Here is a 56,217-nt window from a genome sequence, read left to right as displayed (position 1 = left end):
ACGCTGTCGCCCGCCACCTCTGACACCATGCTTGGTACTTGCGCGCGTCAGTGCTGATCTACGGGCGTTTTTTTGGCGTTTAGGGACCGTATGAAGGCAATGCCGGCCGCAGGGCGCAGCACTCCGGCATATCACCGAATTTTCCAATTTTGAGCCGGTGGTCATCTCCGCCCGATCGATTGGCATAGTCTACGGGGCTTCGACCTGGCGCCGCTTTCCTCCCCGCACTGCCTGAAACCAGCCCGGACCGGCGCCCGAACAAATAGTACTATGCCGCGCTGAGGGACGAACCTCTCCCCCCTCAGCGCGAAGGCCTTAGCCGATGGCGCGTTCGACTTCCGCGATCTCGTCTTCGCTTGCTCGCAATCCCAGCACGTCGCCGAGGGCCACACAATCATCGTGACGGATCGCACCGTCGCCGTATCCACGAATACGCTCGCGACGCCTCTTCGCTTCTTCAAGAGCTTCGATCCCCTCAGGCGAGGACATCCGATGCCCTAATTCCCGCCAGATAGCGAGATCGGCGACCGGCTTTGGAAGCATGTGAGCACGGCCACGACCGCAGATCAAAGGCGGGCCGACAGACGTGGCGAAATAGCTTAGCGATGACGTTACGAAGACCTCTTCATCGGGCGGACGTGATGGGCTGGGATCTTTCAGATATGTCACTTGTGGCCGACCCCTCTCTGAAACGGATGCGGTGCCGGCCCGTATTTCATTCGCGAGGTCTCGGAGTGGTTCGGAAATCAGTGCTTCGCACGCTTTAACGGCGGTCAGCGGTTGGGTGGGCTCATCAGATGCCCAATCCGCTCTGAGTCCTTTGGGCACCATTATCCGCGATAGTGCCGATCGGTAGTAGCCATCGAGTGACAGATCGAACAGATCCGGCAAGGCACGCGCTAGGGCGTCGGCAAGAACACCGGCCACAACTTCGCGAGGCGATGCCGTCGGATTGTCGTCGTCGACACTTCCATGCGGCCGGTGGGCGTAGTGCGTAGGCCAGAGTTTTATATCCTCCGGAAGTTCGGCACGAAGAGCAATGACCGCCAACTTGAGACCGGCAACAGCAACCTCGATCTCACGAGCACGCTTATCCGTCGCGGATGCGATCTTCTCCAATGCATCTGCGCGTTCGTTCCGGTCATGGACGCCGCGCTCTCTCGCAAGCCGCTCCGAAATCTCGGAGATATCATGGTCGACATCCCCCAGGAGTTCGTCCAGGTCCATTATGCGGGCTTTCAGATCGCGAACCGCAGCGCTTGTTGCCACGATGTCGGCGTTTTGCCCGAGGCTTTCCCTGCGATCGGCGCGAGCTTTATCGAGCTCGTCGATAGCTGCCACTCGCTGGGCAAGAAGTTTTTCACGGCTTGCATTCAGGTTCGCGAGCTCGGTTTCGAGACTCACGATGGCTTTGTCCGGCTGAGAAAGACGTCTCATTGTCCGCTCCTTTCCATTTCCGTTGTTAGATGGCACCAGCTCTCAAGGCTTGGGTGGCGTGGCCTTGCTATCGGCCGCGGCGATTTTCAGTATTTTCAGACAGGATTTGGCGCTTTCGTCCGTCTCGAAAGCTAAGTGCTCAGCGAGCAGCGGCAGCTGCTTTGCCTCGCTGCATTTGAGGACCTTCCTCAGCCGCTCCGCTTCCGCTTTCCGGGCGGTAGCCGTGAGTTCATCCATCGACGATACTCCTTTTTGGATTCACGATTGGACCTGTTGATCGTCGCTTATGGCCTCGCGCTGGTTCGTCGGGTGATCGTTTCTCGGCAGCAAACACGCCGGGAAAATCTCTTCCCAGAGCCACCAGCTTATCGCCGGCCGCTAGCAGCACGAACTCGTTGACGGAGATCCCGGCCCGAGCTGCTCCATCGAAAAGCGCATCTCGAAAACCCTTCGTCACGCGCCCGCCGGTGAGCGACAAAGGAACGATCGAACATGTGGAGTTTTCTGTTTTGGCTGTCATCTTCCTTTCCTCTCAACGAGGCTAAGAAGAAACACAAACCCCGCCATAAGGGGATTGGAAACGTCCGGGAATCTATCAGATTGGCGACCGACATACGCGCGTAGCGTCTGCAGATTTGCAACCCACACAGTAAAGCGAATTGACTAATGTGTGATGGCCAGGGACTGGAGAAAAACACTCGCTCCAGTAATTACCACCGTTAACCCTACGGCGATTGCCGACATCTTGGTCCAATAGGCGGTCTGCACTGTAGCGTCCGCCGCTTTGATTTGAGCTTGGGAGGCCGCTATTTGCTCCTCCGTGACTTCCTTTTGAAGAAGGTACAGCCGACGACGTATCTCAACATCGCGCCAGTACGAAGCTTGTGACCCGGGCTGCTCATGTGCCCCGGTAAAGACTTCGTGGTCTGTCTTTTTCGTCCAGTCTTCCACCGCGAATCTCCTCTGCCCGCCTCGCAGCAATCGTGAGCCGTCCGCGCGGCGGCTGCAACGTCGACCATCGCGTGTAACAAAGACATGACAAGTTTTCCCCAAGAGTGCAGCTTCGGACGAGCGATCACCCCGCAGCAGTATTAAGGAGGTCCTGAAATTCAATTCGGCTTGAAGGCTCTTGATATAATAAGTTTCTTTATCCTGCCGTCTAGCGAGAGACTTTCAGTACCGGCCATTTCAATAATGCTGCCGAGCCCGTTGACGTATCTATCGAGGCTAAGGCTGATTGCGGCATACGTATTTGCATCTAGACCTTTAGGGGCGAAAAAGGGGACGGTTTTTCCAATTGCGGGTAAGTAAACGCGACCATTCCCGGAGTTAGCGTTATACGCGCCGACACTCGCCATCCAAACCTTTTCATCTGTCAACAGATCTGCATTGACATAGGCTTTCGTTGCCGCGTCCAAAGTAAGGAGAGGAGTGTACCCCTTCTTGATCAATAAAGTTGATGCACCATCCTCGATAACGGCATGAGCACGCTTCATCGGAGCCTCGACCTTATCGATCAGCGCCTCTCGATCCCCAGATGGCAATCTCGACAATCGTTGATCGTCTTTTTGTGCCAAATCTTCTGCTAGTCCACAGACCTGTCTGAACGTCGATACCACGAGGCTGTTTACAACCTGTCCTATCGTTGCGACCGCGTAAGATCCGATCGCTGTCGTCAGAAACAGGTTATTCGGCTCCGTGAGAAAAACAGTCAGGTCGTGGATGTAACTGCCCTGCCGGGCTGGGGAGAGATAGAGCCGCACTAAGGGAGAAAGTTCGCCTCGGGCACGAATTCGACCGGTTGCCGCATAGTGAGCGAGCAAATCAAAGGACCAAGTGATTCCCTCAAGGGAGATCGCACCTTGGTGCGCTGGCAGACGGTTATTGTCAGCCTCGCCGCCCTCATATGTGAGACGGTATTTCAACTCAAATGTCATTTTTCTGGCCCCGGTGCGCACCTTCGAAGATGATAGGCTGGGCTTTATTAAGGAAGGGTGCAAGGCGGAGAAAATGCTCACCTGAGATTGTGCACATTTGGCCGTTATCCGGCGCACTTCCTGTTGTCTCAGCCCCCAATAGGACTACTGAGAGAATTCGGACACTTGGTTTCATTTTCCATGGCTGACCCGCGACCCTGCAAGAATCCCATCTTCGGAAACCTGCCGAGAAAGCTTCTAGTCCATTTGCTCGCAGGCCGCCTACGCGATAGCCGCCCCATCGACTTCGCCATACTGGAGATTATGCTGTAGGAATCGTTGCTCTCCTCCTGTCCTCCGTCCATTCCGGAAGGACCCTATCCAATCAAGTCGTTGCATTCTCGGTTTGGCGGCTAAATGGCGCAAAGCGCCCTCGGTATCTTCATCGGATAAAACGGAAGAAGCGTTGCGCAACCCAAGCGTGGGCTCGGCGAGCAGCAGTCTCAGTTCAAACAAAGCTATCTCTGTGATCTTGACGGCGCATCTTCACGAACCATAGCAGTGTCAGGCAAGGCGAATGAACGCCTTTCTCGGCCCACTGCCACTCAATACGATGGGAGCCCCAGGAAATCGAAGTATCGAGACACGCGTGGATCCGACCGCCTCCCCTCTCGAAGCAGTTCCAAAGCGATGACATCGCCATGAATGACCATTTCCAGCGCCGGCGCTGAAATATCCAGCGGTGCACCTGGCTTAGCCTGGCGACCGATTCCAAACTCCCGATACCAGCCGCGAACGGTCTTTTCGTCCCGACGGGCACGATGGACCGCAGTTTTGAGATTTATCACCTCATCCGGTCGCATCAAAATCGGCCACGGCTCACCCTTCACAATGCACCCCCTCGTGCTCGCGCGCGGACTTATAATCCAGCGTTTTCATGGGCTCCGCCCAAACCCGCAAGGAGCTTAGCCCCTTGACCCATCATGCCGGCTGCGCCGTCAACATCGCGCGTGGGCGTCAAATGAACCCGTAGCGGGATAATCACCGCTGAGCGCGAGGTTTGCTTTGGAAAGCGGATCGTCTCCAGTTCCTCATGCACAGCGTCAGCGAGGCGACTGATTTCCGCCTCAATCTCAGCGCTCCGCATCCCTGCCGACCTCAAACTCAAGCGAAGTAGTTTGCAAAATGCCTGCCAGTGCTTCTTTCCCTGATCGAAGTCCTTTGTGGAAAGCTGTATTGCTAAGCTGCGCGCGACCGACTGTCGGCACGATGGAAAGGCGATAATTGCGCTCGGCCTTTCGAGCTCGTGGAAGAGATCAAGCTGAGACATTTCGGCTGGCTCCTCTTTCAGTGGTATCAATGGTGATCGGTCCACAGTGGACCATATGGTTTGGACCACTGCTGACCGGATGGGCGCTCTCTTCAGATGGTCCACTGTGGACCGTATGCGCATGAAGATCGCGAACGATAACTTCCGGGTCGAGGACGGCCGGTACCGACAAGCGAATGGTGCGAGTGCGCAACCGGTTTCCATGAACGACCCGCCAGCCGTGCTCAAGGGAGATGATCCCGAGATCTCGGTGAACTCCGATCTCTCGAGAAATCGTCTTCAGCCCACATCGACCAGCGGCCAGGGCCAACTCTTCGTCACTGGTCCAAATGCATCCTTCCTTCCAGCGGATCACCTTTTTGTAGACTGCCATTAATCTGAAGTTGGCGCCGGCTCGATGAATGATCTGCATCGCAATATCGTGCCAGTCATCGAAGGCGCGATACTGGGCTTTCCTGTCGACAGGCCACCGCCAAAGCAAGACTTGGCCAGCAGGCTCAATTGAACGGCGCTTTCCGCTCCATTCCGGCCCACTTTCGCGGCTCAGCTTCGGATCGAAGCCGTTGAGCTCTCGACCCGAAACGTTGTCGTCTCCAAAGCCGGGTGGCTCCAGCGCGCCAGGCTTACTTATGCCGACCGAGCGGTATTGATTGAGTGATCTGCTCACCGCTGTTCTCTCCAAACCTTCAGCCCCCGAGACAGGACAACCGCCTCGCATGCCTCGACCTTTGTTAGCTCAAATCTCTTCCTGGCCGCATCGACGGCACTCCCGACGGGAGGACGCTGTGATTTCAGCCATTTGGCCGCCACTTTTACCGCGGCCGAGTTTGCGTCTGGCCCGCCTCTCATTGAGCACGCGCCGCAGCCCGGCTGCGTTCCCAAGCGATAAGATCGTCTTCAAGAAAGAACCTGCGACGGTTGATTTTCATCGGCTCGGGGAAACCGAGTTTTTCATTCTTCTGCCACCGATGCAGCGTCATTTCTGTGATCTGATATCGGGCAAGAACTTGTGGGCCGGTCAGATACTTCTGAGTGTTCATTGATGCCTCCTTAGCTAACAGTAACGAGGCAAGAGGTGAGGGCTTATCGAGACTTTGTAATCCCCGGTTTGGATGCTCGCACTTCGTCTAAACTCAGGATTTCGCCTTTCGGATGTCGGTCATTTTGCCAGCGAAATATTTGATATCATGGAATGTTTCGAGATCTTTGCCCTCATATGCGCAAATCCCGGCGGCGGTGAAATTGTAGAAGGCGAAAAAAGGTGTTTTTGTCGAAGGTGAAAAACCCATGGAAAGCGAGCTGCCTGTTGCATCACAAAAGCATTCGAAGAGACGCCATAAAAGGTCTCGCGCGTGAGGCTGGTCATTCTTATTTCCAGTAGGCCGCATGTGAAGATCTTGCAGATACCGGAATTCCGAGTCTTGCTGCTGTTTCAATCCTGCAAGGACATTCATGGCGCCGCGCAGATCGTCACGCCATGCGTCTAGCGCCGCAATGACCTCATCCTCTTTCGTAGATCCTTCGGTAGCCAACCTTTCAAAGATCACGAATTCATCGTCGCGTTCCGATTTGATGAGCCCCATAACTATGTCGATCGCACCCAAGGCAAGTTCGGCCGTGATGGCTGAGTGCTCACTCGTATCACTTCCTGTTTTACGATCGCATATCTGGGAATAGGCCAGGAAGGCGTTGGCAACCAAATGCAGGACTGCCGCCTGCTTCAGCTGGTCAGCTCGGTCAAACGACAATGTGGACACAGCAGCCTCTGCGGCCCGCGTCTCCCGCTCCATGCCGGCCGGTAGAGCCAGAACCTGTTCTTCGGTTCTCATATCTTGCGGCCTCGCATCGGTACCACGTTTTCGCCTGATGTGTGCCCGATGAGACTTTGCACATGACAAGCCCAAGCGACCAGCGCCCGCCGTTTTTCCTCGGCGTATTCATAACGATTGTAGACAGCAGCAACGCCCTTGATTGAGCCGCTCTTGTGATTGAGTACTGCTTCCACGACATGGACGGGATGGCCCAGTTCCGCCATGCCAGAGGCGCAGGTGCGCCGGAGATCGTGGAGACGCCAAGCCGCTATCTGAGGCTCGAAATCCTTCTCCCCGCGCGCCTCGGCCTCCTCTTTGGTGATTTCGATCATAGCGGCATCGAGCAGTGCCTTAGATCGTGAAAATCCGCTGACACCGGTCTTGCCTGTTGTGGTCAGAACGAAATCGACATCACCCTTTATCCGTGGAAGGCTTTCAAAGATTTCGACCACGGCCGGCGCGAGTGGAACGACATGCGCCTTTCCGTTCTTTGCCCGCTCCTTGGGAATGGTCCATGCTGGCATGGTCTCGCTAAGATCGAATTCCGCCCATTGGGCGGATGCAACTTCGTCTCTTCGTTGCCCTGTCAAAAGTAACAGTTTCACCATAGGGCCGAAGGGCCAGCCGATCTTCCCCGAAGCCAGCCATACCAACCGGATCTCATCCCGGCTGAGGGTACGATCACGAGAAACGACCTCCCCGGGGGCGGCGACATTTGCCACCGGTGAAACCGCGATGATGTCGCGTTCGATACACCAGTTGAAGAAGCGCCGCAGAATTGCATGGACGCGGTTTGCGGAGATCGGATGGTTTTCAGCGATCTCATCGAGCAGGTCGATGATTTCCCGCCGCGTGATATCCCCGAGGAGCTTATGTTGCCACCGCTTCCGCAAATACAGATTGACGAAGCGCTCAGTTTCCCGGGCGGTGGATTCACGGTTCCGCTGCTTCACATACCTCGTCAAGAACTGATCGAGTTGGGCGACGACAATGTTAGAGGGGTTCGATCGTGCCGCGGCCTCTGACTGCTTCAACGCTCCCGGGTCTTTTCCCTCCGCCACCGATCGGAGCGCTGCACCGGCGAGTTCCCGAGCCTTCGCAAGTCCGAATAGGGGATAATTGCCGACGGTCATCTTGCGCGGGCGCCCACCAAATCGATAGCGGATCGCCCATGACATTGAGCCCGACGGTTGAACAACCAGATACAGACCTGGAAGACCGCCGTCAGCGATTTCCTTTCGGGTGGCGCCCGGCTTTATTGCCTCGACTGATTTGACGGTAAGGGGCTTTGCCATTTTCGCTCGGGTAACGCTCTGGGTAACACTGGGGTAACGCAAAGCGATGATAGAGAATGCTTTATAGTGATGCCATCACGATATAACATTCAGCGGAAAATGCAATGAAAACATGCGATAAATGCGAAGCCGATGTGATGCCGCGTTAACTGAATATGGAGTGGCGCACATACTTCGTAATGATGGGGTCGCAGGTTCGAGTCCTGCAAGCGGCACCATTTTTCTTTTGTCCATACCGGAGACATAGGTAACAAAAGGTACCTAACACATGGGTGACAACCTCGTGCCGAACGGGTTGTCGATGGTTTGCAAAGTTCTCTGCTGCAGGTCGATATATCCCAGATCATAATGCATGAAGCTGACGAGCCAAATGCCGTCGTCGACTTCCTTGAGCCCCAGTTTCTGGCCGGCCAGCACGGTCGAGATGTTGATCTTCTTGCGATAGATGCAGATGCGGCCGCAATTGGTCACCAGCGCATCCCGATCATGGAAGGGGTAGTCGATCTCCGGCAGGCCCTGATAGAGGCGTGACGAAGCGACGTAGAGATCTGCCAGCACCTTCATGTTGAGCGCCTCGTGCGGCCGCTCCTGATTGAATTCGCTGACGAAAGCATCGAAGCGGGCCTGCTGCTGAAGGATGTTTTTGCCGGGTGGTCTGGTCGCCTCTTTTTTCAGCGTCAGGTGCATGCGCTCATGCCGGCCGTTTTGTTGGGGACGGCCCGGCCTGATGCGCTCCAGCGTGATCCCGAGCCTCAGCCACCACACCGACAGCTTCGACAGATTGTAGAGCCCGTTTGGACTGGCGAAAGGCAAGCCGTTGTCGCTGCGGATCGCCGTCGGCAGGCCACATTCGATAAACAGCCGGCGGAACGCGTCGAAGACAGCCCGTTCTCGCGTCGACTCAAAGGCTTCGCAGGCGAGAAGATAACGTGACGCCTGGTCGGTGACCGTCAATGGGTAACAGTATTGACCATTGCCAAGTTTGAACTCGCCCTTGAAGTCGGCGCACCACAGATCGTTCGGCAGTAATGCCGGTGACAAGGCTGTCCCTTCGGCTCGATGTCGCTGCCGCTTGCGGGCATGGGCGACCAGACCATGTCGATCGAGAACGGCATGCACCGTACTCTTCGACGGCACGCGCACATCGCCGGCCAGGCGCTTCACCAAAAGCTCCCTGATCTTCCTGGCACCCCAATGCGGCTTGCTCTTCTTGCACGAGACGATCATCGCCTCGACCGGCTCAGGCAGCTGGTTGGCATACCGCACCGGCCGTCGAGACCGATCCGTCAGCGCCTCCAGGCCGTCGTCCTTATAGCGATTGAAGATTTTGTAGCCGGTCTTGCGCGAGATGCCGAATGCACGGCACACATCGCTCATGCCTTCGCCCTCTAGCAGCCGGGCGACAAATCGTAGACGTTCCTCCATCACCGAAGTCTCTTTCCACGGCATCAACACCTCCCGCCAAAAAACGAAAAGTGTTACCCATGTCTCCGGTACGAAACGTCACCTATCTCTCAGGTCGGGCATTTTCAACGAATTCGACTTGTTGCTGGTCTCCGCTTCTGTGGCGTCTAGACTCTAAAATGTGTCATGAAACCACGCGATGTTCGGACGCGAGCGTCGTGACCCGGTGATGCTTGCAGAGCCTGCTTATGCACAAAGCGTCACTGAAACGAAAACTCGCCGACGGCGAACTCATCCGGCACTGCAATCTTGTCGCGATCGGTTTCGAAGAAATCCATCACTGTTTGCGCGGGAAAAGGTTTGGGAGCGGGATCGAAAAATCGCTCGGTCTTCAGCACCACGCGATCCGTTGCCGATATCCATATTCTAATGGAGGCGTGATAGGGACCGCGATGCCATCTGGCAGAGAACAGCCCCACGTTGGTCTTGCGATATCTTTCGTACGAGATGAGCTTGCAGTCGGTAAGGACAGGACCGACCTCTGTGACCGTTGTTATCGGCGTGCGAACGAGCACCGACCACTCGCTCACACTGTCTCGTTGATAGATTGTTCTCCGAAATATCGCCGCTCCGAAAACAGGCCGACATGATCATCCCCAGATAAATGCGGGTCGAATACCTGCTGGAGTTGTAAGTGTTTTCAAAGGCGCGATTTGCTTCGTTGCATGTCGAGACCCCGCCGGGCACGGGCTCGTTGATGCCAAAGGACCGGCGGTCTTCTGCGACGGCAAGCGCAGGTGCTACAACCAGCAGAGCTAGACAAACAGCAACTAATCGATGGAGCAGCAAAGATGGATACTTTAAGTTTTGGAGCGATAGCAGTCACCGCAAAGAAAACAATCAGCACTCGAACTTATCCAACATAAGGCGGGGAACCCGCCCTCCCCGGTTCCAATCAAACGACCGTGAGAACCGCAACCACGGCAGGAACAATGCCGACGACCAGCTGGTTTTCTCCCTGAGACAACCAGCACGGAGAAAATCATGTCCTGCAAATTCATCGCGATAGCGCTGCTTTCGATCGGTCTGGCCGGCCCGGCGCTGGCGCAGACGGCCGGGGGCGCGGATGCCAATGGGCGGCTTTCGGTGGCGCCGATCATTGGCGGGCCGGGGAGTTCGGGCGCCGGTTCCGCCGGGGCCGGGTCGGCTGGCACTGGTTCTGTTGGCACCGGGTCGGCGGGCACCGGTTCTGTCGGCACCGATCCTGGCACCACCGGCAGCACGACCGGCGCTGGCGGCGTCGATCTCAATAGCGGCCGCAGCACGATCAATCCCGGCGGGGTCAATCGCAACCTGCAGCCGACGCCGGGTTGCACCGGGGGAAGCGCGGATACCGGCCCGGTTGGCGAGGCATGCTCGCAATAGAGCTTGGGCTGATGTTCGCTTTCCCTGCTGGCAGAATGAAGGCCTGGAGCAGCGCCGGGCCTTCCCTTCGGCTACTTGCACCTGACAGTGCGCGAAAACAATCGCTGCCAGGAGAAACCGGTCGAGGCCTGCTTTACCGTTCGGCCCTGAGGACGTAAAAGAGCGGTATCACTCCGCAAGCGGCGCATCGCCCCACACCAAAGCCAGCCTGCCGATATTTCCGGCATCTGCGGAGCACCCGAAGAGGATCGTCATGTCGAATGCAGCGCAACGCTCGAACCGTGTGCTTATCGTCGCCACCATCATGCTCGCGACCTTCATGGTGGCGATCGAGGCGACGATCGTGGCGACCGCGATGCCGCGCATCGTCGGGCAGCTCGGCGGCTTTTCCTATTACAGCTGGGTGTTTTCGGCCTTCCTGCTGGCGCAGTCGACGACCACTGTTATCTACGGCAAGCTTTCCGACATTTTTGGGCGCAAGCCGGTGCTGATCGGCGGCATCCTGATCTTCCTCGTCGGCTCTTTGCTCTGCGGGCTTGCCTGGTCGATGATGTCGCTGGTGCTGTTCCGGCTGCTGCAGGGGCTGGGTGCCGGCGCCATCCAGCCGGTGACGATGACTGTTATCGGCGATCTCTTCAAGCTCGAAGAACGCGGCCGCGTGCAGGGCGCGATGGCGACCGTCTGGGCGACCTCGGCCGTTGTCGGGCCGCTTGCCGGCGGCATCATCGTCGACAACATCTCCTGGGCCTGGATCTTCTGGATCAACCTGCCGATCGGCATCATCTCGATCATCGCCTTCATGATCTTCCTGAAGGAGGATGTGGCGCACAAGCAGGCAGAGATTGATTACCTCGGCTCGGTGCTGTTTTCGATCTCGATCGTGGCACTTCTCGTCATGTTGACGGAAACCGATGCCAACGCCTGGATCCTGCTTTCGCTTTTTGCCGTCTTCGTGGTCGCAGGCCTTCTCTTTCTTGCCCAGGAGAAGCGGGCGCCGGAGCCGATCATTTCGATTCCGCTCTGGAGCCGAAGGCTGATCGCAACCAGCAATGCGGCGACGCTGCTTGCCGGCATGGCGCTGATCGGGCTTTCGACAATCCTGCCGATCTATGTGCAGGGCGTTCTCGGCCGTTCGCCTGTTGTTGCCGGCTTCACGCTCACTATGCTCGTCGTCGGCTGGCCTTTGGCGGTGATGCTCTCCAGCCGCTTCTACAAGGCCTTCGGCATCCGCCGCACGCTGCGCGTCGGCAGCCTGATGTTTCCCTTCGGCGCCTGTTTTCTTCTGTTCCTGACACCTGAGAGTTCGCCGGTCGTTGCCGGCGCCGGCTCCTTCTTCATGGGCTTCGGCATGGGTCTCATCAGCCTCACCAGCATCGTGCTGGTGCAGGACAGCGTCGAATGGTCGATGCGCGGCAGCGCCACCGCCTCGATCATCTTTGCCCGCAGCCTCGGCAATACGCTCGGCGCCACCGTGCTCGGCGCCATCCTCAATGCCGGCATCAACCACTATGCGAGCGGCGAAGCGGCGGCCGGGCTGCATGAGGCGCTGAACCAGCCGACCGGGCTCTCGGCGCTCGCCGCCGATCCGGCAATCCGCGCCGTCTTCAATGCGGCGTTGCACTGGAGCTTCTGGGGCGTGGTCGTCGTCGCGGTGCTGACCTTCTTCACCACCTGGCTGATCCCGGTAGGGCGTGGTCAGAAGCGTGAGGGGCCGGCCGTCGCAAGCGAGGCGGCTTCGCATTAGGCGGCTCAGCCGTTCGGCGCGACTTAGGTAATAGGCTCTGATGGGTTACGATCTTCACATTACCCGTAAGGCAAATTGGTTCGATGCCTCTCCATCGATCGCTCTCGACGAATGGCTCGAGTACGTTGCCAGTGATCCCGAAATTCAGCATGACGGTTTTGCCGAAACTCCCGCCGCCGACGGGGGTGTTTTACGGGTGGAACAGGCGGGCATATGCGTGTGGAAAGGATACTCCCGCGGCGAAAATCGAGAAAACGCCGCATGGCTTTGGTGGAGCGGAGACAACATCGTTGTCAAAAATCCTGATCAAGAAATCCGTCGGAAAATGTGGCTTATCGCCCAATCTCTCGAAGCCAAAGTCCAGGGGGAAGAGGGAGAATATTATGACCATGATGGCGAGATGATCGTGATGAAAGCCATACTCGCGCCCGAGCCTTCGATGCCTCCCGATCCAAAGCGTCCATGGTGGAAATTCTGGTAGATTCCAGACAATGTTCTGCACTGCGTTGTTGCCGGTGGATTGTATTGGGAGAGTTGTCGGACGATGGGTGTTTTCGTTTTGCTCTTGGGGTTTCCGGGCGTCGGGAAGCTGACAATCGCCAAAGAACTCGGCTCGCTTCTATCAGCAAAGATCATTGACAATCACTGGTTCAACAACCCGATCTTGCGCCTCCTCGACGAGGATCAGACCGCTCCGCTGCCTGAGGGTGTCTGGGAGTACACCGGCAGGGTCCGGCAGGCCGTCCTGGATGCATCGCCACCTATTGCGGCCCGTCGGCGAATTTCATCTTCACCCATGCCAGTGTCGAAGGCGATGAGCGGAGCGCACGGACGTACCAACAGTTCGTTGATGCCGCCAGACAGTGCGCCGCGGTCTTCGTTCCGGTGAGATTGCTTTGTACCGAGGAAGAATTGGCGCGTCGCGTTTCCTCCCCCGCACGGCGCGACCATTTGAAAACGACCGACGTCGAGACTTCAAGAAACCGAAGCCAACAGGCCGTGGTTCTTGATATCCCGCACCAGCACGCGCTGACCCTAGATGTGACGTTCACGTCGCCTTTGGAAAGTGCTGCGGCAATACGGGATCATGTTGTGACCTGCCTGCCGAACGGGAGCTGATTGTGCGATTGCATGCAACGAAAGAGGATATTCCGAAGTGTGGTGTTGTCATCGACGCCACGCTCCCGCTCGCCGCCGTTGTCGACGAGATTTTGAGGCTATCGCGTGCCTGTGATGATCGTTGCTGTTGAGAGAAGGTGAACCTTGCCGTCGCTGACGAATTGGAGAGCGAGCTCCAGGACCTCACGACAGATCTTCTCCCGTGTTGCCGCGTCGGCCCTGGATAGTCCGGCGACAACAGGCGCGGCGATCTCGGTCATGAAGTCCCAGTAGTTCGCCGGGGCATCGTGCACCATCATCGCCGACACCTCTTCCTCGGCGATGTCGAGAAGGCCCGCCTCTCTGAAAGTCTCGACCATCATGCCTTCCCCCGCGCAGCGGAACAGGCCCGGAGAACCGGGTGGAGGCGGGGGCATGTCCACGTGGCGGGCGATCGTGCCCATGATCGTGGTCGCCCATGGATTTTTGGCAGGCGCGCTCCAGACTGCGGCACAGACCCGCGCCCCGGGCTTTGCGACGCGCGCCATCTCCCTGGCGGCGCCAGCGATATCCGGGAAGAACATAAACCCGAACCGGCATAGGACGGCGTCGAAACTGGCATCGGCAAAAGGCAACGCTCCCGCATCGCATAGGCGAGTTTCGAAGTTTTTGAGGCCACGTCTGGCCGCATTTTCGGCGGCAGCAGTCAGCATATTTTCCGAGAGATCGGTGACGACAACCTGACCGTCGGGGATTGCCGCCGCCGCCGTCAGGCCAGGTTCGCCAGTCCCGGCGGCTATGTCAAGCACGCTAAAGCCGTTGGAGAGATTGGCGCGCCGAAGCATGGCGTCGCCAAACGGGGCGAGCCAACCGAGAACCAAGCTGTCCCATTTCTTCCAGCCGGCGGAAAATTTGTCCCACGTCTCACGTTGCTGGTTACGGATATCGTCGAGATTTGCTGACATGCACCGGCTCCCCCATCCGTTCAACCGGCAAAGCCGGGAACGTCGGCACTATGCGCCGCTGATGTCGGGATTCAATGGAATAAGCGCCATCGGGCCAATCGCCAGGCGCGACCAAACCTGTTGGGACGGAGTGATTGAATTGACCAAGACTATTGGAGCTTTTATACAATAGCTTTTGCGAAACTCCGGACCAGCCAAAAATAATCCTTTTAAATCAATGGGCTTCTCCTGGATGGTGCCAAATCAAGAATATGGAACCAGCGGATTGCTGATGCGATGCAGCCCGGCTGTATGCATCAGCCATGGAGAAACAAAATTATAAAGATCATGGTCTTACTGCACAGCGCCGATGGCATGGCTTGGCAGTCTCCCCCTAAAGGCACCAGCCTGAAGACATTGAGCGAAGCCGAAGAGCAAGGTTTCATCTTGATCCGCGGGGAATTTCAGAAACGGCAATTCCGTCTGACGGAGCTGGGCTCCGACTATGTCGAGCGCGACAAGCGGCGTTTGGAAGCGCGCAGGCTCTGAACCGATACCGCCGGCTAAGCGTGAATTGAACGCACAAGCCAGGCCGCCCTGCGGCCGAAAGGCGGGTCCGGCAATGGCGCTTCGCAACAGGAGCGGTCATCCACCCGCACAGGGAGTACCAGCTTACAGAGCACGCTGGGCTTACAGGGCATCCTGGATATCGAAGCGAACGATCTTGTCGCCTTCCATGCGGAAGATGTGCGTTACGGTCTTGTCCTTCAGGCCATGGGTCTGCCCTTCCAGCGGCCGGCCATCGAGGTCAAAGACCGACTGGATGACCTCGACCGCGACGGCGCCATCTTCGGTTTCCTCAAATGCGACCGGCTCGACGTGTGGACTGATCATAGCCCATTGACGTGTCCAATAGTCGCGTACAGCCTCGCGACCATTGATGTGGCCGCCATCCATGCCGTTGGCCCAGGCGACGTCATCGGAAAGGACGGCCAGGACAGCGTCGATGTCTCTGGCGTTGAAGCTGGCATAGATGCGCTTGATCATTTCGACGTCATTGTTGGACATTTCGTTTCCTCAATGGGCTTGAAACATTCGCTGGGCGGCATCGAAGCGGCATTGCCTCCTGCCGCGCGTCAAGATACATACGTACATATATATCTCGCGGTCAAGCGCAGGCAAGAGGTGAGCGAATGAATGAAGACGTGCTTTCTACGCCTGGCCATCTCATCAGTCTTGCGGCGCGAGGGTTTGCCCGCCTCAGCGAGTCACGGCTCAAACCGCTCGGCTTCGGTGTCGGCCAGTTGCCTGTCCTCGTCGCGCTGCAAAATGGCAAGGCAAGCACACAGCGCGACCTCGCCCGCTTTGCCAGGATCGAGCAACCGCCGATGGCGCAGATGCTCGCACGCATGGAGCGGGATGGCTTGATTGAGCGGACACGTGACCCGGCTGACGGCCGCAGCAGCCGCATCGTGCTGACAAGAACCGCACAGGAACGCATGCCGGAGGCAATTACGACCCTATTCCAAGGGAATCGTGAGGCATTGACCGGGTTCACAGATGCGGAAGCGGGACAACTGGTCGATCTGCTCAAGCGGCTGATCGAAAATCTGGATCAAATTGCGAGCGCAGAGTCTTCGTCAGGCGATTGATGGTTCTATGGCCAAACGGACAATTTCTATTCTGGGACTGCGCTGTCCTTATTCGAGGTCGTGCTGACTTTCGGCATGGAGGGGTTTCTTCAAAACGCGGGACAGCAAGTTCCGTTTTCTCTTGCGCTTGATAAGATCGATATCGCTGACAAGCTTTGCGCCGCCCTTGCGCCGCTCCAAGGTGATCTTGCGGCTATGGAAGGCTTCCAGCTCGGCGCGATGCGCGACGCTGACGATGGTGACTTCAGGCAGTTCATCGATCACCATTTGCATCATCTTATCCTGGCTCTTCTCATCGAGTGCTGCCGTTGCTTCATCCAGCACGATGATATCGGGTTGGTGTAGCAGCAGACGCGCAAAGGCGAGCCGCTGCTTTTCGCCGCCGGACAAGGTCTGGTCCCATGGCGCATCTTCCTCGATCTTGTCGTTCAGATAATCCAGTCCCACCTTGGCGAGCGCCGCCTTGATCTCGTCCGGCGTCCAGCTATCGGCGGCGCCAGGATAGGCGACGGCACGGCGAAGCGTGCCGGACGGGATGTAGGGCCGTTGCGGCAACATGAACAATCGCCTGTCGGCGTGGAAATTGACGCTACCGCTACCCCACGGCCAGAGTCCTGAGATGGCCCGCACCAGCGTGCTCTTGCCGGACCCGGATTCGCCGGCCACGAGCACCCGTTCGCCGGGTTCGATCTCGACTCGGGTTTCCGTGACCACGGCGGTGCCATCGTCAAGCGACACGGAGAGATCGTTGAGGCTGAGCATCGACTCGCCTTCGGTTTCACCATGCTTGATGCGCCCGAGCGAGTCGCTCTGTTCGGCGCGCTCCAGCCCGTCGAGCGACATCATCAGCGAGGCGATGCGCCGTGCACAGGCATTCCAATCGGCAAGACGGGGATAGTTGTCGACCAGCCAGCCGAACGCGCCCTGAACGATGGCAAAAGCAGAGGCGGCTTGCATGACCTGCCCGAGGGTCATGCTGCCTTCGAGAAATTTTGGCGCGCAAAGCAGGACCGGCACGACAGGCGCAATCAGCATCGATCCATGCGACACAAGCGTCGTGCGCATGTGCTGGCGGGCAAGGAGCGCCCATTGCTTGAGCACATTGGCGAAGGTTTTGTCGAGGTCGTTACGCTCCTCCTCTTCGCCACCGAGCAAGGCGATACTCTCGCCGTTTTCCCTGACATGCGTCAGCGTGTAGCGAAACTCGGCTTCTGCTTGATTTTTGGCCTCGGAGACGTGGACGAAATAGCGGCCGATGACCGCCATCGAGCTGGAGGTGATCGCCGCGTAGAGGACCGCAGTGATGACAAGAAAGCCGGGAATGGTAACGGTGAAACCTGCGATCGGAAGAGTGAGGGCCCCACCGATCGTCCAGAGCACCACGATGAAAGTCGAGGCTGCCAGAAATGCGGAAATGACACCGGCGATGAAATCGACGGGTGCTTCGGTGGCAATCCGCAAATCCTCGGAAATGCGCGCTTCGGGGTTCTTGTGGTCGCCGCCGATAAGATTCAACTGATAGTAACGGCCGTTTGCGAGCCAGCGCGCGATGACGGCTGTTGTCAGCCAGGAACGCCAGCGACGTTGGATCATCATGCGAACGGCGACTTGTATCGTGACAATGGCTACAGTTCCGAGCACAAGCGGCACGAATACGGCGCTCAGGAAATAGACGGTGCCGGCATCGTGTCGCTCTATGGCGTCAAAGATCCCACGGTTCCACAGATTGATTCCGTACTGGAAGCCGACATTCATGCCGATCATCGCCAATAGCCCGATCGAGAAGGGCCACGCGAATTTGTCGCCACCGCGGCCCCAGTAACGGCGCGCGCTGATCCAGAAACGCTTGAGCAGATACCGCTTGCGCGCCTGCTCGGCCTCTTCAGGCGTCAGCTCCGGATCGGGTTCGATGACATCTGGCGGCGGCATGACCTCGACAGTCGATGCCGTCTCCTGGGGCGAGTTCCCGGCACCGTGCGCTTCGGTACCGTCGACCGATTTCGGTTTGAGTTTAGCGTCGGTCATAAGCGCGATAACGGCTTACACATCGAAATGTTTCATGATGCCGGTGGCGAACATCGCATCAGAGGGCTTGTCGAGAAAATCAGGCAATCACCGGAAGACCGCGACCGTGCTGTCGCTATTACGCCGAGTCTGAGCCCATGCCATAGCTTTCGTTTGCCGCGTTCTGGATCATTCCGATCGCGACCGGCGGCAAGATGAAGCTCCAGATCCCGAGCCAGGCAATCGAAATCAAACTTCCATCGCCTCTGTCGCGTGCGCGATGATTGAGGAGATCACCAAGGGTCATGACAAGAACCGGCAATCCGAGCGGCACGAGGATGGCGATCAGCATGCCAGCAAGCGGCGTTAGCAGGCGCTGCGACCGTGCGGCGCCCGCCAGTTCCCCATGGATGCGATAGACCCAATAGGCCAGATAGATAAAGGCGGCCACGGCAATGCCAAAGACCAGAAGTGCTAAAAGCAGCGTGACGGGGGAAGAGGTGACGTCGGCATCATTCGCTTGAAACAGATGGACGCCAATCGCCATCAGAAAAATCAGGATCGGCGGCATGACCAGGATGACAGCGACCAGGAGTGGGGATCGCCGGCGCGGCGCAAGCGGCGTGTGTCGCGGACGCGGAGCTTCATCGAAGGCCAGGTTTCCGGCCGGCACCAGCAATATGACAGCAAGAAGCAGGCAGGCCAGGAAAGCCGAAACGACAGGCACGGCGCCTAGATCGAGGCCGTATAACCACGACGCGCCGATCGGAGCAAAGGCTGAGATCAGGATCGTCGTTGACAGGAGAGTGAGGGCGCAGCCGAAGTCGATTTTGCCCGGTCGCCCGCCCACCAGGAATATCGCGATCGCGAGGGGGAAAACGGCCCGAACCGTGCCGAACACCACACCAAACAAAAACAGAAACGCCGGCGATCCCCACAATGCAGGCGCTGGCAGAAAACTGATGGCGACAATGGCACAGACGAGAATGGGCGAAATCAAAGCCGACCGACCATGGCGGCTCGCGACGATAAACGCCAGGAAGGCACCGGCAACCCAGCCAAGAGTGGAGCCGAAATAGAAGATCCCGATCGTCTGAGCGCTGCTGCCGGCCATTTGCGAGATCAAGGGAAAGACCGTGCTGAAACCTTGTCCGCCGATTGCCAAAAGAAGTGAGGAAAAAAACACAGCCCAATAGCGATAGGTGCTCAGGAAATCAGCCAGCGTCCATTCGATATTGCTGGAGGGCGCAGAGGTGTTTTCCATCGGTGAAACTTGCTCTCCATTCATGATCATCGCGCATCGCAAACGGTGGATGCGTCGACCATGCGCATCGAGGAGGTTATTTCTATAGCTTTGACCCGGCATCCGGACCAGCCCAGAGGTTTTGCCGACATATCGTGACGGATTTATAAATGTCCCCGTCGCGCCGAAACGTGCCAGGGCTGGCATCCGCTCCGTAAGACAACGCTTTCCTGGCGTTGCCCTCCCCACCTCAGGCGGTTTCGGTGGCGATCTGCGGCAGGGATTGCAGGAGGGTCTGGCGGGCGGAGTGCAGATGCGCGCGGCAGGCGGTTTCGATTGCCGCCTGGTCGCGGGATTCGAGGGCTGCGATATAATCCAGATGTTCGTGGATGGCGCGCTCGTTGCGCTGGCGGGCGGCGGTCTTGTTCCACTGGTAGTGATAGTGGAAGACGATGGCGATCGCGTCGTAGAAATCGGCGATGAAGCGGTTCTTCGAGGCGCGGTGGATCAGCAAATGGAAGCGCTCATCGAGGACGGAGAAATCCTTGAAGCGCTGGTTGATGTCGGCAAGCATGGCGTGATGTTCGTCGCGGATGGCGGCAAGATCGGCCCAGCTCTGATTATCCCTGGAAAGCCGGCCGAATTCGGCGGCGGAATGCAGCTCGAACATCTCGCGCACATCGGCAAGCTCAAGCGCGAATTCGCGGGTGAATCCTTTGAGCGTCCAGTGGCTGTTCGGGCGTTTCTCGATGAGGCCGAAGCGGGAGAAACGGATCAGGAATTCGCGTACGCTGGTCGTGCCGGTGCCGATCTCGCGGGCAAGCTCCAATTCGTTGATCTGCATGCCGGGTGCTGCATCATCGGCAAGGATGCGCTGCATGAAGCTGCGCTCGATAATATCGTGCAGGGAATCGGTTTCTTCGGAGGGAAAGAGGTCGTGGTCAGTCGGCTGGCGCAGCACGATCTTCTGGCGTTTGTTCCAGCGGATGATGCCTTCTTCGCTCAGCCGCGTCAGGATGGCGCGCGCCGTCGAGCGGCTGACGCCGAGCTGGGCGGCGATCTCCGGTTCCGAGGGCAGCGCCGTATCCGTGCGCAGGGCTGCGGCATACCTGTTGTAGGCTTCCTTGAAGACCGTATTCTGCCTTGCCACCAGACCCCGCTTTCCGCCCTCGTGACCGTCGCCCGCTTCAAAGCAGGACGGAGCGGACCGGGGCTTGTTCAAACGACCTTTAGCTTAATTCCGGTCGCCTGCGGCTCATTGCCTCCCTCGTCCACAGGATCAATATTCCCGTTGACTTGAAAATGTTTATTGTAGATAAAAAACAAAATCAATGCGCTTTCGCCGATGTAGCGAGCCTTTCCCAGGGAGATAGAGACTTGGACAAACTGCCTTGGATCATCCTTTCGGCCGGCGACAATGTCGCGGTCGCAACGGCGGCAATTGCGCCGGGTTCGACGGTTGCCGGCATTCAGACCCGTGAGAAGATCGACCCCGGCCACAAGGTGGCGATTGCGGATATTCCGCTCGGATCACCCGTGGTCAAATACGGACAGGCGATCGGCCGCACGACGGCCGAGGTCAAGGCCGGCGACCATGTGCACAGCCACAACCTGCATTTCGAAAACGACAGGCTGGCGGCGACCGCCAATTCGGCGCCGGAAACGGCGACCACCGATGACAAGGCGCGCACCTTCATGGGCTATCGCCGCGCCGACGGGCGGGCGGCGACGCGCAACTATATCGGCATCATCGCCAGCGTGAACTGTTCCACCACGGTCTGCCGGGCGATCGCCGACGAGGCGAACCGGACGATCCTGCCGCATTACGAGGGCATCGACGGTTTCGTGCCGATCGTCCACGACCAGGGCTGCGGCATGAGCTCGACCGGCGACGGCATGAACGTGCTGCATAGGACGCTCGCCGGCTACACCAGACATGTGAATTTCGGCGGCGTGCTGATGATCGGCCTCGGCTGCGAGGTCAACCAGCTGACGCTGTACGGCCAGAGCGGCGCCGGCGCCTCGAAGCGGCATTTCAACATCCAGGATGCCGGCGGTTCGCGCCGCGCAGTCGAGCGCGCCATGGGCATGCTGCGCGAGATCGCTGCCGATGTCGGCAAGGAAAAGCGCGTGCCGATGTCGATCGGTGAGATCATCATCGGCCTGCAATGCGGCGGCTCGGACGGCTTTTCCGGCATCACCGCCAATCCGGCGCTCGGTGTCGCAGCCGATCTGCTGGCGGCGGCCGGCGGTACGGCGATCCTGTCGGAGACTTCGGAAATCTACGGTGCGGAGCACCTTTTGCGCAGCCGAGCCGTCAGCGACGAGGTGGCAAAGAAGCTCGATGACAAGATCGCCTGGTGGGAAGATTACGTCGCGCTGCACGGCGCCTCGCTCGACAACAATCCGTCGCCCGGCAACAAGCGCGGCGGGCTGACGACCATCCTTGAAAAATCGCTGGGCGCGGTCGCCAAGGGTGGGCGCTCGCCGCTGACGGCGGTCTATGGTTATGCCGAGCGGGTCACGGCCCCCGGCCTCGTCTTCATGGATACGCCCGGCTACGACCCGGTCTCGGCGACCGGCCAGGTGGCCGGTGGGGCAAACATGATCGCCTTTACGACGGGCCGCGGCAGCTGCTTCGGTTGCCGGCCGGCGCCGTCGCTGAAGCTTTCCAGCAATTCGGCGCTCTATGCCTCGATGGAAGAGGACATGGACATCGATTGCGGCACGATCGCCACCGGCGATGCGACGATCAGCGGCAAGGGCCGCGAGATCTTCGACCTGATCGTCGATACGGCATCAGGCAAGAAGACCAAGAGCGAGCTCTTCGGCTACGGCGACAATGAATTCGTGCCCTGGCATCTGGGTGCGACGCTCTAACCCTTGCTTTGACGCAATCCCAGGAAAACCGCTTCACACTTTTCCTGGGATTGATTTGAAGTACGCAATCCCGGACGGAAAACCGCTTCACACTTTTCCTGGGATTGCTCCATAGACCAAGCTCAAGTTCTTCGCGAGGAGGCATGATGAAGACGAGACGGATCGGTAAGACCAAGCTGGAGGTGACCGAAATCAGTTTCGGTGCCGCCGCTCTCGGCGGTCTCTACCGCGCATGCCCGCGCGAGCAGGCGATCGACACGCTGCAGGCGGCCTGGGACAGCGGCATCCGCTATTTCGACGTGGCACCCTGGTATGGGCTCGGCCTTGCCGAGCGGCGGGTCGGCGATTTCCTGCGCGACCAGCCGGATGGCAGTTACGTGCTTTCCACCAAGGTCGGCCGGCTGCTTCGGCCGGTGCCGACCGGCACCGTGCCTGATTACAGCTATGTCGACCCGCTCTCCTTCGACGCCGATTACGACTATTCCTATGACGGCATCATGCGCTCGGTCGAGTTCAGCTATGCGCGCCTCGGCCTCAACCGCATCGATATTCTTTATGTGCACGATCTCGGCGTCTACACACATGGCGCGGCGAAAAACGCGGTCCACCAGAAGCAGTTTCTCGATTCCGGCGTGAAGGCGCTGGAGGAACTCAAGTCGTCCGGCGCGATCTCCGCCTTCGGCCTCGGCGTCAACGAGGTGCCCGTCTGCCTCGACGTCATGCGCCATGCCGATCTCGACTGCATCCTGCTTGCCGGCCGCTACACGCTGCTCGACCGCTCGGCCGTCGCCGAACTGCTGCCGCTCTGCCGGCAGAAGGGCACGTCGCTCGTCGTCGGCGGCGTCTTCAATTCCGGCATCCTCGCCACCGGCCCGGTGCCGGGTTCGCATTTCGACTATATGCCGGCTGATGACGACGTGCTTGCCAAGGTCGGCGCCATGGAGGCGATCGCCAAAAGTCACGGCGTATCGCTGGCAGCGCCCGCCCTGCAGTTTCCGCTACGCGAGGCGATCGTCGCCTCAGTGCTGATCGGCACGGCCAAGCCGTCCAGCCTGACGCGCAACATGGAGATCGTCGAGCCGCGGCTTGCCGACGAGATCTATGCCGAATTCGAACCCTATACGCTGGTCGCGCCGCCGCTCGGCGCCGAAGCCGTCCGAGTCTGAGGAGAGACCATGCTCAAGGGTATTCATCCGCTGCTTGGACCCGACCTGCTTCATGCGCTGAAGACCATGGGGCATGGCGACGACATCGTCATATCAGACGCCAATTTTCCCTCGGGCTCGATGGGCCCGCCGGTCATCCGCGCCGACGGCGTCAGCGCCACTGCGATGGCCGAGGCTATCCTGACGCATATGCCGCTCGACACGTTCGTGCCGGAAGCGGCGTGGCGGATGGAGGTGGTCGGCGATCCCGATGCGATGCCGGAGGTCTGCACCGAATTCCAGCAGATCGTTTCCAAGCACGCCGGCGATTTCCGCATCGTGCCGGTAGAGCGTTTTGCTTTCTACGCGATGGCTCGCAAGGCCACCTACATCGTCGCGACGACGGAATTCCGGCTGTACGGCAACCTGATTTTGAAAAAAGGCGTAGTCCATCCTGATGAGGTCGACATGGCCTGATCCCTATTTTAGGGTATCGTGGTATTGGAATAAAATCAGTTGCTTGGCAGGAGTTTGCCAAAGAAAAAAAGCCGGTTTGGCGCTCTTGCAATTTGATTGCGCCTCGGCTAGCTTCACCCGGCAAATGTTTTTTATCGATAAAAATCGTCCGCCTGCGTTCAGCGGCCGATTTATTTGGAGGAGAACGCACCCTGAGAGGAGAACCCTTATGAGTATCGTGAAATCCCTTCTGTCCCGCCGCGCCTTTACCGCGCTTGCAGGTGCCGCAGTCATCGCCACGGCGATGCCGGCAACGTCGTTTGCCGCCGACGTGACGATCCCGATCATCGTCAAGGACACGACGTCCTTCTACTGGCAGATCGTCCTGGCCGGCGCCCGCAAGGCCGGCAAGGATCTCGGCGTCAACGTGCCGGAACTCGGCGCACAGGCCGAATCCGACGTCAACGGCCAGATCAGCATTCTGGAGAACGCCGTTGCCGGCAAGCCGGCTGCCGTCGTCATTTCGCCGACCGAATTCAAGGCGCTCGGCAAGCCGATCGATGAAGCCGCCAAGTCGGTTCCGATCATCGGCATCGACTCAGGCGCCGACTCCAAGGCGTTCAAGTCGTTCCTGACGACCGACAACGTTCAGGGCGGCCGCATCGCCGCTGACGGTCTGGCCGCCGCTATCAAGGAGATGACCGGCAAGGAAGAAGGCGATATCGTCATCCTCACCAATCTTCCCGGCGTCGGCTCGCTGGAGCAGCGCCGCGAAGGCTTCCTGGATCAGATCAAGACCAAGCATCCCGGCCTGAAGGTCATCGCCGACAAGTATGGCGACGGCCAGGCGACGACCGGCCTCAACATGATGACAGACCTGATCACGGCCAACCCGAACCTCGTCGGCGTCTTCGCCTCGAACCTCATTCTGGCGCAGGGCGTTGGCCAGGCGATCGCCGAAAACAAGCTCGGCGACAAGATCAAGGTCATCGGCTTCGACAGCGACGACAAGACGGTGGGCTTCCTCAAGGATGGTGCGATCGCCGGCCTCGTCGTTCAGGACCCCTATCGCATGGGCTATGACGGCGTGAAGACCGCGCTTGCCGTCTCCAAGGGCGAGAAGGTTCCGGAAAATGTCGATACCGGTGCCAATCTCGTCACCAAGGCGAACATGGCCGATCCGAAGATCGACGCGCTACTGAACCCGAAGATCAAGTAACAAAAACAGACAGGCCGCGCCGGCTTCAAAAACCGGCGCGGCCTTTTCCATCCGTGGTATGTTTTGTGCGGGATGGAGAGCAGAGGCGACACAAGGAGGAGAGGTCCATGATCGGACTGGAAGAGGTCAGTCATCGCCATGATGACAGCGCGACGCTGAAAGAAGCCAATCGAATTCCCGCCGGATCGCCTATCCTCGAACTCAAGGGCCTGCAGAAGAATTATGGTCATGTGCAGGCGCTGAAGCCAGCGACGCTGACCTTCCTTGCCGGTGGAATCCACGCCATCGTCGGGGAAAACGGCGCCGGCAAATCCACCCTTATCAAATTGCTGACCGGCGTCATTACCCGCACGGCGGGCGAAGTGCTGTGGTGCGGCCAGCCGGTGGGGCTGTCGACGCCGAACGAGGCGATCGCCCGCGGCATCAACGCCGTCCACCAGGAAGTCGTGCTCTGCCGGCACCTGACGGTTGCCGCCAATCTTTTCCTCGGCGACGAGGTCAACCGCTACGGCCTGATGCGCAAGAAGCAGATGGAGAAGATGGCGCAGGCCGTGCTTGACGATCTCGGCTTCGGCCTGCCGGCCGGTGCGCTGTTGAGCTCGCTGACGATCGGCCAGCAGCAGCTGGTGGCGACGGCGCGCGCGGCGATGCGCGGCACGCAGTTCCTGATCTTCGACGAACCCACGGCCTATCTGACGCGCCAGGAATCGGCGCAGCTCTTCAAGCTGATCCGCCGCCTGCAGGGCGAAGGCGTCACGATCGTCTATATCAGCCACCGTATGGAGGAAGTGTTCGAGCTGGCCGACCGTGTCTCGGTGCTGCGCGACGGCACGCATGTCGGCACACGACTGATCGGCGAGACCAACGATGCCGAACTGATCGCTTTGATGATCAACCGCTCAATCGAGCAGATCTACCACAAGGAAGAGATTGCGATCGGCGAGACGATCGTCGAGGTCAAGGGCCTCTCCGGCCCGGGCTTCGAAGACGTGTCGCTCAGCGTCAAGGCAGGACAGATCGTCGGCCTCTACGGGCTGATCGGCGCCGGCCGCAGCGAATTCGCGCTCGGCCTCTACGGACGCCAGCCGATCAGCGCCGGCGAAATCCACTGGAGGGGCAAACGTGTCGATATCCGCAACGAACGCACCGCCATGGAACTCGGCATTGCGCTCGCGCCCGAAAGCCGGCGCGACCAGGGGCTTTGCCTCAACCTGCCGATCGGCCTCAACATCAACCTGCCGGTGTTCGGGCGCCTCAGCCACGGCCCCGTCATCAATCACGCACGCGAATCGGCCAATGCCGACAAGCAGATCCGCGATCTCAGCATCAAGACGCCGAGCCGGCGCGTTCCGGCCTCCAGCATGTCGGGCGGCAACCAGCAGAAGATCGTCATCGGCAAGTGGCTGAGCCACGGCGCCCGGCTCTTCATCTTTGACGAGCCGACCGTCGGCGTCGACGTCGGTACCAAGGCGGAAATCTACCGGCTGTTCGCCAAGCTTCTGAAGGACGGCGCGGGCATCATCCTGATCTCCTCCTACCTGCCCGAGGTCTACGAACTGGCCGACCGGCTGCACGTCTTCCGCGCCGGCAAAATCGTCGCGAGCCATGATTTCCACGCGGCGACGCATGAACAAGTGCTCAGCGAAGCGATCGGCGTCTGAGCCAAAAGAATAAGAGGGAGAAAATTCATGACTGCCACCCCCACAGAAATCGTCGCACCGCCGCCGCGCCGGAAAATGAACATCCTGTTCGGCCTGACGCTGATCGGCCTGCTGATCTTCCTCTGGATCGTGCTCGCCGTTGTCACCCCGAGCTTCTGGACGCCGCTCAACATCTCGAACCTGCTGCGTCAGGGCGCGATGACGGCGATCCTCGCACTCGGCCAAACCTTCGTCATCATCACCGCCGGCATCGACCTTTCGGTCGGCGCCATTGTCGGCTTCTGCACCGTGATCATCGCCTGGCTGCTGCAGGCGGGCGTACCGGTATGGGGTGCGATCGCGCTGACGCTGCTCATGGGTGTGGCGATCGGCGCCTTCCATGGCTTCGGCATCGTGCATATGGGCCTGCCGCCGTTCATCATCACGCTGGCAACCCTGACATCGCTGCGCGGCATCGGCCTGCTGATCACCAACGGTTCGACGATCAACATTACCAATGAGGGCTTCAGCAATTTCGCCCGCGCCGATTTGCTCAGTATTCCGAGCCTGTTCTGGATGGTCATCCTGGTGGCGGTCCCCTCCTTCATCTTCCTGCATCTGAGCCGTTGGGGCCGCTATCTCTTCGCGGTCGGTTCGAATGCCGAGGCGGCGCGCCTTTCCGGCGTCAACGTCAAGGGCATGATCTACCTTGCCTATATCCTCTCGGCCTCCTTCGCCGCCTTCGTCGGCGTGCTGCTGGCCTCGCGCATCGCCATCGGCAATGCGACACAGGCCGACGGCTGGGAACTGCAGGCGATCGCCTCCTCCGTTATCGGCGGCACCAGCCTGTTCGGCGCGGTCGGCTCTGTGCACGGCCCGCTGATCGGCGCGTTCATTCTCGCCACCATCAACAACGGCGCGAACCTTCTGAACGTCAACTCCTTCTGGCAGCGTATCATCACCGGTCTCTTGATCATCGTGATCGTGTTCTTCGACCAGCTGCGCCGCCGCAAGAGCAATTGAGCGACAAGAGACAGCCGGCCTGAACAAGCCGGCTTCTTCCATTTCAGGAATGCGAGACCCGTCATGAAAGCAGTTCTTTGCCGGGAGCCCGGCGTGCTCGATATCGTCGAGCGCCCTTCGCCAGCGGCTCCCGCCGCCGGCTGGGTGCGGCTTGCCGTCAGCCATGTCGGCATCTGCGGCACCGATTACCACATCTTCGAGGGCAAACATCCCTTCCTCGAATATCCCCGGGTAATGGGGCATGAGATCTCGGCGACGGTGCTGGAAGCGGGCGACGGCGTCACTATCGCAGTCGGCACGCCTGTCATCGTCAATCCCTATCTCTCCTGCGGGCAATGTATCGCCTGCCGTCAGGGCAAGCCGAATTGCTGCACCAATATCAAGGTGCTCGGCGTCCATACGGATGGCGCCTTCTGCGAGGAGATTTCGGTTCCCGCCGAGAACCTCTATGCCGCCAAAGGTGTAAGCCTCGAGGCGGCGGCGACGACCGAGTTTCTGGCGATCGGCGCGCATGCGGTGCGCCGTTCGATGACCGGTGTCGGAGCGCGGGCGCTCGTCATCGGCGCCGGGCCGATCGGCCTCGGGGCGGCGATCTTCTCGCGCATCGCAGGCCATGAGGTGACGCTGCTCGATACCAGCACCGAGCGGCTGCAGATGGCATCCGAGCGCTTCGGCTTCACCTCCGGCATCGTTGCCAAGGAGGCGACAGCGGAGGCCGTACGGGAAAAGACCAACGGAGACGGTTTCGACGTGGTCTTCGACGCGACGGGGTACGGCCCTTCGATGGAAAAGGCCTTCTCCTTCGTCGCCCATGGCGGCGCGCTGGTGCTGGTCAGCGTCGTCAAGGACGATATCCGCTTCTCTGACCCCGAATTCCACAAGCGCGAGATGATGGTGATCGGCAGCCGCAACGCCACCCGCGTCGATTTCGAGCATGTGGCGGATTCGATCGCCAAAGGGCTGGTGCCGGTGGACAAACTCATCACCCACCGCACGACGCTTGCCGATGCGCCGCGCGATCTCGCGCGCTGGGCGCATGAGAAGAATGGGCTGATCAAGGCGGTGATCCGCATCGGTGCCTAGGGCAATCCCAAGGTACGAAGTCGCATAGCGATCGTCTTGAACGCTTCCGGCAAATCCCGCCGGGAGCCGTTGGCCCTTGGTCTTTCCACAAGACGTTCTGATGGATGCGCCCGGAAACAACGCGGTTCCGACTCAGACCGGCGCCCGCGATTTCGCGCAACATTTCTCAATCAAAAAGCACACAGAAGAAAACGGAAGTGTCCATAAGTGAGGCCCGCCGGATACTCGGCAGATGTTCATCAATTGAGTGATGGAAAGGGCGGGCGATGAAAATGCGAATTGCTTCCTTGGCAATGGCTATTGCGCTGACAATGCCGCTTGTGGTGCCTGCCCGTGCGCAGGTGGTCATCCAGGAAGGCCAGGGATCGGAATTCTATGCTGATCCTGACGATAACCAGACGGAAACGGATTTTCTGCAGCGATGGAATCGCCACCACGACCAGCGAAGCGGATGGCGCTCGGGTCGGGACAGTTTCGGGCCAGACGATGCGGTTCGCCTCCTCGAACGGCGTGGTTATCGCGTCAGAGATGTGAGGGACGTGGGTGAACGATATCTGATCAGAGCATGGCGAGACGGGGACGATCTCCTCGTGAGTGTCTCCCGCAGGGGTGAGATCATGGGCGTCGTGCATGACCGCGAGTGATGAGCGCATGAGAAGAATGGGTGATCAAGGCTGTCATCAGTATTGGCGGCTAGGCAGCGCCGGAAAAGTCCTACGGCGTTAGGCGCCTATCTTGTCATGTTCGCGGTACCTGCTGCGTAGTTTCCCACACACTCCGTCATCCTCGGGCTCGACCCCATAGGCGCTAACTGTCTTGACGGCGTCGGGCTGAACGTGATTCCCCGTTGCCATGAACGATTCGTTGGAAGCATTGGATTGGGGCGAGCTGGTCGGACGACTGGGCTCAGTGGAAGAATTGGAGAGTAGCGCGCGCGAGGCCGGGGCGCTGCTTCGCAAACGACAGGTGGGCGGTGCGGTCGACCTGCTGCGGTTGTGTTTCGCCTATGTGCTGGGTGGGTTTTCGCTTCGAACTTTGGCGGCCTGGGCCGATCAGCGGGGGCTCGCGTCGATGTCCGACGTAGCGATGCTCAAGCGTCTGAAGGCCAGTGCCGATTGGGTGGGCTGCTTGGTTTCGGAGTTGCTTGCCGAGCGTTGCCCCGAAACCTTCGCCGGCGTGCCTGGTGATCTGCGCCTGATGGCGGTTGACGCCACGGTCGTTGCACCGCCTGGGCCTAAGCGGGTCTACTGGATGGTGCATACGGTGTTCGACCTGTCGCGACTGACGCTCTGTTCGGTGGAAGTCACCGATCGCCATGAAGCCGAACGACTGTCGCGTGGTGTCAAGGCTGGTGAGCTTCGGATTGCCGACCGCGCCCACGCCAAGGCGGCCGATCTGGCTGAGGTGGTTGAGGCCGGGGCCGATTTTCTGGTCCGCGCCCCTTCCAACTACCCGCGTTTGCTGGATAGCGACGGCCAACTGCTGGATCGCTTGGCGCTCTGCCGTGAAGCGGGCGGGAAGGGCATGCTTGATCGGTGCGTGATGGTCCAGGACGGCAAGTCCAAGGTCGAGGTGGCGGCACGGGTGGTGATCTTACCCTTACCGCCTGAGGCGGCCGAGAAAGCCAGGCGAAGGGCGCGCCGGTTGGCCGCCAAGGCGCGATACAGACCCAGCCAGGGCGGCATCGAGATGGCAGGCTATCTGGTGCTGCTGACGTCGCTCGCAGCGCACGACTGGCCGCCGGAACGGCTCGCTTCGACCTATCGCCTGCGATGGCAAATCGAGCTGGCCTTCAAACGTATGAAGTCGCTGATCGGTTTGGAAGACCTGCGCGCAAAGGACGCCGAGCTGGCCCGCCTGTGGATCAACACCGCCCTGCTCGCCGCGCTGCTGGCCGAAGACGACCTGCCGGCCCTCGATCCCGAGGCGCCGGACTCTCTCCCCCTGGCGGCCTGAACCGATCGACTTTGCCGATCTGGCGTCTCGTCGCCATCGCCATCACCAACATCTCTATCGCCGTCTTGCACGGCCCCATCAGGGCGATCGCCAGCGCCCGGCTGCTCTATCGACTGCGCGAGCCACCGCGAAGGCGACGCGCCATCGCACATCGACAACTAAGTTAGCGCCTATGGGGCTCGACCCGAGGATCCACGTTGGCCTCCGTCACCAGCAAGGCATGGATCCTCGGCTCAAGGCCGGGGATGACGGAGATTGAGGGGTGCATCGACAAACGAATGCTCCCTTGTCCTCACGCTCCGTTATCCTGCCACCGCCTCAATCGCCCTGCGCATCTGCCGGACAACAGCGACATCGGTCTTGTTCGTGCTTTTCGCCTCGAAGCCGAAGGCGACCGCACGTGGATCGGCGCTTTCGATCGGGGAACTGCAGGAGCCGTGGACCTCGCGGGCGCCGGTCGCCTGCAGGATCTCGCCGACATTTGCCGGGCGGATGCCGCTGCCGGGCATGATCGCGATGCGGCCGGCCGCCTTTGCCGAAATGCGCTTCAGCGTGTCGAGGCCGTCGGCGGCCTTCAGGGCGCAGCCGGAGGTCAGGATGCGTTCACAGCCGAGTTCGACCGCCTGCTCCAGCGCCTGATCGGCGCCCGGCACCAGATCGAAAGCGCGATGCAGCGTCGAGCCGAGGCCCGCGGCATGCGTCTTCAAACGATGGATCAACGGCATGTCGAGCGTACCGTCCGGCCGGTTGGCGCCGATGACGACGCCGGCGAGGCCAGCGGCGCGCACGGCATCGATATCGATCATCATCGCTTCCTCGTCTGCCCCGTCGAAGATGAAGGGGCCGGCGTGAGGACGGATCATCGCGTAGACCGGAATGGGCGCCCGGGCGGCGATCTTCATCAGGCTCGGCAGCGGCGTCAGGCCGCCGAGCTCCAGCGCCGCGCAGAGCTCGATGCGCCCGGCACCGCCTTCAATCGCGGCGGCAAGGCCCTCGGCGCTGTCCACGCACACTTCAAGCAAGATTGTCACGCTGCAGTCTCCCTGGCTCCGGCGTCCGTCGGCATTATGGTGCGCGCGACGGTTTCCGAGGTAATTCTCGCCGCCACCTCGATGATGACAGTGCAGGCATCGGCGGCGGCTTTTCGATGGTTGAAGGCAACGTGATAGGACATCGGCAGATGCTCGTCGAGATCGACGATGCGCACCTTGTCGGCGATCGGCATGGCGCTGACGCGGCCGAGGAAGGAGACGTAACCGTGATTGGCGACGAGGTCGACGATGACCGGCAGCGAATCCGCCGCGGTGATATCCTGGCCGCGCAGGCGCCAGTTGGGTGCGCGCTCGTAGCTGAAGGCCATGGCCGCATGACCGAGGCCGGTGCGCGGGCTCGGCATGCAGATCGGGTGGCCGGCGACGAGATCGGCGACGCTGGTCTCGGTGCTATCCGGTGGCGCGATCACCACCATGTCGGTCTGCAGCAATTCGCGATGGCGGAAGTTTTCCAGCCCGAAGACCGAATCCAGGATCGCGACATCGATGCGGCCGCTCTTCAGCGCCTCGCGCAGATCGTCCGCGGTCATCGAGACCAGCGAGATCGCATTGTTGTTGCGGCGTGCATTCCATTCCGAAACCAGCGTGCCCAGGCAGCGGGCCACCCAGCTTTCCGATCCGGTCGGGATGATCGAGCCGATGCGTAGCGATCGGGCGGTGCGCCGATAACGCTCGTCGGCCGACGATTTGAGATCGTTCCACGCCTGGCTGATCGCCATGAAGATCTGGTAGGCGCGCCTGCCCTCCTCCGTCAGCACCGAGCCCTGCGCCTGCCGCTCGAACAGGCGATGGCCTAAAAATTTCTCAAGATTGGCAAGCTGAAGCGAAAGCTGCGGCTGACCGAGGCGGAGGCGGCGGGCGGCCCGGTTGATGCTGCCCTGGTCGGCAACTTCGAGAAAACGCTCCATCGTGACGATCTTGACGGGAATGCGGGATGCCCAGGCCTCGTCGATCCCGGCGGCGGCGCCGTCGTGACCGGCCCATTGGCCGAGTTCAGCGATTGCAGCAATGATCGGCTCCAGGCCTTCCAGCACCCTGCCGCTCGCAATCAGCGTCGCCAACTCGCCGGAAGCGCGTTCCGTCAGCTTCATCGCCAGTTCGGTCTCGAGATTATGGATTGCCGTCGAGACGGTGGAGGGCGACAGCTGGAAGCGCCGCGCGGTCTCGCGGACCGAACCGGAGGTCAGAACATGGCTTGCGATGAACAGGGCACCAAGATGCAAACGGCCACCTCCGGAAAGCGCTGGAAAAACCGGACGATATGATGTGTTCATGAAAAAAGATATCCCTGCCTCCAGGCGGGCGGGCTATCGTTGCCGTCATAAAAATCCGGGCGGCGGGAAACCGCGAAAGAGCCGGGGAATATCGTGGAAACACGCAAGGGAACAAAAACAAATCGCGCCGGCCTTGGAAAAGGGAATGCGTTTCCGCGCGCGGAGGTGCATTCGCCGCCATAATCGTGCCGCGACCGCAAATACTGGAGGGGGCCTGCATCGATTTTTCGGGCATGAACGCTATTTCCATGACGCACGCAATTCCGGCATGATGGCGGCTTGGTCGCCTTCGCCGGCGGATTTCCTATGCGCAGGCCTCCCGCCCGAGGCTTGGGCCACATTCAATGGTTTTGAAAAAGGGGACTTTCCATGCTGAAGAAACTCGCACTTGCCGTCTCACTCTCCGCCTTCGCGGTGGGTGCGGCCCATGCCGCCGACGTCGTCGTTTCGTCGAAGATCGACACCGAAGGCACGCTGCTCGGCAACGTCATTGCGCTCGCTCTCGAAGCAAACGGCATCAAGACGCAGGACCGCATCGCGCTTGGCGCAACACCCGTCGTGCGCAAGGCGATCACCGCCGGCGAAATCGACATCTATCCCGAATATACCGGCAATGCCGGCTTCTTCTTCAACAAGGCCGATGACGCTGCCTGGAAGAACATCGACCAGGGTTATGAGCTGGCGAAGAAGCTCGATTACGACGCCAACAAGATCGTCTGGCTGACGCCGTCGCCCGCCAACAACACCTGGGCGCTCGCCGTGCGCAGCGATGTCGCCGGTCCGAACAAGCTGAAGAGCCTCACGGACTTCGGCAAATGGGTCGCCGGCGGCGGTGCCGCCAAGCTTGCCGCCTCCGCCGAATTCGTCAATTCGGCCGGCGCGCTCCCCGCCTTCCAGACGACCTACGGCTTCCAGTTGAAGCCCGACCAGATGGTCGTTCTCTCCGGCGGCGACACGGCGGCAACGATCAAGGCGGCCGCCGACCAAACGAACGGCGTCAACACCGCCATGGTCTACGGCACCGACGGCGCCATCGAAGCGGCTGAACTCACCGTTCTCGAAGACGACAAGAACGTGCAGCAGGTCTATGCCCCGACGCCGATCATCCGCGAAGAGGTGTTGAAGGCCAATCCGAAAATCGAGGAGGTGCTCTCGCCGATCTTCAAGAGCCTGACCGCCGACGAGTTGCGCAAGCTCAACGCCAAGATCCAAGTCGACGGCGAGCCGGCAAAGTCCGTCGCCGAAGCCTATCTCAAGGAAAAGGGCTTCCTGAAGTAATCATCGCTCGCTCCGCCCGATTGCGGGCGGAGCCCCCTTTGCTGATAGGGTTGGGCTGATGTTGGCCAGACAGGTGATTTGATGGAAGAAACCTTAGCGGTCCGCAGGCTGGACCGGCTCGGCGTGGTTCTGGTGGCCGGCGGCATCGCGTCGACTGCACTGATGCCTTTCATCTACGTGAAGGCAAACCGCATCGCCGCCGGCAAGCCGATGCTGCTGATGCAGCTTCTTCCCCAGCCTTCCGTCGTCATCCTGACCGTGCTTCTCCTTCTCACCGCCTTCGCCACGCTGTTCCTCACCAATGCGATCGCGCGGCTTGTCATCGCCACACTCTGCCTTGCGGCGCTGATCGTTGCGATCGGCCTCGTCTCGACGGCGGCAACGCCCCCCGGCAGCACGGTAGCGCGCATGACGCCCGGCGGCGGCTTCTGGGCGCTGTTTGCGGTGATCGGGCTCGTGATATCAGATGCGCTTGTCAAAATCCGGCTGGCGCCATGGATGCGGGTGGCAGCCCTTGCAGCCTATACGGCGCTGCTCTTCATCTCGCTCTCCTCCGGCCTGCTCGACAGCCTTTCGATCATGAAGGAATTCTCGACGCGGGCCCCGCAATTCGAGACCGAAGCGCTCTCGCATCTGCTGCTGGCGTTCGGCTCGCTTGCCATCGCCATTATACTCGGCCTGCCGCTTGGCATCCTCTGCTTCTGGGTGCCGAAGCTGCGGGCCATCGTGCTGCAGGGGCTGAGCCTCATCCAGACGATCCCGAGCCTGGCACTCTTCGGCCTATTGATGCTGCCGCTCGGCTATCTCGCCACCCATGTGCCGCTCGCCGCCGCGATCGGCATCCGCGGCATCGGCACGGCGCCTGCCTTGATTGCGCTGGTGCTCTATTCGCTGCTGCCGATCGTCGCCAACACCGTCGTCGGCCTTCAGGGCGTCGACCCCTCGGTGCGCGATGCTGCGGCCGGCATGGGGCTGACGCGCTTGCAGATTCTGACCGGCATCGACATGCCGCTCGCCTTTCCCGTCATCCTCACCGGCATCCGCATCGTACTGGTGCAGGCGATCGGCATGGTGACGATCGCCGCGCTGATCGGCGGCGGCGGCTTCGGCATCTTCATCTTCCAGGGGCTCGGCCAGACGGCCATGGATCTCGTCCTGCTCGGCGCCGTGCCGACCGTCTTCTTCGCCTTCTCATCGGCCGTCATCCTCGATGCGGTCATCGACAGCATCCGGGGAACCGCCGCATGACCATGATCGAGATCAGGAACGTCACCAAGCGCTACGGCCCGGCCACCGTCGTCGACAACGTCTCGATGAGCGTCGAGAAGGGTGAGATCACCGTCATCGTCGGCACGTCGGGCTCGGGCAAATCGACGCTGATGCGGATGATCAACCGACTGGTGCCGATCACCGAAGGCGAAATATCAGTCGGCGGACAGAATGTGATGGACGTTCCAGTGACGGAGCTTCGCCGCAAGATCGGCTATGCCATCCAGGGACACGGCCTGTTTCCGCACCGGACGGTGGCGCAGAATATCGCCACCGTGCCGCAGCTTCTCGATTGGGATTCCGCCCGCATCGCCAAACGCGTCGAAGAACTGCTCGGGCTTTTCAACCTCGATCCGGCAACCTTTGCCGACAAATATCCGCACCAGCTCTCGGGCGGCCAGCAGCAGCGCGTCGGTGTGGCCCGGGCGCTGGCGGCCGAGCCGGAACTGCTGTTGATGGACGAACCCTTCGGCGCGCTCGATCCCGTCATCCGCGGCAAGGCGCAGGACGACCTGCTGGCGATCCAGAAACAGTTCGGTACGACGGTTATTCTCGTCACCCACGACATGGACGAGGCCTTCCATCTCGGCAACCAGATTGCAGTGATGAGCCAGGGCAGGTTGCTGCAATGCTCGACGCCGGAAAAGATCCTCACCGAACCCGCCGATCCCTTCGTGCAGCAATTGACCGGCACGTCCGACCGGGCCTTGAAGCTGATGTCGCTGCTGCCGCTGAAGGAGAGCATGGAGCCGGCCAAGAACGGTCTCGCCTATGCCCTGCCGCAGTCGCTCAGCCTGCGTGATGCGCTGGCCGAAATGATCTGGCAGGGGGTCGACGAGGCGGCGGTGCAGGACGGCGAAAAGGCGCCGGTTGGCTCGATCTCGATGACGCGGCTTCTCGAACTGGGCCGCAAGGCATGAAGCTCGTCGTCGCCAATCTCTTCCGCCTGGCGGCGCTGGCTTTGCTGCTCATCCTGCTGTTCAGGACGGAGTGGCTTTCCTTCCTGCTGGTGCCGCTGACCAGCAACAATGCGCCTGCCGTCTATACGCGGAACAGCCTTGCCTCGCTGGCCGGCGGGCATCTGCAGCTGGTGATCGGCTCGATTGTCTGCAGCGCCGTGCTTGCCGTTGTCGGCGGCATCTTCGTGACGCGGGAAAGCGGGGCTGACTTCCTGCCGCTGTCGCGCGCCATCGCCAATGCGGGGCAGACCTTTCCGCCGGTTGCGGTGCTGGCACTCGCGGTTCCCGCCACCGGCTTCGGCGCCATGCCGACGCTGATCGCGCTCTTTCTCTACGGCCTGCTGCCGATCTTCGAAAACACCGTCGCCGGCTTGAAGCAGGTTTCGCCGCAGGTTCTCGATGCCGCCGACGGCATGGGCATGAACGGCACGCAGCGGCTGCTGCGGGTCGAGCTGCCGCTTGCCCTGCCGCTGATCCTCGAAGGGCTGAAGGTGGCGACCGTCATCAATATCGGCACGGCGACGATCGGCTCGACGGTTGCGGCAAAGGGCCTCGGCGAGGTCATCATCGCCGGGTTGATTTCCGACAATACCGCCTTCATCCTGCAGGGCGGCCTGATCGTCGGTCTGATGGCGGTGCTGATCTATGACGCCATGGGTCTGGTCGAAGCGGCGATCACGCGAAGAATCGGCTTGCGCGCGGCGTAGGAGGACGAGTACCAAGACTGCCCTGATGGATAAGAATGGGAGGCAGAATTGGCGAAGATGATCCACTCCATGATCCGCATTCTCGATGAGGCGCGCTCCGTCGAATTCTACGAGAGGGCCTTCGGCCTTTCGGTCGCCGACCGCGTCGATTTCGAAACCTTCACGCTGATCTATATGAGCAATGCCGAGACCGGCTTCGAGCTGGAACTGACCGTCAACAAGGGCCGGACTGCGCCCTATGACCTCGGCAATGCCTATGGCCACCTCGCCGTATCGGTCGAGGAGGTGGCGGTCGAGCGGGAGCGGCTGTCGAAGCTCGGGCTCAATCCGGGTGAATTGATAGAGCTCAACCGCGACGGCAAGCTCTTCGGTCTGTTCTTCTTCGTCAGCGATCCCGATGGCTACAAGATCGAGGTGCTGCAGCGCCACGGCCGGTTTCTCTGACGCATCGTGCCGAGCCGGATTGCGGCGGCACACATCCAATCTCCCGATAATCCCACAGCTTCGAGCGGCATAAACTAGGAGCCCGCCCATGATCGAGAAGACCGAGCTCAATTCCGGCTGGACGCTCTCCTGTAACGATACAGCAAGACCCGGCCTGCCTGCCGCAATCCCCGCAACGGTGCCGGGCTGCGTGCATCTCGACCTTCTCGCCAACCGGCTGATCCCCGATCCCTATATCGACGTCAACGAGATCAGCAGTGACTGGATCGGCAAGACCGACTGGACCTATCGCTGCACGTTCGAGGCGATGCCTGACGATGGCAGGGTGCAGGAACTCGTCTTCGACGGGCTCGATACGATCGCGGTGATATCCCTCAACGGCGAAGAGATCGGCCGCACCTTCAACATGCACCGCACCTATCGTTTCGATGTTTCCCAGCTGCTGAAGGCTGGCCAGAACGAACTCACCGTCACCTTCCGCTCGGCTTACGCCTATGGTGCGGAGATGGAAGAACATTACGGCTACCGTCCCAACAACTATCCGGGACCGGGCAATCTGATGCGCAAGATGGCCTGCAATTTCGGCTGGGACTGGGGGCCGACGCTGGTGACGGCGGGCGTCTGGAAGCCCGTCCGGCTGGAAAGCTGGGATCGGGCGCGGCTTGCCGAAACGCGGGTGTCGGCGACACTTGCCGGCGGCGACGGGCTGTTGAAGGTGCATGCCAGGCTGGCGCGGCATGGCGGCACGACGCCGTTGAGGCTTGTCGCCGAAATCGGGGGCGTACCCAAAACGCTGGCGATTGACGCTGACGAAGACGAGATCGCCTTCGAGCTTACCCTCCCCTCGCCGCAGCTCTGGTGGCCGCACCATCTCGGCGCGCAGCCGCTTTATCCGATGACGATCAGGCTGATCGGCGAGGCCAGCGACGATCTGCTCGACGCTCACGAGCGCGAACTCGGGTTCCGCTCGCTGCGGCTCGATACCTCCGCCGACGAGCATGGCTCGGCCTTCACCTTCGTCATCAACGACGTACCGCTTTTCATCTGCGGGGCGAACTGGATTCCGGACGATTGTTTTCCCCCGCGGGTGACGGCTGAGCGTTATGCCGCTCGGATCGAGGAGGCAAAGGCCGCCAATATCCACATGCTGCGCGTCTGGGGCGGCGGCATTTTCGAGGCCGACGAATTCTATGAGGCCTGCGACCGCGCCGGCATGCTGGTCTGGCAGGATTTCCTCTTTGCCTGCGCCGCCTATCCGGAGGAGGAGCCGCTCAAAAGCGAGGTCGAGGCGGAGGTGCGTGACAATGTCGTGCGGCTGATGCCGCATGCCTCGCTGGTCCTCTGGAACGGCAACAACGAGAATATCTGGGGTTTCGACGAATGGGGCTGGCGGCCGATCATCAAGGCGGGCGAAAGCTGGGGCCTCGGTTATTATCTCGACCTGCTGCCGAAACTCTGCGTCGAACTCGATCCGGACCGGCCCTATTATCCCGGCAGTCCCTATTCCGGCTCGATGCAGATCGAACCCAATGCCGACGGCCATGGCTGCAAACATATCTGGGACGTGTGGAACGATGTCGGCTACGAGGTCTACCGCAACTATATCCCGCGCTTCTGCTCCGAATTCGGCTGGCAGGCGCCGCCGGCCTGGGCAACGATCGAAGAAAGCGTGCACGACGCGCCGCTGACGCCGCAATCGAACGGCGTCTTCCACCATCAGAAGGCCACACAAGGCAATGACAAGCTGATCCGCGGCCTGTCCAGCCATTTGCCGGAGCCGCGGACAATGGATGACTGGCACTTCGCCACCCAGCTCAACCAGGCGCGCGCCATCCGCTTTGGCGTCGAACACATGCGCTCGCATCGGAATATCTGCAAGGGTGCGGTGGTCTGGCAGTTCAACGATTGCTGGCCGGTGACCTCATGGGCCGCGCTCGATTCGGCCGGACGCCGCAAGCCGCTCTGGTATGCGCTGAAGGCAGCCTATGATCCGCGCCTGCTGACGATCCAGCCGCGCGGCGGCGGACTTGCCGCGGTGGCCGTCAATGAACGGACGCTGTTCTGGCGGGCGAAGATCAGCGGCAAACGCGTGACGCTCGACGGCACCGTACTGGCCGAATTCGAATTCTGGCGCCTGCTCTGCGATCGTTTCGAGGCAAAGGAATTTCCGCTGCCCGAGGATATCGTCACCCCCGGCTTACCGAAGAACGAGCTCATCGTCGTGCAGATGCTCGACCGGCGCGCCTTCCATTATTTCGTCGAGGATATCGAGCGTGCCTTGCCGGCACCGCAGCTGACGGTCGATGTCGTCGGGATCGACGGTGGGTATGAGGTCAAGGTGACGGCGCAAAACTTCCTCAAGGATCTCTGCCTGATGGCGGATCGACTGCATCCGGATGCCGTTGTCGATTCGATGCTGGTGACGCTGCTGCCGGGCGAGAGCCATGTCTTTGTGATCAAGACGGCAAAGACGATCGTGGCAGACGATATTGTCATCGGCACCGTGCTGCGATCGGCCAACGATCTCGTCGCCAAACACTAAAAAGGCCCCGCATCCGCGGGGCCCTTCCAGCTCGGCCTATCGGACGACGTTACATCCAGTAAGGCGGCACGCCGTAGTAATCATAGACCCGGCGGCCATTGTCGTTGTACCAGGTGTCGTCATCGTCCGAATAGCTCGGGGCGCCTTCGATCTGCTCCTTGGTCAGGTCGATGCGATAGCCATCCAGCTGGGTGTCGTAGTTCAGCTTTTCCCAGGGAAGCGGATAATGGTCGTGACCGATGCCCAGGAAGCCGCCGAAGCTCAGCACGGCATAGGCGACACGGCCGTCGAGCTTTCCGATGATCAGCCGTTCGATCGAGCCGATATGCCTGCCATCAGGCCCATAGACACGGGTGCCTTCGACGCGGTCGCTGGCGATCAGCGAGTGCGTGACCTTGACATTCGGGTCACGGCGGGTGGCGTCAGTATCCTGGTTCAACATTGTGCACCTCCTTTTGGTGTTTCCTCATGGTGAGTATGCAAGATCAACGTCATGGCGGACTCAAAGTTCCCCATCCTTTCCATGATCGTGCGCGGGCGGAATGTTGACGTTTACGTCAAGGTTAGTATAGCTTCATTCGGCTTGAACCATTCAGGCAATCGCATAAGCTGCCGGACTGGAAGATGGAGGATCTTTCCGGTTATCTGCCGAATGATGTCGGCGCGGCGGCCGCAGGGGAGAGAGACAGATGAACAGCATTTCCGTCCATCCAAACGGCGCCAGGCCGGACAAGCCCTGGCTTGCCGCCTATCCCGATATTGTTCCGGCAGAGATTCCGCCGCTGGAATATGCCTCGCTTGCCGAACTGCTGGAAAAATCCTGCGCCCGTTACGCCGACCGGACCGCCTTTTCCAGCATGGGCAAGGGGATGCGCTACCGCGAACTGGAGAGCCAGACGCGCAAACTCGCCGCCTGGCTGCAGAGCACCGGCCTTCAGAAGGGCGACCGCGTCGCCGTGATGATGCCGAACGTGCTGCAAAACCCGATCGCCACCTATGCCATCCTGCGCGCCGGCCTCGTCGTGGTGAACGTCAACCCGCTCTATACGCCGCGCGAACTCGAACACCAGTTGAAGGATTCCGGCGCCAAGGCGATCTTCGTGCTGGAGAATTTCGCCCGCACGGTGGAGCAGGTTCTCAACAAGACCGACCTTCGCCATGTCGTCGTCACCTCGCTCGGGGAAATGCTGGGGCCAAAGGGGCTGATCGTCAATTTCGTCGTGCGCAAGGTGAAGAAGCTCGTTCCCTCCTGGTCGATCCCTCAGCACAAGAGCTTCGGCCAGGTGCTCCGCGAAGGTGCGGGAAAAAAGCTCCAGCCGGTCACGCTGACAGGCAGCGACATCGCCTTCCTGCAATATACCGGCGGCACGACGGGCGTTGCCAAGGGCGCGGTGCTGACGCATCAGAACCTGCTCGCCAACAAGGTGCAGCTGTCGCTCTGGCTTCGATCCGCCTTCGAGCGCAAGAAAGAGCCGGAGGTGCTGAATTTCCTCTGCGCCCTGCCGCTCTACCACATCTTCGCGCTGACGGTGAATTCGCTGATGGGCATGTCGCTCGGCGCCCACAATATCCTGATCGCCAATCCGCGCGACATTCCCGGTCTCGTCAAGGAATTCGAAAAGTCGAAGGTCCATATCTTCCCCGGCCTCAACACGCTGTTCAATGCGATGATGAACAATGCCGATTTCGCCAAGCTCGACTTCTCCTCGCTGATCATGTCGCTCGGCGGCGGCATGGCTGTGCAGCGCCCGGTCGCCGACCGCTGGCTGAAGATGACAGGCACGGCAGTCACAGAGGGCTACGGCCTTTCCGAGACATCGCCGGTTGCCACCGCCAACCGCTTCGATTCGGCGGAGTTCACCGGCACGATCGGCCTGCCGCTTCCCTCCACCGACCTCGATATCCGCGACGAGGCGGGCAATTCGCTGCCGCTCGGCGACGTCGGCGAGATCTGCATTCGCGGGCCGCAGGTGATGGCCGGCTACTGGCAGAAGCCTGAGGAGACGGCGCGGGTGATGACCGATGACGGCTACTTCCGCTCAGGTGACATGGGCTTCATGGACGACCGCGGCTATACCAAGATCGTCGACCGCAAGAAGGACATGATCCTCGTCTCCGGCTTCAACGTCTATCCCAACGAGATCGAGGAAGTCGCCGCCATGCATGCCGGCATCCTCGAGGCCGCAGCCATCGGCGTGCCGGACGGACATTCGGGCGAGGCGGTAAAACTCTTCGTGGTCAGGAAGGATCCGAACCTGACGGAAGCGGAGGTCAAAGCCCACTGCATCGCCAACCTCACCAACTACAAGCGGCCGCGCTTCATCGAGTTCCGCACCGAGCTGCCGAAGTCGCCTGTTGGTAAGATCCTGCGCAAGGACCTGCGCGGCTGAATTTGACGAATTTAAAGTGTTACAGCGTCCTTTGCGCGTCTTTCGGACGCGCGGCGCTGTAATGAAATTAAAGCCACCCGCTTGCCGCGGGTGGCTTTTTTCCATTTCGGCAGGTGGCTGAACTTGATTTGCGAGTGAGAAAGCGAATAGTTTCCGCAACCTTTCCGCCTCCAAAGGAGCCTCCCATGAACGCCATCGTCGAACAGCTGAAAAGCACCGCTGATGCCACCAAGGCGACCGATATCCGTGCCGCCTTCGCCGCCGATTCGGAGCGCTTTTCGCGCTTTTCCGTCTCGCTTGACGACCTGTTGATGGATTTTTCCAAGACGGCGGTGAATGACGACATCCTCGAGCTCTTGGTGAAGCTCGCCGAAGACGGCGGCGTCGAGAAGAAGCGCGAGGAAATGTTCTCCGGCAAGGCGATCAATTTCACCGAGGACCGCGCCGTTCTGCACACCGCGCTGCGCAACCGCTCCAACACACCGGTTCTGATCGACGGCAAGGACGTCATGCCCGACGTCAATGCGGTGCTTGCCGCCATGGGCAAGTTTGCCGACGACGTCCGCTCCGGCACGCTGAAGGGCGCCACCGGCAAGGCGATCACCGATGTCGTCAATATCGGCATCGGCGGCTCGGATCTCGGCCCTGTCATGGCGACGCTGGCGCTTGCCCCCTTCCATGACGGTCCGCGCGCGCATTTCGTCTCCAATATCGACGGCGCCCATATCGCCGACATCCTGAAGCTGGTGCAGCCGGAAACGACGCTGTTCATCGTCGCCTCGAAGACCTTCACCACCGTCGAGACGATGACCAATGCGCAGACGGCCCGCAACTTCATCGCCAAGGCGCTCGGCGAAGCCGCCGTGCAGCACCACTTCGCCGCCGTCTCGACGGCACTCGACAAGGTCGCCGCCTTCGGCATCGACAGCGGCCGCGTCTTCGGCTTCTGGGACTGGGTCGGCGGCCGCTACTCGATCTGGTCGGCGATCGGCCTGCCGCTGATGATCGCCGTCGGGCCGGAGAATTTCGGCAAATTCCTCGACGGCGCGCATGCCGTCGACAATCATTTCCGTAAGGCGCCGATTACCGAAAACCTGCCGATGCTGCTCGGCCTGATCGGCTTCTACCATCGCAATGTGCTGGGCTACCCCACCCGCGCCATCCTGCCCTACGACCAGCGCCTGTCGCGCTTCCCGGCCTATCTGCAGCAGCTTGACATGGAATCGAACGGCAAGGGGGTCACCATTGACGGCACGCCGGTCGAGGGCAATTCCGGCCCTGTCGTCTGGGGCGAGCCCGGCACCAACGGCCAGCACGCCTTCTACCAGCTCATCCATCAGGGCACGAGCATCATCCCGGCCGAATTCATGATCGCCGCCAACGCCTTCGAGCCGGAGCTGCGCCACCAGCACCAGCTGCTGATCTCCAACGTTCTCGCCCAGTCGGAAGCGCTGATGAAGGGACGCACTTTCGAAGAAGCCAAGAAGCAGCTGACCGACAAGGGCATGGACGACAAAAAGGCCGATTTCATCGCGCCGCACCGCGTCTTTAACGGCAACCGGCCGTCGATCACCTTCGTCTACGACAAGCTGACCCCTTACGCGCTCGGCCGCCTGATCGCGCTCTACGAACACCGCGTCTTCGTCGAAGGCGTGCTCTTTCGCATCAATTCCTTCGACCAGTGGGGCGTCGAGCTCGGCAAGGAACTGGCGACGGGCCTGCTGCCGGTCGTCGAAGGCAAGGAAAGTGCGGCATCGCATGACTCGTCGACGCAGGGCCTGGTTGCGGCGCTGGCGAAGCTTGCGAAGTAACCGTTCAAGATTTGCCCCTCACCTAACCCTCTTCCCGCGCGCGGGGAGAGGGGACGTGCCACGCGAGACGTCAATGGGAATCGAGAGGCCGCGGCATTGTCCCTTCGCCCCTTTTACGGGGGTCCGAAGGACGGGGCGAGACACGTGGCTCGACCCCGGTTGGTGCCGGCAGGCGGATGAGGGGCGAAGCTGGGCTTGAGCCCTAAAGCCCAATCTCGCGTGCCCAGGGCGGGTTGGCGCCGGCGCGGGAGACGGTGACGGCGGCGGCTTTGGCGCCGAGGGTCACGGCGTTGCGCAGCGCCTTTTCGTCAAGATTGGCCACCTGAGGCTTGGTCAGCAGATTATCCATCTTCAGCGACGCGAGGATGCCAGCGTCGAAGGTATCGCCGGCGCCGACCGTGTCGACGACGGTGACCCGTTCGCTCGGGACCGTCACCTTGCGCTCCTTGGTATAGCCAGAGGCGCCTTCCGCGCCCTTGGTGATGACGACGAGCTTGGCGCCGTGGTTCAGCCAGTGGGCGGCGAGCGCATCATGGTCGCCTTCCAAGCCGAACCATTCGAGGTCCTCGTCGGAGAATTTGACGATGTCAGATTTAGCGGCCATGCGCTTGATGCGGGCCATATGCGCCGGCTTGTCCTTGATGAAACCCGGACGAATATTCGGATCGAGCGAGATGACCCGGCGAGCGGCTTCGCGGTCGAGAAGCGCCTCGTAGGTTTCGCCGCAAGGGCTCGGGATCAGGCTGATTGCGCCGAAATGCAGCGCCTCGCAATCGTCACCGAGAACAGGCAGGTCGGCCGTGGTGATCATGCGGCCGGCGGTGCCTTCGTCGTAGAAGGCATAGGTCGCCTGGCCGTTCACCAGCTTGACGAAGGCGATGGTCGAGGGACGCGGCGTAATGGCGCATGGGCTGTAATCGACATTGCTCGCCTTCAGCGTTTCCAGCAGGATTTCGCCCATCATGTCATCGGCGATGCCGGTGAAGAAGGCCGTGGGGATGCCGAGGCGGCCGAGCGCGATTGCGGTGTTGAAGATCGCGCCGCCGGCATAGGGGGCGAAGCCCTTTTCGCCCAGCGTCGTGTCCCTCGGCAGCATGTCGATCAAGGCTTCGCCGCAGCACAAAATCATCGTATTCCTCCCAACAGCATCTATACGTTCATCAACCGATTAAGCGAGCTTTTGTCAACTGGCTAGAGCGAAAGCTCACTAACCCCACCATTCCTTCCCGACCAGGCCAGCGGCGCATCGAGGAAGGCCTCGACTTCCGACAGCGTCTTGTCGTCGAAGAGCTTCTGCTCCTTGGCGACGGCCAGAACATTCCGCCAGGTGGCGATGTGATGCAGCCTGACCTTGCCGTCGGCAAAACGCTGTTCACCGAAGATGCCGTAGAAGAACAGCGCGATGCCATGATCGACGACGCCGCCGGCGGCACGGACCGCATCGATGAATTTGAACATGCTGCCGCCTGCTGTCGTCAGGTCTTCGATGACGAGCACGCGCGAGCCTTCCGGCATATTGCCTTCGATCTGGGCGTTGCGGCCATGGCCCTTCGGCTGCTTGCGGACATAGATCATCGGCAGGCCGAGACGATCTGCCAGCAGGGCGGCGAAGGGGATGCCGGCGGTCTCGCCGCCGGCGATGCAATCGAACTGCTCGAAACCGGCATCGCGCAGCAGGGTGCTGGCGGCGAAATCCATCACCGTCGAGCGGATGCGCGGAAAGGAGAGCAGCTTGCGGCAATCGATATAGACCGGGCTCGCCATGCCGGAGGAGAGTTTATAGGGCTGAGCGGCATTGAAATGCACCGCCTTGATCTCCCAGAGCATCTTGGCCAACAATTCGGCCATCACGGCGCGGTCGGGAAATGTGGTCTGGATCATGCGGCTCTCCTTCGGCTTGGATCCTTGCGGGAATAGCAGCAAGAGCCCGACGTTTCCAGACGAAAGGCGCGCTCATGCCAGCAGCAGACGGCCGATATCGGCGATCTGCATCTTCTTGAACAGGGCAATCGCCTGAGCGCCCTCCTCCGCATCCAGCGAAACGGCATAACGCACGCCGGCGGCAAGCAGCTGCATCGTCAGCCGCGCGATCGCCAGCAGCTCCTTGCGGTCGCGATCCGGCCATAGACGGATCAGCACGGCGAGAAATGCCTGGGCATGAAATTCCATGTCCTCGGCATCGACCTGCTGCAGCAGCTTGTCGGTATGGGTCGCATGCCAGATGTCGCGCATAACGGGCTCGCGGCGGAAGAAGGCATAATATTCATCAGCGATATTGGTGAGCGCGCGCTGCAGGGCCGCAGCGTCGGTCACCTTCGCCAGTTCCTCTTCGACGCACCGCCTGCCCTGCTCGTTGAAGCGCTCGGCCAATGTGCGGATGATCGAGGTCTTGTCGGGGAAATATTGGTAGAGGGCGCCGAAGGAAAGACCGGCCTTTTCGACGATCTCGCTCATCTTCAAGCCATCGCTGCCGTGGCTTTCGATCAGTTGCGAGGCAACCGCGAGGATCTTTTCGAAGCGCTCGCGGCCGCGCTGCTGGCTGGGGATGCGGCGCGGCTGGCCGGTAGACTCCTGCTGGCGCCTGCGCGTTGCGACCGGCTGTTCCGACATAATCTCTCCTTTCCCACGTTGACAAACAAAATAAGAGAGATTATCTCATTTTGCAAATGAGAGAGTTTCTCTTGTTTGCAACATTTGGAAGGAGTTTTGACATGCAGACTTCCGAAATCGTCATCGTCGGCGGATCGGGAAAGACCGGCGGCCGCATCATCAGGCGTCTGGAAGCGCGCGGCCTGACCGTTCGCGCGGCGTCGCGCTCCAGCGCCCGTCCCTTCGACTGGGAGGACAGGTCGACCTGGCGCGGCGCACTTGAGGGCGCATCGAGCGCCTATGTCGCCTTCCAGCCGGACCTTGCCGTCGCCTGGGCGGCGGAGGCGATCAAAGCGCTCGCTAAGGTCGCCGTGGAATGCGGCCTTGAGCATATCGTGCTGCTCTCCGGCCGCGGCGAAGAGCGCGCGCAGCGCAGCGAAGCGGCGCTGACCGCTTCCGGCATCGATACCACCATCCTGCGCGCCTCCTGGTTCTGCCAGAACTTCAGCGAGGGCGCCTTTGTCGACCAGATCATTGGCGGCCGGCTGCAATTGCCGGCGGGCGAGATCGGTGAGCCCTTCATCGATGCCGACGACATCGCCGATGCCGCCGTCGCCGCCTTGACCGACCCGCGCCACCGCAACCAGACCTACGAACTGACCGGCCCTCGGGCGCTGACCTTCCGGCAGGCGGTCGGCGAAATCGCCGCAGCCACTGGGCGGCCGATCGAATATCAGCAGGTCTCGATGGCGGATTTCACCGGCGGGCTTGCGGCTGCCGGCCTGCCTCAGGGCCTGATCGATCTTCTGGAGGAGCTCTTCGGCCAGGTGCTCGATGGGCGCAATTCCAACGTGATGGGCGGCGTCACCGAAATTCTTGGCCGCCCCGCCACCGATTTCAGCGAATATGCCCGCCAAACCGCGGCAACCGGAATATGGAGCGCCTGACTATGCAGATCATTCTCATCCTCTCCCTCGCGGCGGCGGCGATCGGCAGCGGCCTTGTCGCCGGCATCTTCTTCGCCTTCTCGACCTTCATCATGACCGCCTTCTCGCGGATTCCGGCAGAGCAAGGCATCGCGGCGATGAACTCGATCAACGTGACGATCGTCCGCTCGCCCTTCATGGGCCTCTTCGTGCCGACGGCGATCCTCTGCATCGTCATCGCCGTGCTCGCCCTGATCGACTGGCGCGGCGGGGCATCTTTTCTGATGCTGGGCGGAGCAGCCCTCTATGTCTTTGCCTCTTTCGTCTCGACCATCGTCTTCAACGTGCCGATGAACGATGCACTGGCGAAGGTCGGCGGCAATGGGCCGGAAGCGGTTCAGCTCTGGACCAGCTATGTCAGGGACTGGACATGGTGGAACCATGTGAGAACAATCGCCTCGCTACTGGCCTCGGTGGCCTTCGTGCGGGCGCTGATGATCGTTTGAATGATTGCTTCCCGACGATCCGACGTCCCCGTCAGGAATCGGGTGGTTGGTTCGCGGCCGGCGTGTGAACATGAGCCGATTGCCGCGAAAGGACCGCCATGTTCACACTTCACGATTATCTGCCGTCGCAAAATGGCTGGAAGGTCAGGGTTTTGCTCGGCCTGCTCGACATACCCTACCGCAGTCGTATCGTCTCGATCTTCGAGGGCGAGAGCCGCACCGAGGCGTTCCTGAAACTCAATCCGGTGGGCGCCATTCCGGTCCTCGAACTCGACGACGGGCGTCCGATCGGCGAATCCAATGCGATCCTCACTTTTCTCGCCGAGGACACGCGCTTCCTGCCGTCAGACCACTATCTGCGCGCCAAGGTGATGCAATGGCTGTTCTTCGAACAGTATCATGTCGAGCCGGTCATCGGCTCGCTGCGCTTCTGGACATTGACGGGACGGCTGGAGCGTAGCCAGAGCATGGTTGCGGGCAAGCGCGAAGCCGCAACCCGCGCCCTCGCCGCCATCGATCACGGCCTGACCGACAGCCCATTTCTTGTCCGCCAGGAGCTGACGATCGCCGATATCGCCGTTTACGCCTATAGCCACCGGGCCGAGGATTGCGGGTTTTCTCTTGCGGCCTATCCCGCCTTCGTCGCCTGGTCTGACCGCGTTGGAGATGCCATCGGGGCCGATTATCCAGTCTATCCCTATAGCATCGACCCGCACTCCAATGCCGGCGCGATGCCCTAGACTACGTCTGCTCGCAGAAGACGATGCGGTTGCTGAAGGGGTCGATGACGGTCATCTCCAGCCCCCACGGCTCTTCCTCGACACCGGGCTTCATGTAGCGGTAGTCCTTGCCTGAGAGTTCGGCGTGATAGGCCCGGACATTGGCGACGCGGACGAAGGCCTTGGCGCCGGGGCTGGCGTCGCCGGAATGTTCGCTCAGGTGCAGCGCCATGCCGTCACGCGAAACCTGGCAATAGAGCGGAAAATTTTCGCCGAAACGGTGCTCCCAATCGAGACGGAAGCCCAGGAAGCCGCAATAGAATTCCAGGGCTTTTTCGACCGAGAAGATGCGGAAGATCGGCATCGGCGGCTCGATGCCGATGACCGAGCGGGAGGCGCCCGCCTCCTCTATCTTGGCCGAGAGAATATTCCATTGATCGAGCCCGAACTGCCGGGCAACGATTTCGAGCGTTTCGCTGTGGGTGAGCGAAATGTCGCGGTCGGCCAGGGCCTGCCGCAATGTTTTTGCCATGAGCTTGGCATCGCGAAAATCGCGCATGAAGTCATCCTTCCGTTGACGGCAAACAGGAAGATCGGTGCCCGCGTCTGCTGACCCGTTCGCCATCGATCGCCTAACGGCAAGGATGTGAAGGATGTTGTTTGATGCATTCACCATAACGCCAGAGCGTCAAACTCGAGCGTCGCGGGGCGGCTGGCCGCATCCGGCCGAAGGCGATAGTATGAGAGGATCGATCGGCGATCAAGACGCGGTGCGCGCTGCCTCGACGGGAACGGCCTGCAGATGGCCGGCAAGCTCGACACGGTTGCGGCCGGCGCGCTTGGCGACATAGAGCGCCTTGTCGGCGGCACTCAGCATGGCGTCGAAATCCTGTGGCTTCGAGCGGCCGGGCGCGACGCCGACGCTGACCGTGCATGTCAGCACCTCGTCATCGATATGGATCTCGCGCGCCTCGAAAGCCCGGCGGATGCGCTCGGCCGTCAGTTCCGCCCGGCCGGGCATGATTTCCTTCAGCACCAGCGCAAATTCCTCGCCGCCGAGCCGGGCGGCGGTGTCGCCGGTGCGGCAGCTGGCCGCGAGTTCGCCGGCGAAGACCTTGAGCACGCGATCGCCGGCAGCATGGCCGAAGCGGTCGTTGACGGATTTGAAATGGTCGATGTCGAAGACGATGACGGCGGTGGTCGTGCCCATCGGGCGCGTTCCGTACTCGTCGAACAGGGCGCGGCGGTTGAGCAGGCCGGTCAGCGGATCGGTGATCGCATCGAGACGGTGGCGGGCAGCGAGCCGCCATTGATGCAGCGCCAACGACAGCGCACCGATCCCGGTCATGCCGGCGATGCAGACGGCGAGGCTGAGATCCTCCGCCCAGTTGCTGGGCGCCTTGCCGAGCACCAGCTTGCCGTCGGAGATCAGCACGGCGGCGCAGAGAACGAAGGAGATCGCCGTCAGCGTATAGAGCGCGGTAATGCCGAGGAGCGGCGCGGGTGCTTCGGCACGGGCGAGCCAATATTGCCGGGCGGTGGCAAAGAGCAAAAGGGCGATAGCGAGATTGTCGGCGATGAAGGCCAGGCCGTCATACCCTGATAGCATCGGCACGACGGAGAAGACCATCGCGGCAAGCGCGCGGATCGCGATGGCCGGGATAGACAGGCGGCCGGTGAGGAACTGTCTGCCTGCCCCCCATATGGTGGCAAAGCCGGCATGAAACAGCACGAAATTGGCAACGCCCAGCCATGTCTCCGGCGTATTGACGTAGGCGCTGTAGACGAAAATGCCGCTGACGACGAGGACCAGGCCGATGGTGGCGGTGAGCAGCACCGTTTCCGCCCGGCGGACAATCCAACTGCCCATCAGCGTGACGGCAAGGCATGCCGCGGAGACGCCGAGCGCCAGCAAGAGAGAGTTATAGTCAAGCGTCATGCTTTTCAGTCTCCGCAGCTGTTGCCGCGCCAGATGTTGGCAGCTTATGGGCTCCGCGACGAGGAATGTCTTATGCATCCGTTAACAAATGATGCACTGCACAATGCAAATGTTACGCGTTTAACGTCGCGCCGAAATTTAAGATGAATATTCTATTTAAAATTGAATTCAGAAAGCTTACGCCTGCTGCACCACCTGCCAATGCAGGGGAAACATCGGATCGAACACCGTCACCGGACCGGCTCCGGTTTCAATCCTCGCGGGAAAGACGACCGGCTCGGCCTGCCTTGACAGGGTGATGCGCTCCTCGTTCGGCTGGAGCCCGTACCAGGCCGGCCCGTTCAGCGACACGAAGGCTTCGAGCCGCTCCAGGGCGCCCTCCTGTTCGAAGACATGGGCGAGGCAGCTCATCGTATTGACCGAGGTATAGATGCCGGCGCAGCCGCAGGCGCATTCCTTCAGCGGATCGACATGCGGGGCGGAATCCGTGCCGAGGAAGAAGCGGGCGTCACCGCTGACGGCGGCCGCACGCAGAGCCAGCCGGTGGTTTTCGCGCTTGGCGACCGGCAGGCAGTAATAATGCGGGCGGATGCCGCCGACGAGGATGGCGTTGCGGTTAATGATCAGATGGTGGGTGGTGATCGAGCCGGCGAGATTGCCCTTGGCCGCCTTGATGTAATCGACGCCATCCGATGTCGTCACGTGCTCCATCGTCACCTTCAGCTCCGGCAGGCGCTGCCGCAGCGGATCGAGCACGGTGTCGATGAAGACGGCCTCGCGGTCGAAGATATCGACATCCGGCGTCGTCACCTCGCCATGGACGCAGAGCGGCAGGCCGATCTTCGCCATGCGCTCCAGCACCGGCATCGCCTCTTCCATGTCGCGCACGCCGCCATGCGAATTGGTCGTGGCGCCGGCGGGATAAAGCTTCACGGCGGTGATGAGGCCGCTGTTCTTCCCCTCCTCCACGTCATCGGGGCTGGTATGTTCGGTGAGATAAAGCGTCATCAACGGCTGAAAGCGATGGCCGTCCGGCAAGGCCTTGAGGATACGCTCGCGATAGGCCTTGGCGTCAGTGGTGGTGACGACAGGCGGCACGAGATTGGGCATGATGATGGCGCGGGCGAAGGTGCGGCTCGTATCGGCGATCACGCCCTCCAGCATGGCGCCATCGCGCAGATGCAGGTGCCAGTCATCAGGACGGCGAATGGTGATCGATTGCATGGCAGGCCTCCGAAGCGATGCGTCTGCGGCCTCGATAACACTAAAGCGCGTCGCATTGAAATTGAATCATGCGACGCGCTTTAGCTCTTTTTTTCATGAATGTCGCGCGGCATCACGCCAGCGCAATCTCCAGCGTCACATCGGCCGGGCGGCGGTTTTCGAGGATCAGCCGGCCGTTCGGCAGGTCGTTGCCGTAGACCTTGGCGCTGGCGGCCTCTTCGGTGAGCTTATAACCGCGCCAGCGCGCCCAGAGCCTCTCCTCGAGCACCTCGATCGGCGGCGCCAGCATGATCGAAAAGTCGAAGACGCCTTCGAGTTCGGCCCATTTGCCCAGCGAAAACAGCAGGTAATTGCCCTCGACGATGATGAAGCGGTGATCGGGGGAAACAGGGCGGGCCGAGGCGATGGCGAGTTCACGCGAGCGGTCGAAGACCGGCACCAGAACCTCCTGATCGGCCAGCCTGACGGCGCGGATGATATCGAGGAAACCACGAACGTCGAAGGTCTCGGGGATACCCTTGCGCGCCAGCAGGCCGCGTTCGATCAGGATGGCGTTGTCCATGTGGAAGCCATCCATCGGCAGGACTTCGGCACTTTCGCCCCTGGCTTTCAGCGCTTCCGCCAGATTGTCGGCCATGGTGGATTTGCCGGCACCCGGCGGTCCGGCGATGGCGATCAGGAAACGTTTGGAATGGCCGGCGCGGTCAAGAACTGCGCCGGCGATTTCGTCGATGCGTGCCGTCATGCCGCGACGGGCTCCGTCGGCACCGCCTTGGCGCCGGTCATGAAGGCGACGGCGTCGGACATGGTGTATTCCTTCGGATCGATCACCGTCAGCCGCCGGCCGAGGCGGTGGATATGGATCCGGTCGGCCACTTCGAAGACATGCGGCATGTTGTGGGAGATCAGCACGATCGGCAGGCCGCGGGCCCTGACATCGAGGATCAGCTCCAGCACGCGGCGGCTTTCCTTGACGCCAAGGGCTGCCGTCGGTTCGTCCATGATGATGACCTTCGAGCCGAAGGCGGCGGCACGGGCGACCGCGACACCCTGGCGCTGACCGCCGGAGAGCGTTTCCACCGCCTGGTTGATGTTCTGGATGGTCATCAGGCCGAGTTCGGACAGCTTGTTGCGCGCCAGCTTTTCCATGGCCGGCCGGTCGAGCATGCGCAACATGGAGCCGAGCACGCCCGGTTTGCGGATCTCGCGGCCGAGGAACATGTTGTCGGCGATCGACAGCGCCGGCGACAAAGCGAGATTCTGATAGACGGTCTCGATGCCGGCCTCGCGCGCTTCCATCGGCGAGCGGAACTGCACCTGCCGGCCTTCGAGGGTAATCACCCCCTCGTCCGGGGTGACAGCTCCCGATATCGCCTTGATCAGCGAGGACTTGCCGGCGCCGTTATCGCCGATGACGGCGAGAATTTCACCCGGATAGAGGTCGAAATCGGCATTGTCGAGCGCGGTCACGCGGCCATAACGCTTGACGAGACCGCGGGCGGTGAGAAGGGGTTCGCGAGCCATGATTACACCGAAACCTTTCTGATCCACTGATCGATGGCGACGGCGGCGATGATCAGCACGCCTGTCAAAAGGACTTTCCATTGCGGGTCGGCGCCGAGCATGTTGAGGCCCATCGAGACGACGCCGACGATCATGGCACCGAAGAGCGTGCCGAGAATGGAGCCGCGGCCGCCGAACAGCGAGATGCCGCCGATCACAGTCGCGGTGATCGCCTGGAGGTTAAAATCGGTGACGGCCGAAGACGGAGAGATCGAGCCGTTGCGGCCGATCGAGACCCAGGCGGCCAAGCCGGCAATGACGCCTGATATGGCATAAACGGTCAGCAGCACCTTCTTGGTCTGAATGCCCGAGAGCTTGGCTGCCTCCGGATCGTCGCCGACGGCATAGACATGCCGGCCCCAGGCGGTGTGATTGAGGACATACCAGAGCACCAAGACGAGCAGCACCATGGCGATGACGCCGAGGGTGAGCACGGCGCTGCCGAGCTTGAAGCTCACGGCGAAAAGATGCAGCAGGGGCGCCTTTTCGTCGACGTCGGTATCGCGGATCGTCTCATTGGCGGAATAGATGAAATTCGTCGCCATGACGATGTTCCAGGTGCCGAGCGTGACGATGAAGGGCGGCAGTTTCATGTAGGCGACGAGGAAGCCGTTCAGCAATCCGCAAAGGCCGCCGACAAGCATGCCGGCTGCGACCGCGATCGGTGTCGGTATGCCGTAAGTGATCGCGACATTGCCCATGATGACGGCCGAGATCACCATGATGACGCCGATCGAAAGATCGATGCCGGCGGTCAAGATGACCAGCGTCTGGGCGACGCCGAGAATACCGACGATGGCGATCTGCTGCAGGATCAGCGTCAGCGTATAGGACGAGAAGAACCGTCCGCCGATGGTGATCCCGAAGATGACGATCGCCAGCACCAGCACGATCAGCGGCACGGCGGCCGGCGTCGAGTGCAGAAAATGCTGCGCGCGCTTGATCAGCGAGACTTTCTCGTGCTCGAAGGAGGCAACGCTCTTGTCGCTGCCGTCGAGGACACGTTCGAATTCCTGTGTTCCGGTCATGGTTCCTCCTCCGCATCCGCGCGCCGAACTCGCGCGGGGGCCGTCACCGATATCCATCCGGTCTTTGATTAGCCGGTTCGTGAGGCGACGGCACATCGTCCGTCGAAAACGGCCGGGGATCAAGCCCCGGCCGCTCTGCTTTCAACAATCAGGCCTCAGCCCCAGCACTTGTCCGTGCCTTCCTTGGTGTCGATCGACTTGACGCCGGAGACCGGCTTGTCGGTGACGAGCGACACGCCGGTGTCGTAGAAGGACTTGCCTTCGGTCGGCTTCGGCTTTTCACCGCTGTCGGCGAACTTCTTGATCGCTTCGACGCCAAGGGCTGCCATCATCAGCGGATATTGCTGCGAGGTGGCGCCGATGACGCCTTCCTTGACCGACTTCACGCCCGGGCAACCGCCGTCGACCGAGACGATCAGCACGTTCTTTTCCATGCCGACGGCCTTCAGCGCCTGATAGGCGCCGACAGCGGCCGGCTCATTGATCGTGTGGATGACGTTGATGCTCGGATCCTTCTGCAGAAGGTTTTCCATGGCCTTGCGGCCGCCTTCTTCATTGCCGTTGGTCACGTCATGACCGACGATACGAGCATCGTCCTCGTCGCCGATCTTGTTCGGGTCCTTCGGATCGATGCCGAAGCCCATCATGAAGCCCTGGTCGCGCAGAACGTCGACCGTCGGCTGCGACGGGGTCAGGTCGAGGAAGCCGACCTTGGCATCCTTGGCCTTGTCGCCCATCGTTTCCTTGGCCCACTGGCCGATCAGCTTGCCGGCGAGCAGGTTGTCGGTGGCGAAGGTGGCGTCGGCGGCATCGGCCGGCTCGAGCGGTGTGTCGAGAGCGATGACCAGCAGGCCGGCATCGCGCGCCTTCTTGACCGAAGACACGATGCCCTTGGTGTCGGAAGCAGCAATCAGGATGCCCTTTGCGCCGTCGGCAATGCAGCTTTCGATCGCGGCCACCTGGCTTTCGCTGTCACCGTCGACCTTGCCGGCATAGGACTTCAGCGAGACGCCGAGTTCCTTGGCCTTGGCGGTCGCACCTTCCTTCATCTTGACGAAGAAGGGGTTGGTGTCGGTCTTGGTGATCAGGCAGGCAGCAACGTCAGCCGCCATGACAGGAGCGGAAAAGGTGACACCAAGCGCGAGCGCGCCGAAAGCGAGAACAGATTTCTTCATGGAACTCCTCCCAGAGTTTGCCGGCGCCGCCCCTGCGGGGCCGGAATTTAAGATATAGCACTTCGCCGTGGATCGCTAACGCCTCCCAGCGGTCCCGTGCCCTTGACGACGGCAATT

Annotated in this window: 55 protein-coding genes and 2 pseudogenes; 27 read left to right on the top strand and 30 right to left on the bottom strand. The window is 60.8% G+C overall.

Translation table 11 applies throughout. The features are described 5' to 3' along the window. Positions 1 to 315: 315 nt before the first annotated feature. The 12 genes from U5G49_RS00875 to U5G49_RS00820 form a co-directional block, all read right to left on the bottom strand. On the bottom strand, positions 316 to 1,437 hold the full coding sequence (locus tag U5G49_RS00875; protein ID WP_193446147.1) for a hypothetical protein: 1,122 nt from the start codon (positions 1,435 to 1,437) through the stop codon (positions 316 to 318). A 42-nt stretch (positions 1,438 to 1,479) separates the two neighbouring features. Then, entirely contained in the window at positions 1,480 to 1,674 is a 195-nt protein-coding gene (locus U5G49_RS00870; protein WP_193446146.1) for a hypothetical protein, read from the bottom strand. Beyond that, positions 1,667 to 1,957 (bottom strand): hypothetical protein, encoded by a 291-nt coding sequence (locus tag U5G49_RS00865; RefSeq protein WP_193446145.1) that lies wholly within the window; start codon positions 1,955 to 1,957, stop codon positions 1,667 to 1,669. Before U5G49_RS00865 ends, U5G49_RS00870 begins: the two co-directional genes overlap by 8 nt. A gap of 143 nt (positions 1,958 to 2,100) precedes the next feature. After that, positions 2,101 to 2,388: a hypothetical protein gene (locus U5G49_RS00860; RefSeq protein WP_193446144.1), complete on the bottom strand. Its 288-nt coding sequence runs from the start codon at positions 2,386 to 2,388 to the stop codon at positions 2,101 to 2,103. A 158-nt stretch (positions 2,389 to 2,546) separates the two neighbouring features. Further along, entirely contained in the window at positions 2,547 to 3,374 is an 828-nt protein-coding gene (locus U5G49_RS00855; RefSeq protein ID WP_193446143.1) for a DUF7946 domain-containing protein, read from the bottom strand. Between the two features lie 898 nt (positions 3,375 to 4,272). Continuing rightward, entirely contained in the window at positions 4,273 to 4,683 is a 411-nt protein-coding gene (locus U5G49_RS00850; RefSeq protein ID WP_193446142.1) for a DUF6074 family protein, read from the bottom strand. After that, entirely contained in the window at positions 4,670 to 5,350 is a 681-nt protein-coding gene (locus U5G49_RS00845) for a hypothetical protein (protein WP_193446141.1), read from the bottom strand. Before U5G49_RS00845 ends, U5G49_RS00850 begins: the two co-directional genes overlap by 14 nt. A gap of 178 nt (positions 5,351 to 5,528) precedes the next feature. Then, a complete protein-coding gene (locus tag U5G49_RS00840) occupies positions 5,529 to 5,723 on the bottom strand; it encodes a helix-turn-helix transcriptional regulator (RefSeq protein WP_193446140.1) in 195 nt (64 codons plus the stop codon). 93 nt (positions 5,724 to 5,816) lie between these two features. Continuing rightward, positions 5,817 to 6,512, bottom strand: a complete 696-nt coding sequence (locus U5G49_RS00835; protein ID WP_193446139.1) for a hypothetical protein — start codon at positions 6,510 to 6,512, stop codon at positions 5,817 to 5,819. Then, positions 6,509 to 7,789 carry a tyrosine-type recombinase/integrase gene (locus U5G49_RS00830; RefSeq protein ID WP_193446138.1) on the bottom strand — a complete coding sequence of 427 codons (1,281 nt, stop codon included), beginning with the start codon at positions 7,787 to 7,789 and terminating at the stop codon, positions 6,509 to 6,511. Before U5G49_RS00830 ends, U5G49_RS00835 begins: the two co-directional genes overlap by 4 nt. 261 nt (positions 7,790 to 8,050) lie before the next feature. Beyond that, positions 8,051 to 9,238 (bottom strand): IS481 family transposase, encoded by a 1,188-nt coding sequence (locus U5G49_RS00825; RefSeq protein WP_322790904.1) that lies wholly within the window; start codon positions 9,236 to 9,238, stop codon positions 8,051 to 8,053. A 215-nt stretch (positions 9,239 to 9,453) separates the two neighbouring features. Continuing rightward, positions 9,454 to 9,768, bottom strand: coding sequence for a hypothetical protein (locus tag U5G49_RS00820; protein ID WP_210262406.1), 315 nt, complete (start codon positions 9,766 to 9,768; stop codon positions 9,454 to 9,456). A 469-nt stretch (positions 9,769 to 10,237) separates the two neighbouring features. Here U5G49_RS00820 and U5G49_RS00815 point away from each other — a divergent pair, with 469 nt between their 5' ends. From U5G49_RS00815 to U5G49_RS00800, 4 genes and pseudogenes are all read left to right on the top strand, one after another. Beyond that, positions 10,238 to 10,618, top strand: coding sequence for a hypothetical protein (locus tag U5G49_RS00815; protein ID WP_193446289.1), 381 nt, complete (start codon positions 10,238 to 10,240; stop codon positions 10,616 to 10,618). A 253-nt stretch (positions 10,619 to 10,871) separates the two neighbouring features. After that, positions 10,872 to 12,362 (top strand): MDR family MFS transporter, encoded by a 1,491-nt coding sequence (locus U5G49_RS00810; protein ID WP_193446290.1) that lies wholly within the window; start codon positions 10,872 to 10,874, stop codon positions 12,360 to 12,362. Positions 12,363 to 12,402: 40 nt separating this feature from the next. Next, a complete protein-coding gene (locus tag U5G49_RS00805) occupies positions 12,403 to 12,843 on the top strand; it encodes a hypothetical protein (protein ID WP_028731581.1) in 441 nt (146 codons plus the stop codon). A 63-nt stretch (positions 12,844 to 12,906) separates the two neighbouring features. Then, positions 12,907 to 13,481, top strand: a pseudogene (locus U5G49_RS00800) (AAA family ATPase). A gap of 98 nt (positions 13,482 to 13,579) precedes the next feature. On the opposite strand, the gene U5G49_RS00795 reads toward U5G49_RS00800, so the two are convergent. Continuing rightward, a complete protein-coding gene (locus U5G49_RS00795) occupies positions 13,580 to 14,425 on the bottom strand; it encodes a class I SAM-dependent methyltransferase (protein ID WP_193446291.1) in 846 nt (281 codons plus the stop codon). Between the two features lie 327 nt (positions 14,426 to 14,752). Here U5G49_RS00795 and U5G49_RS00790 point away from each other — a divergent pair, with 327 nt between their 5' ends. Further along, on the top strand, positions 14,753 to 14,953 hold the full coding sequence (locus tag U5G49_RS00790) for a hypothetical protein (protein ID WP_017990167.1): 201 nt from the start codon (positions 14,753 to 14,755) through the stop codon (positions 14,951 to 14,953). A gap of 141 nt (positions 14,954 to 15,094) precedes the next feature. On the opposite strand, the gene U5G49_RS00785 is transcribed toward U5G49_RS00790, so the two are convergent. Then, entirely contained in the window at positions 15,095 to 15,472 is a 378-nt protein-coding gene (locus U5G49_RS00785) for a nuclear transport factor 2 family protein (RefSeq protein WP_193446292.1), read from the bottom strand. Positions 15,473 to 15,597: 125 nt separating this feature from the next. On the opposite strand from U5G49_RS00785, the gene U5G49_RS00780 reads away from it, so the two are divergent. Beyond that, positions 15,598 to 16,056 carry a MarR family winged helix-turn-helix transcriptional regulator gene (locus tag U5G49_RS00780; protein ID WP_193446293.1) on the top strand — a complete coding sequence of 153 codons (459 nt, stop codon included), beginning with the start codon at positions 15,598 to 15,600 and terminating at the stop codon, positions 16,054 to 16,056. Between the two features lie 26 nt (positions 16,057 to 16,082). Here the strand turns inward: U5G49_RS00780 and U5G49_RS00775 are convergent. The 3 genes and pseudogenes from U5G49_RS00775 to U5G49_RS00765 form a co-directional block, all read right to left on the bottom strand. Further along, positions 16,083 to 18,081, bottom strand: a pseudogene (locus tag U5G49_RS00775) (ABC transporter ATP-binding protein/permease). Positions 18,082 to 18,199: 118 nt separating this feature from the next. Continuing rightward, positions 18,200 to 19,324, bottom strand: a complete 1,125-nt coding sequence (locus U5G49_RS00770; RefSeq protein ID WP_193446513.1) for an MFS transporter — start codon at positions 19,322 to 19,324, stop codon at positions 18,200 to 18,202. 229 nt (positions 19,325 to 19,553) lie between these two features. Then, entirely contained in the window at positions 19,554 to 20,453 is a 900-nt protein-coding gene (locus tag U5G49_RS00765) for a GntR family transcriptional regulator (protein WP_018244619.1), read from the bottom strand. 227 nt (positions 20,454 to 20,680) lie between these two features. Here U5G49_RS00765 and U5G49_RS00760 point away from each other — a divergent pair, with 227 nt between their 5' ends. The 9 genes from U5G49_RS00760 to U5G49_RS00720 all read left to right on the top strand — a co-directional run bounded on the left by U5G49_RS00760 (position 20,681) and on the right by U5G49_RS00720 (position 30,705). Beyond that, on the top strand, positions 20,681 to 22,183 hold the full coding sequence (locus U5G49_RS00760; protein WP_018447674.1) for a UxaA family hydrolase: 1,503 nt from the start codon (positions 20,681 to 20,683) through the stop codon (positions 22,181 to 22,183). Between the two features lie 146 nt (positions 22,184 to 22,329). Further along, positions 22,330 to 23,349: an aldo/keto reductase gene (locus U5G49_RS00755; RefSeq protein ID WP_193446514.1), complete on the top strand. Its 1,020-nt coding sequence runs from the start codon at positions 22,330 to 22,332 to the stop codon at positions 23,347 to 23,349. A 9-nt stretch (positions 23,350 to 23,358) separates the two neighbouring features. Next, positions 23,359 to 23,805, top strand: a complete 447-nt coding sequence (locus tag U5G49_RS00750) for an RbsD/FucU family protein (protein ID WP_018244616.1) — start codon at positions 23,359 to 23,361, stop codon at positions 23,803 to 23,805. Positions 23,806 to 24,013: 208 nt separating this feature from the next. Then, positions 24,014 to 25,003, top strand: a complete 990-nt coding sequence (locus U5G49_RS00745; RefSeq protein ID WP_028731590.1) for an ABC transporter substrate-binding protein — start codon at positions 24,014 to 24,016, stop codon at positions 25,001 to 25,003. 107 nt (positions 25,004 to 25,110) lie between these two features. Then, positions 25,111 to 26,664: a sugar ABC transporter ATP-binding protein gene (locus tag U5G49_RS00740; protein WP_193446295.1), complete on the top strand. Its 1,554-nt coding sequence runs from the start codon at positions 25,111 to 25,113 to the stop codon at positions 26,662 to 26,664. A gap of 27 nt (positions 26,665 to 26,691) precedes the next feature. Further along, positions 26,692 to 27,666, top strand: a complete 975-nt coding sequence (locus tag U5G49_RS00735) for an ABC transporter permease (protein ID WP_018244613.1) — start codon at positions 26,692 to 26,694, stop codon at positions 27,664 to 27,666. 63 nt (positions 27,667 to 27,729) lie between these two features. Continuing rightward, positions 27,730 to 28,749, top strand: coding sequence for a zinc-binding alcohol dehydrogenase family protein (locus tag U5G49_RS00730; protein WP_193446296.1), 1,020 nt, complete (start codon positions 27,730 to 27,732; stop codon positions 28,747 to 28,749). Between the two features lie 266 nt (positions 28,750 to 29,015). Continuing rightward, a complete protein-coding gene (locus U5G49_RS00725) occupies positions 29,016 to 29,393 on the top strand; it encodes a hypothetical protein (protein WP_193446297.1) in 378 nt (125 codons plus the stop codon). A gap of 208 nt (positions 29,394 to 29,601) precedes the next feature. Beyond that, positions 29,602 to 30,705 carry a transposase gene (locus tag U5G49_RS00720; RefSeq protein WP_193446298.1) on the top strand — a complete coding sequence of 368 codons (1,104 nt, stop codon included), beginning with the start codon at positions 29,602 to 29,604 and terminating at the stop codon, positions 30,703 to 30,705. Between the two features lie 302 nt (positions 30,706 to 31,007). Here U5G49_RS00720 and U5G49_RS00715 read toward each other — a convergent pair whose 3' ends face one another. After that, positions 31,008 to 31,736, bottom strand: a complete 729-nt coding sequence (locus tag U5G49_RS00715; RefSeq protein WP_193446299.1) for a copper homeostasis protein CutC — start codon at positions 31,734 to 31,736, stop codon at positions 31,008 to 31,010. Next, a complete protein-coding gene (locus U5G49_RS00710) occupies positions 31,733 to 32,980 on the bottom strand; it encodes a LysR family transcriptional regulator (protein WP_193446515.1) in 1,248 nt (415 codons plus the stop codon). Before U5G49_RS00710 ends, U5G49_RS00715 begins: the two co-directional genes overlap by 4 nt. 49 nt (positions 32,981 to 33,029) lie before the next feature. Between U5G49_RS00710 and U5G49_RS00705 the strand changes: the two genes are divergently transcribed. The 7 genes from U5G49_RS00705 to U5G49_RS00675 all read left to right on the top strand — a co-directional run bounded on the left by U5G49_RS00705 (position 33,030) and on the right by U5G49_RS00675 (position 40,230). Then, positions 33,030 to 33,407 (top strand): hypothetical protein, encoded by a 378-nt coding sequence (locus tag U5G49_RS00705; RefSeq protein ID WP_193446300.1) that lies wholly within the window; start codon positions 33,030 to 33,032, stop codon positions 33,405 to 33,407. Then, positions 33,401 to 34,309 carry a glycine betaine ABC transporter substrate-binding protein OsmF gene (gene osmF, locus U5G49_RS00700; protein WP_003545119.1) on the top strand — a complete coding sequence of 303 codons (909 nt, stop codon included), beginning with the start codon at positions 33,401 to 33,403 and terminating at the stop codon, positions 34,307 to 34,309. Before U5G49_RS00705 ends, osmF begins: the two co-directional genes overlap by 7 nt. An 81-nt stretch (positions 34,310 to 34,390) precedes the next feature. Next, positions 34,391 to 35,557: an ABC transporter permease gene (locus tag U5G49_RS00695; RefSeq protein WP_193446301.1), complete on the top strand. Its 1,167-nt coding sequence runs from the start codon at positions 34,391 to 34,393 to the stop codon at positions 35,555 to 35,557. After that, positions 35,554 to 36,498, top strand: coding sequence for an ABC transporter ATP-binding protein (locus U5G49_RS00690; RefSeq protein ID WP_018244606.1), 945 nt, complete (start codon positions 35,554 to 35,556; stop codon positions 36,496 to 36,498). The genes U5G49_RS00695 and U5G49_RS00690 overlap by 4 nt, the downstream gene beginning before the upstream one ends. Then, positions 36,495 to 37,244: an ABC transporter permease gene (locus tag U5G49_RS00685; protein WP_193446302.1), complete on the top strand. Its 750-nt coding sequence runs from the start codon at positions 36,495 to 36,497 to the stop codon at positions 37,242 to 37,244. Before U5G49_RS00690 ends, U5G49_RS00685 begins: the two co-directional genes overlap by 4 nt. A gap of 48 nt (positions 37,245 to 37,292) precedes the next feature. After that, a complete protein-coding gene (locus tag U5G49_RS00680) occupies positions 37,293 to 37,688 on the top strand; it encodes a VOC family protein (protein WP_193446303.1) in 396 nt (131 codons plus the stop codon). Positions 37,689 to 37,776: 88 nt separating this feature from the next. After that, on the top strand, positions 37,777 to 40,230 hold the full coding sequence (locus U5G49_RS00675) for a glycoside hydrolase family 2 protein (protein WP_193446304.1): 2,454 nt from the start codon (positions 37,777 to 37,779) through the stop codon (positions 40,228 to 40,230). Between the two features lie 49 nt (positions 40,231 to 40,279). Here the strand turns inward: U5G49_RS00675 and U5G49_RS00670 are convergent, their stop codons facing one another. Continuing rightward, on the bottom strand, positions 40,280 to 40,672 hold the full coding sequence (locus tag U5G49_RS00670) for a PRC-barrel domain-containing protein (RefSeq protein ID WP_018244602.1): 393 nt from the start codon (positions 40,670 to 40,672) through the stop codon (positions 40,280 to 40,282). Positions 40,673 to 40,919: 247 nt separating this feature from the next. Here U5G49_RS00670 and U5G49_RS00665 point away from each other — a divergent pair, with 247 nt between their 5' ends. Both U5G49_RS00665 and pgi read left to right on the top strand, forming a co-directional pair. Beyond that, complete coding sequence (locus U5G49_RS00665) at positions 40,920 to 42,620, top strand: long-chain fatty acid--CoA ligase (protein ID WP_193446305.1); 1,701 nt, start codon at positions 40,920 to 40,922, stop codon at positions 42,618 to 42,620. 185 nt (positions 42,621 to 42,805) lie between these two features. Continuing rightward, positions 42,806 to 44,431 (top strand): glucose-6-phosphate isomerase, encoded by a 1,626-nt coding sequence (gene pgi, locus U5G49_RS00660; RefSeq protein ID WP_193446306.1) that lies wholly within the window; start codon positions 42,806 to 42,808, stop codon positions 44,429 to 44,431. Between the two features lie 202 nt (positions 44,432 to 44,633). Here pgi and U5G49_RS00655 read toward each other — a convergent pair whose 3' ends face one another. From U5G49_RS00655 to U5G49_RS00645, 3 genes are all read right to left on the bottom strand, one after another. After that, positions 44,634 to 45,560 (bottom strand): carbohydrate kinase family protein, encoded by a 927-nt coding sequence (locus U5G49_RS00655; RefSeq protein ID WP_193446307.1) that lies wholly within the window; start codon positions 45,558 to 45,560, stop codon positions 44,634 to 44,636. Positions 45,561 to 45,622: 62 nt separating this feature from the next. Beyond that, positions 45,623 to 46,312: an orotate phosphoribosyltransferase gene (locus U5G49_RS00650; protein WP_028731601.1), complete on the bottom strand. Its 690-nt coding sequence runs from the start codon at positions 46,310 to 46,312 to the stop codon at positions 45,623 to 45,625. 72 nt (positions 46,313 to 46,384) lie between these two features. Beyond that, the gene (locus U5G49_RS00645) at positions 46,385 to 47,041 is read right to left on the bottom strand and encodes a TetR/AcrR family transcriptional regulator (protein WP_193446308.1); all 657 of its coding nucleotides are present in this window, start codon (positions 47,039 to 47,041) and stop codon (positions 46,385 to 46,387) included. A gap of 101 nt (positions 47,042 to 47,142) precedes the next feature. On the opposite strand from U5G49_RS00645, the gene U5G49_RS00640 reads away from it, so the two are divergent. From U5G49_RS00640 to U5G49_RS00630, 3 genes are all read left to right on the top strand, one after another. Then, positions 47,143 to 47,967 carry an NmrA family NAD(P)-binding protein gene (locus tag U5G49_RS00640; protein WP_193446309.1) on the top strand — a complete coding sequence of 275 codons (825 nt, stop codon included), beginning with the start codon at positions 47,143 to 47,145 and terminating at the stop codon, positions 47,965 to 47,967. After that, positions 47,955 to 48,452 carry an anthrone oxygenase family protein gene (locus tag U5G49_RS00635; RefSeq protein WP_018244595.1) on the top strand — a complete coding sequence of 166 codons (498 nt, stop codon included), beginning with the start codon at positions 47,955 to 47,957 and terminating at the stop codon, positions 48,450 to 48,452. The genes U5G49_RS00640 and U5G49_RS00635 overlap by 13 nt, the downstream gene beginning before the upstream one ends. Before the next feature lie 98 nt (positions 48,453 to 48,550). After that, complete coding sequence (locus U5G49_RS00630; protein WP_193446310.1) at positions 48,551 to 49,192, top strand: glutathione S-transferase family protein; 642 nt, start codon at positions 48,551 to 48,553, stop codon at positions 49,190 to 49,192. Position 49,193: 1 nt separating this feature from the next. Here U5G49_RS00630 and U5G49_RS00625 read toward each other — a convergent pair whose 3' ends face one another. From U5G49_RS00625 to U5G49_RS00595, 7 genes are all read right to left on the bottom strand, one after another. Continuing rightward, complete coding sequence (locus U5G49_RS00625) at positions 49,194 to 49,730, bottom strand: glyoxalase superfamily protein (protein WP_193446311.1); 537 nt, start codon at positions 49,728 to 49,730, stop codon at positions 49,194 to 49,196. A gap of 201 nt (positions 49,731 to 49,931) precedes the next feature. Next, positions 49,932 to 51,110: a GGDEF domain-containing protein gene (locus tag U5G49_RS00620; RefSeq protein ID WP_182563754.1), complete on the bottom strand. Its 1,179-nt coding sequence runs from the start codon at positions 51,108 to 51,110 to the stop codon at positions 49,932 to 49,934. A 177-nt stretch (positions 51,111 to 51,287) separates the two neighbouring features. Next, positions 51,288 to 52,334, bottom strand: a complete 1,047-nt coding sequence (gene pyrC, locus U5G49_RS00615; protein ID WP_193446312.1) for a dihydroorotase — start codon at positions 52,332 to 52,334, stop codon at positions 51,288 to 51,290. A gap of 112 nt (positions 52,335 to 52,446) precedes the next feature. Further along, complete coding sequence (locus tag U5G49_RS00610) at positions 52,447 to 53,079, bottom strand: nucleoside triphosphate hydrolase (RefSeq protein WP_113542686.1); 633 nt, start codon at positions 53,077 to 53,079, stop codon at positions 52,447 to 52,449. After that, complete coding sequence (locus U5G49_RS00605) at positions 53,076 to 53,858, bottom strand: ATP-binding cassette domain-containing protein (RefSeq protein ID WP_112905852.1); 783 nt, start codon at positions 53,856 to 53,858, stop codon at positions 53,076 to 53,078. Before U5G49_RS00605 ends, U5G49_RS00610 begins: the two co-directional genes overlap by 4 nt. Before the next feature lie 2 nt (positions 53,859 to 53,860). Beyond that, positions 53,861 to 54,925 carry an ABC transporter permease gene (locus U5G49_RS00600; protein WP_193446313.1) on the bottom strand — a complete coding sequence of 355 codons (1,065 nt, stop codon included), beginning with the start codon at positions 54,923 to 54,925 and terminating at the stop codon, positions 53,861 to 53,863. A 155-nt stretch (positions 54,926 to 55,080) separates the two neighbouring features. Then, entirely contained in the window at positions 55,081 to 56,100 is a 1,020-nt protein-coding gene (locus U5G49_RS00595) for a sugar ABC transporter substrate-binding protein (RefSeq protein WP_003556143.1), read from the bottom strand. Between the last annotated feature and the right edge of the window lie 117 nt (positions 56,101 to 56,217).

The organism is Rhizobium indigoferae (genome assembly GCF_034554815.1).
Lineage (GTDB): Bacteria > Pseudomonadota > Alphaproteobacteria > Rhizobiales > Rhizobiaceae > Rhizobium > Rhizobium leguminosarum.
Note: the sequence above shows the minus strand (reverse complement) of the source record. Positions and strands in the feature narration are given on the sequence as shown.

Coding starts and splice junctions, on each gene's coding strand:
- U5G49_RS00685 (WP_193446302.1), top strand. CDS start 36,495: ATGAAGCTCGTCGTCGCCAATCTCTTCCGCCTGGCGGCGCTGGCTTTG.
- U5G49_RS00815 (WP_193446289.1), top strand. CDS start 10,238: ATGTCCTGCAAATTCATCGCGATAGCGCTGCTTTCGATCGGTCTGGCC.
- U5G49_RS00770 (WP_193446513.1), bottom strand. CDS start 19,324: ATGGAAAACACCTCTGCGCCCTCCAGCAATATCGAATGGACGCTGGCT.
- U5G49_RS00825 (WP_322790904.1), bottom strand. CDS start 9,238: ATGCCGTGGAAAGAGACTTCGGTGATGGAGGAACGTCTACGATTTGTC.
- U5G49_RS00790 (WP_017990167.1), top strand. CDS start 14,753: ATGGTCTTACTGCACAGCGCCGATGGCATGGCTTGGCAGTCTCCCCCT.
- U5G49_RS00855 (WP_193446143.1), bottom strand. CDS start 3,374: ATGACATTTGAGTTGAAATACCGTCTCACATATGAGGGCGGCGAGGCT.
- U5G49_RS00875 (WP_193446147.1), bottom strand. CDS start 1,437: ATGAGACGTCTTTCTCAGCCGGACAAAGCCATCGTGAGTCTCGAAACC.
- U5G49_RS00650 (WP_028731601.1), bottom strand. CDS start 46,312: ATGATCCAGACCACATTTCCCGACCGCGCCGTGATGGCCGAATTGTTG.
- U5G49_RS00735 (WP_018244613.1), top strand. CDS start 26,692: ATGACTGCCACCCCCACAGAAATCGTCGCACCGCCGCCGCGCCGGAAA.
- U5G49_RS00640 (WP_193446309.1), top strand. CDS start 47,143: ATGCAGACTTCCGAAATCGTCATCGTCGGCGGATCGGGAAAGACCGGC.
- U5G49_RS00805 (WP_028731581.1), top strand. CDS start 12,403: ATGGGTTACGATCTTCACATTACCCGTAAGGCAAATTGGTTCGATGCC.
- U5G49_RS00625 (WP_193446311.1), bottom strand. CDS start 49,730: ATGCGCGATTTTCGCGATGCCAAGCTCATGGCAAAAACATTGCGGCAG.
- U5G49_RS00675 (WP_193446304.1), top strand. CDS start 37,777: ATGATCGAGAAGACCGAGCTCAATTCCGGCTGGACGCTCTCCTGTAAC.
- U5G49_RS00610 (WP_113542686.1), bottom strand. CDS start 53,079: ATGACGGCACGCATCGACGAAATCGCCGGCGCAGTTCTTGACCGCGCC.
- U5G49_RS00600 (WP_193446313.1), bottom strand. CDS start 54,925: ATGACCGGAACACAGGAATTCGAACGTGTCCTCGACGGCAGCGACAAG.
- U5G49_RS00785 (WP_193446292.1), bottom strand. CDS start 15,472: ATGTCCAACAATGACGTCGAAATGATCAAGCGCATCTATGCCAGCTTC.
- U5G49_RS00705 (WP_193446300.1), top strand. CDS start 33,030: ATGAAAAAAGATATCCCTGCCTCCAGGCGGGCGGGCTATCGTTGCCGT.
- U5G49_RS00695 (WP_193446301.1), top strand. CDS start 34,391: ATGGAAGAAACCTTAGCGGTCCGCAGGCTGGACCGGCTCGGCGTGGTT.
- U5G49_RS00690 (WP_018244606.1), top strand. CDS start 35,554: ATGACCATGATCGAGATCAGGAACGTCACCAAGCGCTACGGCCCGGCC.
- U5G49_RS00595 (WP_003556143.1), bottom strand. CDS start 56,100: ATGAAGAAATCTGTTCTCGCTTTCGGCGCGCTCGCGCTTGGTGTCACC.
- U5G49_RS00780 (WP_193446293.1), top strand. CDS start 15,598: ATGAATGAAGACGTGCTTTCTACGCCTGGCCATCTCATCAGTCTTGCG.
- U5G49_RS00635 (WP_018244595.1), top strand. CDS start 47,955: ATGGAGCGCCTGACTATGCAGATCATTCTCATCCTCTCCCTCGCGGCG.
- U5G49_RS00630 (WP_193446310.1), top strand. CDS start 48,551: ATGTTCACACTTCACGATTATCTGCCGTCGCAAAATGGCTGGAAGGTC.
- U5G49_RS00645 (WP_193446308.1), bottom strand. CDS start 47,041: ATGTCGGAACAGCCGGTCGCAACGCGCAGGCGCCAGCAGGAGTCTACC.
- U5G49_RS00810 (WP_193446290.1), top strand. CDS start 10,872: ATGTCGAATGCAGCGCAACGCTCGAACCGTGTGCTTATCGTCGCCACC.
- pyrC (WP_193446312.1), bottom strand. CDS start 52,334: ATGCAATCGATCACCATTCGCCGTCCTGATGACTGGCACCTGCATCTG.
- U5G49_RS00725 (WP_193446297.1), top strand. CDS start 29,016: ATGAAAATGCGAATTGCTTCCTTGGCAATGGCTATTGCGCTGACAATG.
- U5G49_RS00850 (WP_193446142.1), bottom strand. CDS start 4,683: ATGTCTCAGCTTGATCTCTTCCACGAGCTCGAAAGGCCGAGCGCAATT.
- osmF (WP_003545119.1), top strand. CDS start 33,401: ATGCTGAAGAAACTCGCACTTGCCGTCTCACTCTCCGCCTTCGCGGTG.
- U5G49_RS00835 (WP_193446139.1), bottom strand. CDS start 6,512: ATGAGAACCGAAGAACAGGTTCTGGCTCTACCGGCCGGCATGGAGCGG.
- U5G49_RS00740 (WP_193446295.1), top strand. CDS start 25,111: ATGATCGGACTGGAAGAGGTCAGTCATCGCCATGATGACAGCGCGACG.
- U5G49_RS00755 (WP_193446514.1), top strand. CDS start 22,330: ATGAAGACGAGACGGATCGGTAAGACCAAGCTGGAGGTGACCGAAATC.
- U5G49_RS00830 (WP_193446138.1), bottom strand. CDS start 7,789: ATGGCAAAGCCCCTTACCGTCAAATCAGTCGAGGCAATAAAGCCGGGC.
- pgi (WP_193446306.1), top strand. CDS start 42,806: ATGAACGCCATCGTCGAACAGCTGAAAAGCACCGCTGATGCCACCAAG.
- U5G49_RS00670 (WP_018244602.1), bottom strand. CDS start 40,672: ATGTTGAACCAGGATACTGACGCCACCCGCCGTGACCCGAATGTCAAG.
- U5G49_RS00870 (WP_193446146.1), bottom strand. CDS start 1,674: ATGGATGAACTCACGGCTACCGCCCGGAAAGCGGAAGCGGAGCGGCTG.
- U5G49_RS00865 (WP_193446145.1), bottom strand. CDS start 1,957: ATGACAGCCAAAACAGAAAACTCCACATGTTCGATCGTTCCTTTGTCG.
- U5G49_RS00730 (WP_193446296.1), top strand. CDS start 27,730: ATGAAAGCAGTTCTTTGCCGGGAGCCCGGCGTGCTCGATATCGTCGAG.
- U5G49_RS00720 (WP_193446298.1), top strand. CDS start 29,602: ATGAACGATTCGTTGGAAGCATTGGATTGGGGCGAGCTGGTCGGACGA.
- U5G49_RS00655 (WP_193446307.1), bottom strand. CDS start 45,560: ATGATTTTGTGCTGCGGCGAAGCCTTGATCGACATGCTGCCGAGGGAC.
- U5G49_RS00795 (WP_193446291.1), bottom strand. CDS start 14,425: ATGTCAGCAAATCTCGACGATATCCGTAACCAGCAACGTGAGACGTGG.
- U5G49_RS00745 (WP_028731590.1), top strand. CDS start 24,014: ATGAGTATCGTGAAATCCCTTCTGTCCCGCCGCGCCTTTACCGCGCTT.
- U5G49_RS00840 (WP_193446140.1), bottom strand. CDS start 5,723: ATGAACACTCAGAAGTATCTGACCGGCCCACAAGTTCTTGCCCGATAT.
- U5G49_RS00665 (WP_193446305.1), top strand. CDS start 40,920: ATGAACAGCATTTCCGTCCATCCAAACGGCGCCAGGCCGGACAAGCCC.
- U5G49_RS00605 (WP_112905852.1), bottom strand. CDS start 53,858: ATGGCTCGCGAACCCCTTCTCACCGCCCGCGGTCTCGTCAAGCGTTAT.
- U5G49_RS00620 (WP_182563754.1), bottom strand. CDS start 51,110: ATGACGCTTGACTATAACTCTCTCTTGCTGGCGCTCGGCGTCTCCGCG.
- U5G49_RS00750 (WP_018244616.1), top strand. CDS start 23,359: ATGCTCAAGGGTATTCATCCGCTGCTTGGACCCGACCTGCTTCATGCG.